Annotated in this window: 57 protein-coding genes, 3 tRNA genes and 1 pseudogene (1 of these 61 cut by a window edge); 32 read left to right on the top strand and 29 right to left on the bottom strand. The window is 66.9% G+C overall.

Annotation, left to right across the window (positions count from 1 at the left end):
* The 4 genes from ACFY3D_RS20135 to ACFY3D_RS20150 all read right to left on the bottom strand — a co-directional run.
* Positions 1-36, bottom strand: partial view of a hypothetical protein gene (locus tag ACFY3D_RS20135; RefSeq protein WP_362513496.1) — the beginning only. The gene continues 177 nt to the left of window position 1, outside the view; the window shows 36 of its 213 coding nt (coding positions 1-36); it begins with the start codon at positions 34-36; its stop codon lies beyond the left edge, outside the window.
* 478 nt (positions 37-514) lie between these two features.
* Positions 515-1,210, bottom strand: coding sequence for a YidC/Oxa1 family membrane protein insertase (locus ACFY3D_RS20140; protein WP_389981254.1), 696 nt, complete (start codon positions 1,208-1,210; stop codon positions 515-517).
* A 281-nt stretch (positions 1,211-1,491) separates the two neighbouring features.
* The gene (locus ACFY3D_RS20145) at positions 1,492-1,758 is read right to left on the bottom strand and encodes a DUF6412 domain-containing protein (RefSeq protein WP_350942032.1); all 267 of its coding nucleotides are present in this window, start codon (positions 1,756-1,758) and stop codon (positions 1,492-1,494) included.
* Positions 1,755-1,922 (bottom strand): hypothetical protein, encoded by a 168-nt coding sequence (locus tag ACFY3D_RS20150; RefSeq protein ID WP_350942034.1) that lies wholly within the window; start codon positions 1,920-1,922, stop codon positions 1,755-1,757. Before ACFY3D_RS20150 ends, ACFY3D_RS20145 begins: the two co-directional genes overlap by 4 nt.
* Before the next feature lie 129 nt (positions 1,923-2,051).
* On the opposite strand from ACFY3D_RS20150, the gene ACFY3D_RS20155 reads away from it, so the two are divergent.
* Entirely contained in the window at positions 2,052-2,747 is a 696-nt protein-coding gene (locus ACFY3D_RS20155) for a response regulator transcription factor (RefSeq protein WP_389981256.1), read from the top strand.
* The gene (locus ACFY3D_RS20160) at positions 2,744-3,871 is read left to right on the top strand and encodes a HAMP domain-containing sensor histidine kinase (RefSeq protein ID WP_350942037.1); all 1,128 of its coding nucleotides are present in this window, start codon (positions 2,744-2,746) and stop codon (positions 3,869-3,871) included. Before ACFY3D_RS20155 ends, ACFY3D_RS20160 begins: the two co-directional genes overlap by 4 nt.
* 134 nt (positions 3,872-4,005) lie before the next feature.
* Here the strand turns inward: ACFY3D_RS20160 and ACFY3D_RS20165 are convergent, their stop codons facing one another.
* A complete protein-coding gene (locus ACFY3D_RS20165) occupies positions 4,006-4,539 on the bottom strand; it encodes a hypothetical protein (protein ID WP_389981258.1) in 534 nt (177 codons plus the stop codon).
* A gap of 228 nt (positions 4,540-4,767) precedes the next feature.
* On the opposite strand from ACFY3D_RS20165, the gene ACFY3D_RS20170 reads away from it, so the two are divergent.
* From ACFY3D_RS20170 to mptB, 3 genes are all read left to right on the top strand, one after another.
* Entirely contained in the window at positions 4,768-5,121 is a 354-nt protein-coding gene (locus tag ACFY3D_RS20170; RefSeq protein WP_350942041.1) for an STAS domain-containing protein, read from the top strand.
* Between the two features lie 48 nt (positions 5,122-5,169).
* Positions 5,170-5,850, top strand: a complete 681-nt coding sequence (locus ACFY3D_RS20175) for a glycosyltransferase (RefSeq protein WP_350942042.1) — start codon at positions 5,170-5,172, stop codon at positions 5,848-5,850.
* 95 nt (positions 5,851-5,945) lie between these two features.
* Positions 5,946-7,430, top strand: a complete 1,485-nt coding sequence (mptB, locus tag ACFY3D_RS20180) for a polyprenol phosphomannose-dependent alpha 1,6 mannosyltransferase MptB (protein ID WP_389981260.1) — start codon at positions 5,946-5,948, stop codon at positions 7,428-7,430.
* On the opposite strand, the gene ACFY3D_RS20185 is transcribed toward mptB, so the two are convergent.
* Positions 7,312-9,942 carry a hypothetical protein gene (locus ACFY3D_RS20185; protein ID WP_389981262.1) on the bottom strand — a complete coding sequence of 877 codons (2,631 nt, stop codon included), beginning with the start codon at positions 9,940-9,942 and terminating at the stop codon, positions 7,312-7,314. The two genes, mptB and ACFY3D_RS20185, sit on opposite strands and share 119 nt — an antisense overlap.
* Before the next feature lie 67 nt (positions 9,943-10,009).
* Between ACFY3D_RS20185 and ACFY3D_RS20190 the strand changes: the two genes are divergently transcribed.
* From ACFY3D_RS20190 to serS, 3 genes are all read left to right on the top strand, one after another.
* Positions 10,010-11,467: a glycosyltransferase 87 family protein gene (locus tag ACFY3D_RS20190; protein ID WP_389981263.1), complete on the top strand. Its 1,458-nt coding sequence runs from the start codon at positions 10,010-10,012 to the stop codon at positions 11,465-11,467.
* Between the two features lie 65 nt (positions 11,468-11,532).
* Positions 11,533-12,453 (top strand): prephenate dehydratase, encoded by a 921-nt coding sequence (gene pheA, locus ACFY3D_RS20195; protein WP_350942047.1) that lies wholly within the window; start codon positions 11,533-11,535, stop codon positions 12,451-12,453.
* A 359-nt stretch (positions 12,454-12,812) separates the two neighbouring features.
* Positions 12,813-14,075 carry a serine--tRNA ligase gene (gene serS, locus ACFY3D_RS20200; RefSeq protein WP_389981265.1) on the top strand — a complete coding sequence of 421 codons (1,263 nt, stop codon included), beginning with the start codon at positions 12,813-12,815 and terminating at the stop codon, positions 14,073-14,075.
* Positions 14,076-14,135: 60 nt separating this feature from the next.
* Here the strand turns inward: serS and ACFY3D_RS20205 are convergent, their stop codons facing one another.
* Positions 14,136-15,692, bottom strand: a complete 1,557-nt coding sequence (locus tag ACFY3D_RS20205; protein WP_389981267.1) for a hypothetical protein — start codon at positions 15,690-15,692, stop codon at positions 14,136-14,138.
* A gap of 59 nt (positions 15,693-15,751) precedes the next feature.
* Here ACFY3D_RS20205 and ACFY3D_RS20210 point away from each other — a divergent pair, with 59 nt between their 5' ends.
* The gene (locus tag ACFY3D_RS20210; RefSeq protein ID WP_389981446.1) at positions 15,752-16,429 is read left to right on the top strand and encodes an FAD-dependent monooxygenase; all 678 of its coding nucleotides are present in this window, start codon (positions 15,752-15,754) and stop codon (positions 16,427-16,429) included.
* On the opposite strand, the gene ACFY3D_RS20215 is transcribed toward ACFY3D_RS20210, so the two are convergent.
* The gene (locus tag ACFY3D_RS20215; RefSeq protein WP_012886943.1) at positions 16,339-16,542 is read right to left on the bottom strand and encodes a cold-shock protein; all 204 of its coding nucleotides are present in this window, start codon (positions 16,540-16,542) and stop codon (positions 16,339-16,341) included. The two genes, ACFY3D_RS20210 and ACFY3D_RS20215, sit on opposite strands and share 91 nt — an antisense overlap.
* 251 nt (positions 16,543-16,793) lie before the next feature.
* Between ACFY3D_RS20215 and ACFY3D_RS20220 the strand changes: the two genes are divergently transcribed.
* Positions 16,794-17,612, top strand: a complete 819-nt coding sequence (locus ACFY3D_RS20220; protein ID WP_389981268.1) for an HAD family hydrolase — start codon at positions 16,794-16,796, stop codon at positions 17,610-17,612.
* A 91-nt stretch (positions 17,613-17,703) separates the two neighbouring features.
* Here ACFY3D_RS20220 and ACFY3D_RS20225 read toward each other — a convergent pair whose 3' ends face one another.
* Together ACFY3D_RS20225 and ACFY3D_RS20230 are read right to left on the bottom strand one after the other, a co-directional pair.
* Positions 17,704-18,219 carry a bacterial proteasome activator family protein gene (locus ACFY3D_RS20225; RefSeq protein ID WP_350942052.1) on the bottom strand — a complete coding sequence of 172 codons (516 nt, stop codon included), beginning with the start codon at positions 18,217-18,219 and terminating at the stop codon, positions 17,704-17,706.
* 4 nt (positions 18,220-18,223) lie between these two features.
* A complete protein-coding gene (locus tag ACFY3D_RS20230; protein ID WP_350942053.1) occupies positions 18,224-19,180 on the bottom strand; it encodes an NAD(P)H-quinone oxidoreductase in 957 nt (318 codons plus the stop codon).
* A 117-nt stretch (positions 19,181-19,297) separates the two neighbouring features.
* Between ACFY3D_RS20230 and ACFY3D_RS20235 the strand changes: the two genes are divergently transcribed.
* Entirely contained in the window at positions 19,298-21,775 is a 2,478-nt protein-coding gene (locus ACFY3D_RS20235; RefSeq protein ID WP_389981270.1) for an AAA family ATPase, read from the top strand.
* A gap of 144 nt (positions 21,776-21,919) precedes the next feature.
* Positions 21,920-22,008: transfer RNA gene (locus ACFY3D_RS20240), tRNA-Ser, on the top strand.
* Positions 22,009-22,713: 705 nt separating this feature from the next.
* On the opposite strand, the gene ACFY3D_RS20245 is transcribed toward ACFY3D_RS20240, so the two are convergent.
* The 3 genes from ACFY3D_RS20245 to ACFY3D_RS20255 all read right to left on the bottom strand — a co-directional run bounded on the left by ACFY3D_RS20245 (position 22,714) and on the right by ACFY3D_RS20255 (position 28,379).
* The gene (locus ACFY3D_RS20245) at positions 22,714-23,238 is read right to left on the bottom strand and encodes a hypothetical protein (RefSeq protein ID WP_389981272.1); all 525 of its coding nucleotides are present in this window, start codon (positions 23,236-23,238) and stop codon (positions 22,714-22,716) included.
* A gap of 90 nt (positions 23,239-23,328) precedes the next feature.
* Positions 23,329-26,604, bottom strand: coding sequence for a NucA/NucB deoxyribonuclease domain-containing protein (locus ACFY3D_RS20250; protein WP_389981274.1), 3,276 nt, complete (start codon positions 26,602-26,604; stop codon positions 23,329-23,331).
* 1,223 nt (positions 26,605-27,827) lie between these two features.
* Positions 27,828-28,379, bottom strand: coding sequence for a hypothetical protein (locus ACFY3D_RS20255; RefSeq protein WP_362902146.1), 552 nt, complete (start codon positions 28,377-28,379; stop codon positions 27,828-27,830).
* A 110-nt stretch (positions 28,380-28,489) separates the two neighbouring features.
* Here ACFY3D_RS20255 and ACFY3D_RS20260 point away from each other — a divergent pair.
* Positions 28,490-28,559, top strand: a tRNA-OTHER gene (locus ACFY3D_RS20260).
* Positions 28,560-28,771: 212 nt separating this feature from the next.
* Here ACFY3D_RS20260 and ACFY3D_RS20265 read toward each other — a convergent pair.
* Entirely contained in the window at positions 28,772-29,041 is a 270-nt protein-coding gene (locus ACFY3D_RS20265; protein ID WP_389981275.1) for a hypothetical protein, read from the bottom strand.
* A 134-nt stretch (positions 29,042-29,175) separates the two neighbouring features.
* The gene (locus tag ACFY3D_RS20270; RefSeq protein ID WP_389981278.1) at positions 29,176-30,162 is read right to left on the bottom strand and encodes an NAD-dependent epimerase/dehydratase family protein; all 987 of its coding nucleotides are present in this window, start codon (positions 30,160-30,162) and stop codon (positions 29,176-29,178) included.
* A gap of 192 nt (positions 30,163-30,354) precedes the next feature.
* Between ACFY3D_RS20270 and ACFY3D_RS20275 the strand changes: the two genes are divergently transcribed.
* The 5 genes from ACFY3D_RS20275 (at position 30,355) to ACFY3D_RS20295 (ending at position 34,091) form a co-directional block, all read left to right on the top strand.
* Complete coding sequence (locus ACFY3D_RS20275; RefSeq protein ID WP_389981280.1) at positions 30,355-30,786, top strand: MarR family winged helix-turn-helix transcriptional regulator; 432 nt, start codon at positions 30,355-30,357, stop codon at positions 30,784-30,786.
* A gap of 205 nt (positions 30,787-30,991) precedes the next feature.
* Positions 30,992-31,666: a hypothetical protein gene (locus tag ACFY3D_RS20280; RefSeq protein WP_389981282.1), complete on the top strand. Its 675-nt coding sequence runs from the start codon at positions 30,992-30,994 to the stop codon at positions 31,664-31,666.
* A 288-nt stretch (positions 31,667-31,954) separates the two neighbouring features.
* Entirely contained in the window at positions 31,955-32,674 is a 720-nt protein-coding gene (locus ACFY3D_RS20285; protein WP_389981284.1) for a hypothetical protein, read from the top strand.
* A gap of 108 nt (positions 32,675-32,782) precedes the next feature.
* Complete coding sequence (gene lepB / locus ACFY3D_RS20290; RefSeq protein WP_389981286.1) at positions 32,783-33,319, top strand: signal peptidase I; 537 nt, start codon at positions 32,783-32,785, stop codon at positions 33,317-33,319.
* Between the two features lie 229 nt (positions 33,320-33,548).
* Positions 33,549-34,091 carry a hypothetical protein gene (locus tag ACFY3D_RS20295; RefSeq protein ID WP_389981288.1) on the top strand — a complete coding sequence of 181 codons (543 nt, stop codon included), beginning with the start codon at positions 33,549-33,551 and terminating at the stop codon, positions 34,089-34,091.
* Between the two features lie 43 nt (positions 34,092-34,134).
* Here the strand turns inward: ACFY3D_RS20295 and ACFY3D_RS20300 are convergent, their stop codons facing one another.
* Entirely contained in the window at positions 34,135-34,908 is a 774-nt protein-coding gene (locus ACFY3D_RS20300; RefSeq protein ID WP_389981290.1) for a helix-turn-helix domain-containing protein, read from the bottom strand.
* Between the two features lie 88 nt (positions 34,909-34,996).
* On the opposite strand from ACFY3D_RS20300, the gene ACFY3D_RS20305 reads away from it, so the two are divergent.
* The gene (locus ACFY3D_RS20305) at positions 34,997-35,395 is read left to right on the top strand and encodes a nuclear transport factor 2 family protein (protein ID WP_389981292.1); all 399 of its coding nucleotides are present in this window, start codon (positions 34,997-34,999) and stop codon (positions 35,393-35,395) included.
* A gap of 205 nt (positions 35,396-35,600) precedes the next feature.
* Here ACFY3D_RS20305 and ACFY3D_RS20310 read toward each other — a convergent pair whose 3' ends face one another.
* Positions 35,601-36,146, bottom strand: coding sequence for an SMI1/KNR4 family protein (locus ACFY3D_RS20310; protein ID WP_389981294.1), 546 nt, complete (start codon positions 36,144-36,146; stop codon positions 35,601-35,603).
* A gap of 110 nt (positions 36,147-36,256) precedes the next feature.
* Entirely contained in the window at positions 36,257-36,505 is a 249-nt protein-coding gene (locus ACFY3D_RS20315) for a cell division protein SepF (RefSeq protein WP_389981296.1), read from the bottom strand.
* A gap of 86 nt (positions 36,506-36,591) precedes the next feature.
* Here ACFY3D_RS20315 and ACFY3D_RS20320 point away from each other — a divergent pair, with 86 nt between their 5' ends.
* Positions 36,592-37,131: a flavoprotein gene (locus ACFY3D_RS20320; RefSeq protein ID WP_389981298.1), complete on the top strand. Its 540-nt coding sequence runs from the start codon at positions 36,592-36,594 to the stop codon at positions 37,129-37,131.
* On the opposite strand, the gene ACFY3D_RS20325 is transcribed toward ACFY3D_RS20320, so the two are convergent.
* From ACFY3D_RS20325 to ACFY3D_RS20345, 5 genes are all read right to left on the bottom strand, one after another.
* Positions 37,107-38,006: an integrase gene (locus ACFY3D_RS20325; RefSeq protein ID WP_389981300.1), complete on the bottom strand. Its 900-nt coding sequence runs from the start codon at positions 38,004-38,006 to the stop codon at positions 37,107-37,109. The genes ACFY3D_RS20320 and ACFY3D_RS20325 overlap by 25 nt on opposite strands.
* Positions 38,007-38,409: 403 nt before the next feature.
* Positions 38,410-38,586 (bottom strand): hypothetical protein, encoded by a 177-nt coding sequence (locus tag ACFY3D_RS20330; protein ID WP_389776207.1) that lies wholly within the window; start codon positions 38,584-38,586, stop codon positions 38,410-38,412.
* A gap of 237 nt (positions 38,587-38,823) precedes the next feature.
* Positions 38,824-39,210, bottom strand: a complete 387-nt coding sequence (locus tag ACFY3D_RS20335; protein WP_350942077.1) for a hypothetical protein — start codon at positions 39,208-39,210, stop codon at positions 38,824-38,826.
* A gap of 3 nt (positions 39,211-39,213) precedes the next feature.
* The gene (locus ACFY3D_RS20340; protein WP_389981302.1) at positions 39,214-39,636 is read right to left on the bottom strand and encodes a hypothetical protein; all 423 of its coding nucleotides are present in this window, start codon (positions 39,634-39,636) and stop codon (positions 39,214-39,216) included.
* Positions 39,637-39,693: 57 nt separating this feature from the next.
* A complete protein-coding gene (locus tag ACFY3D_RS20345; RefSeq protein ID WP_389981304.1) occupies positions 39,694-40,410 on the bottom strand; it encodes a hypothetical protein in 717 nt (238 codons plus the stop codon).
* 164 nt (positions 40,411-40,574) lie between these two features.
* On the opposite strand from ACFY3D_RS20345, the gene ACFY3D_RS20350 reads away from it, so the two are divergent.
* On the top strand, positions 40,575-41,387 hold the full coding sequence (locus ACFY3D_RS20350) for a PrsW family glutamic-type intramembrane protease (RefSeq protein WP_350942082.1): 813 nt from the start codon (positions 40,575-40,577) through the stop codon (positions 41,385-41,387).
* Between the two features lie 35 nt (positions 41,388-41,422).
* Here the strand turns inward: ACFY3D_RS20350 and ACFY3D_RS20355 are convergent, their stop codons facing one another.
* Positions 41,423-42,388, bottom strand: a complete 966-nt coding sequence (locus tag ACFY3D_RS20355) for an NUDIX domain-containing protein (protein WP_389981306.1) — start codon at positions 42,386-42,388, stop codon at positions 41,423-41,425.
* A 56-nt stretch (positions 42,389-42,444) separates the two neighbouring features.
* Here ACFY3D_RS20355 and ACFY3D_RS20360 point away from each other — a divergent pair.
* Both ACFY3D_RS20360 and ACFY3D_RS20365 read left to right on the top strand, forming a co-directional pair.
* Positions 42,445-43,059, top strand: a pseudogene (locus tag ACFY3D_RS20360) (DUF4328 domain-containing protein); the annotation flags it as partial.
* A 60-nt stretch (positions 43,060-43,119) separates the two neighbouring features.
* Positions 43,120-43,551, top strand: a complete 432-nt coding sequence (locus tag ACFY3D_RS20365; protein WP_389981448.1) for a VOC family protein — start codon at positions 43,120-43,122, stop codon at positions 43,549-43,551.
* A gap of 25 nt (positions 43,552-43,576) precedes the next feature.
* On the opposite strand, the gene ACFY3D_RS20370 is transcribed toward ACFY3D_RS20365, so the two are convergent.
* Positions 43,577-44,380, bottom strand: coding sequence for a M15 family metallopeptidase (locus ACFY3D_RS20370; protein WP_389981308.1), 804 nt, complete (start codon positions 44,378-44,380; stop codon positions 43,577-43,579).
* Between the two features lie 456 nt (positions 44,381-44,836).
* Between ACFY3D_RS20370 and ACFY3D_RS20375 the strand changes: the two genes are divergently transcribed.
* Positions 44,837-46,018: an ATP-binding protein gene (locus ACFY3D_RS20375; RefSeq protein ID WP_329088482.1), complete on the top strand. Its 1,182-nt coding sequence runs from the start codon at positions 44,837-44,839 to the stop codon at positions 46,016-46,018.
* Between the two features lie 119 nt (positions 46,019-46,137).
* On the opposite strand, the gene ACFY3D_RS20380 is transcribed toward ACFY3D_RS20375, so the two are convergent.
* Together ACFY3D_RS20380 and ACFY3D_RS20385 are read right to left on the bottom strand one after the other, a co-directional pair.
* Positions 46,138-46,983 (bottom strand): MauE/DoxX family redox-associated membrane protein, encoded by an 846-nt coding sequence (locus ACFY3D_RS20380; protein ID WP_389981311.1) that lies wholly within the window; start codon positions 46,981-46,983, stop codon positions 46,138-46,140.
* A gap of 5 nt (positions 46,984-46,988) precedes the next feature.
* Positions 46,989-47,939, bottom strand: a complete 951-nt coding sequence (locus ACFY3D_RS20385) for a hypothetical protein (RefSeq protein ID WP_389981313.1) — start codon at positions 47,937-47,939, stop codon at positions 46,989-46,991.
* A 293-nt stretch (positions 47,940-48,232) separates the two neighbouring features.
* On the opposite strand from ACFY3D_RS20385, the gene ACFY3D_RS20390 reads away from it, so the two are divergent.
* On the top strand, positions 48,233-48,748 hold the full coding sequence (locus tag ACFY3D_RS20390) for a SigE family RNA polymerase sigma factor (RefSeq protein WP_389981315.1): 516 nt from the start codon (positions 48,233-48,235) through the stop codon (positions 48,746-48,748).
* Here the strand turns inward: ACFY3D_RS20390 and ACFY3D_RS20395 are convergent.
* Positions 48,708-49,241 (bottom strand): MarR family winged helix-turn-helix transcriptional regulator, encoded by a 534-nt coding sequence (locus ACFY3D_RS20395; RefSeq protein WP_389981317.1) that lies wholly within the window; start codon positions 49,239-49,241, stop codon positions 48,708-48,710. The two genes, ACFY3D_RS20390 and ACFY3D_RS20395, sit on opposite strands and share 41 nt — an antisense overlap.
* Before the next feature lie 96 nt (positions 49,242-49,337).
* On the opposite strand from ACFY3D_RS20395, the gene ACFY3D_RS20400 reads away from it, so the two are divergent.
* The 4 genes from ACFY3D_RS20400 to ACFY3D_RS20415 all read left to right on the top strand — a co-directional run bounded on the left by ACFY3D_RS20400 (position 49,338) and on the right by ACFY3D_RS20415 (position 51,660).
* On the top strand, positions 49,338-49,901 hold the full coding sequence (locus ACFY3D_RS20400) for a YceI family protein (protein ID WP_389981319.1): 564 nt from the start codon (positions 49,338-49,340) through the stop codon (positions 49,899-49,901).
* 262 nt (positions 49,902-50,163) lie between these two features.
* A tRNA-Ser gene (locus ACFY3D_RS20405) sits at positions 50,164-50,253 on the top strand.
* Positions 50,254-50,509: 256 nt separating this feature from the next.
* A complete protein-coding gene (locus ACFY3D_RS20410; RefSeq protein WP_389981321.1) occupies positions 50,510-50,632 on the top strand; it encodes a hypothetical protein in 123 nt (40 codons plus the stop codon).
* Between the two features lie 653 nt (positions 50,633-51,285).
* Positions 51,286-51,660, top strand: a complete 375-nt coding sequence (locus tag ACFY3D_RS20415; protein ID WP_389981323.1) for a hypothetical protein — start codon at positions 51,286-51,288, stop codon at positions 51,658-51,660.
* A gap of 772 nt (positions 51,661-52,432) precedes the next feature.
* Here ACFY3D_RS20415 and ACFY3D_RS20420 read toward each other — a convergent pair.
* A complete protein-coding gene (locus tag ACFY3D_RS20420) occupies positions 52,433-52,840 on the bottom strand; it encodes a hypothetical protein (RefSeq protein WP_389981325.1) in 408 nt (135 codons plus the stop codon).
* A gap of 367 nt (positions 52,841-53,207) precedes the next feature.
* Here ACFY3D_RS20420 and ACFY3D_RS20425 point away from each other — a divergent pair, with 367 nt between their 5' ends.
* The 3 genes from ACFY3D_RS20425 (at position 53,208) to ACFY3D_RS20435 (ending at position 54,860) form a co-directional block, all read left to right on the top strand.
* Positions 53,208-53,462, top strand: a complete 255-nt coding sequence (locus tag ACFY3D_RS20425) for a hypothetical protein (protein WP_389981327.1) — start codon at positions 53,208-53,210, stop codon at positions 53,460-53,462.
* A gap of 153 nt (positions 53,463-53,615) precedes the next feature.
* Positions 53,616-54,047: a hypothetical protein gene (locus tag ACFY3D_RS20430; protein WP_389981329.1), complete on the top strand. Its 432-nt coding sequence runs from the start codon at positions 53,616-53,618 to the stop codon at positions 54,045-54,047.
* Positions 54,048-54,134: 87 nt separating this feature from the next.
* Positions 54,135-54,860 (top strand): uridine kinase, encoded by a 726-nt coding sequence (locus ACFY3D_RS20435; protein ID WP_389981331.1) that lies wholly within the window; start codon positions 54,135-54,137, stop codon positions 54,858-54,860.
* The last annotated feature ends 722 nt before the right edge of the window (positions 54,861-55,582 follow it).

Below are 55,582 nucleotides of genomic sequence, written 5' to 3' on the forward strand. Positions count from 1 at the left end.
CACGGCCGAGGCGAGCAGGGTCAGGGTCTTGCGCATCATTCCTCCTGGGGCATGGACGAAATGCGGTTCCGCGAAGACGTGCGATCACTCCGTCGGGCCGGACGGCACCGGAAGTATCACACCGGCACTCGCCAGGAAACAGATCACCGTCCCCGTCCCGGTCCGCGGAGCGGGCCTGACCTCGTGACACCGGCGAGGAGACGTGCGGCGAACGTGAAACGTTCACGGCGGTTTTTCGCGGGTGCCGAGCCGGTGTGACGGTGGTTCTTTCGTGGGCGTCGAACCTGTGTCGCGGCGCTTCTTTCGTGGGTGTCCGAAGCGGTGTGACGGCGCTTCCTTCGCGGGTGCCGAGCCGGTGTGACGGTGGTTCTTTCGTGGGCGCCGCCCCCCCCTGTCGCGGCCGTTCTTTCCTGGGCGTCGAAGCGGTGTGACGGCGCTTTCTTCGTGGAGGCCGAACCGGTGTGACGGCACTTCCTCGCCGGTGCCGAGTTCGGTGGATCCGGGGACGGGCCCCTCACGCCCCGGCGAGCGCCGGGCGGTGCAGCACCGCCTTCTCCCCGGCCGTCCAGGCCGTCGAGACGAGGAGGTAGATCCCCGCCGCCAGCGGCAGCACCATGGCGACCAGAACCGTCCCGTACGGCAGCAGGGGCAGCATCCGGCGCAGCGCCGCGGGCTGGAGGTCCTCGCTCATCGTGCGCCGCATCCGGCGGGAGGTGACCCACGCCACGGCGACGAGCAGCAGGAAGAGTCCGGCGAACACCATGGTCGGACCGCTGATCAGCCCGAATCCGGCCACCGTGCCCGCGAACTGCTGCCCGAGCGGCACCCCGAGGAGCCCGTGGGTCAGGAGCGCGTTGGCCTGCCCGGCGATCGTCGAGGAGACGAACACCTGGTACGTCACCATGAGAAACGGCATTTGTGCCACGGACGGCAGGCACCCGGCCAGCGGCGAGGTCTTCTCCCTGGCGTAGAGGGCGGCCATCTCCCGCTGGAGCCGCTCGGGGTCGCGGCCGTACCGCTTCTGGAGTTTCCTGAGCTCCGGCGCGAGGCGGGTCCTGACCCGCTCGCCCCTCGCCTGCATGACACCGAGCGGAAGCAGCATGAGCCGGACGAGGAGGGTGAAAACGACGATCGCGAGCGGGGCCGAGCCCAACGGCTCGGCGAGCACGGCGATGAGACCGGCGGTGAACGAGATGACGGGGTCGAACATGGAAGGGCCCTTCTGAGCGGAGTGAAGACGGCGCAGAAGGCACCCGCGAACCGTGAGGATCTTTTCGGGACGCGTGCGCGGCGCGCGAAGGCCGGGTGTCCCGGAGACATGCCGATCACGCATGTACGGGGTTACCGGTCATGTGCGCGGGTGACGCACGGCGATCGCGTGCGCGTGGGCGCACGGCGACCACATCTGTGCGGACACACGGTGATCAGGCACACGGGGGACACACGGCGATCACGCGCGTCGGGCACGGAGGTCGCGAGAGGTCGCGGGGGTTACGCGGGCGCCGGGCCCGCGGAGGGTGCTCTGGGCCGGGACCTCCCGGCCGCGTCGGGGTCGCACTGCCGGACGAACATCGTCAGCCTGGCCCGGTCGCGCCGGGACAGCGGTGACCGTGACCCCGTACCCGAGGTGACGGGCGCCGGGCGCAGCGCCCAGGCGAGCAGGAGCACGCCCAGCCCGACCACGGCGGCGGCCGTGAGGACACCGCCGCCGTCGAACATCCAGACCGTCAGGGTCTGGACGGCGAGCAGTAGGTTCACTGCTTGAGCTTGCCGACCACGGTGACCGCGGCGACGACCACGAGGGCGAGCACCCCGAGCACGAGCGCGAACTTCAGCAGCCCGAAGAGGGCGGGCAGCACGAGCCCGAACACCACGTAGAGCGCGAGCAGGACGCCCAGAACCCCGAACACGATACGACTCATACGCTCTACCGTACGTCGGCCTGGGAAACGGCGAGGGCCTTGATCATAACGATGGTCATAACGATCCAGTCCTTACGGACCGATGACACGAATGAGGGATCGTTCCCTCGCGGGCCTACCGTGGAGGCCATGAACGCGCGGATTCTGGTGGTCGAGGACGATCCGATGGTGGCCGAGGTCGTGGCCCGCTACCTGGAACGCGACGGTCACGCGGTCGACTGCGTCGGGGACGGCGCCGAGGCGCTCAGGCGCGCGCTGGCCAACCCGCCCGATCTGATGGTGCTCGACCTGATGCTTCCGAAGATGGACGGACTCCAGGTCTGCAGGAAACTCAGGGAGCGCTGGCCGGTCCCGGTGATCATGTTGACCGCGCTCGGCGAGGAGCTGGACAGGGTCGCCGGCCTGGAGACCGGTGCCGACGACTACGTCACGAAGCCGTTCAGCCCGCGTGAGCTGGCCCTGCGCGTACAGTCCGTGCTGCGGCGGGCGCGCGGCGCCTCCCTGCCCGCCGGCACCGGCGTGCTCAGGGACGGCGAGCTCATGGTCGACGTCGGCGCCCACGAGGTGCGCCTGCACGGCGACGAGGTCCTGCTCACCGCCCGCGAGTTCGACCTCCTCGCCCACATGATGCGCAACCCCCGCCAGGCCTTCAGCCGCTCCGCCCTGCTCGACCAGGTGTGGGGCTGGTCCTTCGGCGACTCGTCCACGGTGACCGTGCACGTCCGCCGCCTCCGCGAGAAGATCGAGCCCGACCCGACCGCCCCCCGGCGCATCGTCACCGTGTGGGGTGTCGGCTACCGCTACGAACCGCTGGCGGAGTCGTGATCCCCGAGATCCTGCTGATCGTCGCGGTCACCGCCGGGCTGGGCCTGCTGGTCGCGCTGGCCGGGCTGGGCGCGATGCGACTGCTGCGCGAGCGGTCGATCGGCGTGATGCTCGCGGTGGTCGTCGTGGTGACCGTCGTGGCGACGGTGGGCGGAGTGGTCGCCATCACCCTGAAAATGATCATCGAGGGTACGCCGAGGGACATCGTGCTCAGCGTGGTCGTCGTGGGCGGCCTGGTCGGGCTGGGCGTCGCCACGGTGCTCTCGCGCCGGGTCGTGGCGGCGAGCCGCAGGCTCGTCGACGCCGTGCACGCCGTATCGCCCTCGGGGGAGTTCACCCCCCCGAGGGGATTGCCCGCCGAGCTCGGCACGATCGCCGGGAGCCTGGACCAGGCGTATCGACGGCTGCGGCTCGGCCACGAGCGCGAGCGCGCCCTGGAGAGCGCCCGCCGCGAGCTCGTCGCCTGGGTCAGCCACGACCTTCGCACCCCGCTGGCGGGCATGAGGGCGATGGCCGAGGCCCTGGAGGACGGGGTGGTCTCCGACGAGGAGACCGTCCGCCGCTACCACCGGCAGATCCGCCTGGAGGTGGACCGGCTCTCGGGCATGGTCGACGACCTGTTCGAGCTGTCCAGGATCCACGCCGGGACACTGCGCCTGTCGCGCAGCAGGATCGGCCTCGGGGATCTGGTCGCCGACGCGCTGGCCGGGGTCGAACAGCTGGCCAGGGCGAAGGGGGTGCGGCTGACCGGTGAGGCCGACCAGGTGGTCCCCGTCCAGGCCGACGCCGCCGAACTCTCCCGGGCGCTGCGCAACCTCGTGGTCAACGCGATCAGGCACACTCCGGGCGACGGCACCGTCGTGGTCCGCGCCTCGGCCGAGGACGACATCGCCTGCCTGTCCGTCGCCGACTGCTGCGGCGGCATCCCGGCCGACGACCTGCCCCGCGTCTTCGACGTCGCCTTCCGCGGCGAGACGGCCCGTACCCCCAGCGCCGACGGAGCCGGAGCGGGCCTCGGCCTGGCGATCGCGCGAGGCATCGTCGAGGCCCACGAGGGGTCGATCGGCGTCGTCAACGCCGACGCCGGTTGCCGCTTCGAGATCCGGCTGTCACTCTCCGCCTGAGCGGCCGGGTGCAGGGTGCTCCTTCGTCCGGGCTTCGTCCGGGCTTCGTCCGGGCGGCCAGGTGCTCCTTCGCCTGGGCGTCCGTGTGTTGAACGGTCGAGCCCAGGTGCGGGGGCAGGACGGTCGAGGGACGGTCAGTTCGCGCCCGTGCCGTTGGAACCCGTGCCGCCGGCGGCCGGCGCGGGCGTGACATGGTCATCGAGGTTCTCGGGTCTCACAGCGACCATGAGGGCCATCTGCGCGCACTCGTCACCCTCGGTGTCGCGTTCGACGTGCTGGCAGGAGGTCAGCCTCCTGGTGGTGCCGAGAGATTCCACCATCGCCCGGAACGTCGGGCACGGCCAGCGCCACATGCAGCTGCGGCAACGCAGGATCGGATGCGCGGTGTCGCTCGTGACGCCGCCCGCGTCGCGCGGCCGGTGCAGGTCGAGCAGCCTGACGCCGAGCGTGGCGAAGTCGAGGAGCTCCTCACGCGCTCCCTCAAGAAAATCCAGGTCCTCGGTCGACAGGCGGGTCCTGATCGGGATGTGCCCCTCGTGGTCCACCAGGTTTCGCAGTGAGCTCGCCGCGTCGCGCCACGAGGTGGCCTTGTCGGTACGAGTGATCATGGACTCCAGGTGCTCCCGGAGCCGCTTCCGCTGGAGATCTTCGGGTAGGTCGGTGTTCATTGATCGTTCAAGCCCGTTTCTTGTGACTCAACGGCCGCCACTGACGTGGCGCGGCGGTGATCGGGAGGTGCCGGGTCTCCTCCCTTTCGGGCCAAGCCGTTGTTGCGTAGTGTCAAGCTTCGCGCACTCAGGGTTTCCGTGAGACGGAAACGGGGGACAAAGGGCCGGACGACTCGGGTTGTTCAAGAGAACGTGACCAGCGGCTCTCGCGCCGATAGTGTGCCCGCTGTGGAGCTAAAAGTCTCAACTCGATCTCATGCCGGGCACACCGTCGTGACCATCGTTGGCGAAATCGACCTATACACCGCGCCTCGTCTGCAGGCCGAGTTCACCCGGCTGCTTGGTCAGAGTCAGACCATGCGTGTCGTCCTCGACATGTCCGCGGTGGAGTTCTGTGACTCCACCGGCATGAACGTGCTGCTGTCCGCGCTCAAGCGGTTGCGGGAGCGGGGCGGCACACTGGAGGTGGCGGCGCCCCGGCCCGCCGTACGCAAGATCCTGCAGGTCACGGGTCTCGACTCCGTCTTCGTCGTGCACGAGACCCTGCCGGAGAAGCTGCTGACCTCCGATTCCCAAGGATGACGTCCTCCCCACGGCTGATGCCCGGGGTCACCACGCTGGAGGTGTTCGATGGCCGGCACGGCGGCGATCATTCCCGCCAAGGATGAGGGCGACAGGATCGGGGCCACCGTGGCCGCGGTCCTGGCGCTGCCCGGCGTCGACCTCGTCGTGGTCGTCGACGACGGTTCCGGCGACCAGACGGGACGGGTGGCCAAGGCCGCCGGCGCCCGTGTCGTGCGACACAGCCACAACCGGGGCAAGGCCGCCGCCATGGAGAGCGGTGCCCACGCCGTGCGCCAGCTCGACGGCGAGGAGCCCCGGCACCTGCTCTTCCTCGACGCCGATCTGGGCGACACCGCCCGTACGGCCACCGCGCTGATCGAGCCGGTCGCGGCGGGCGAGGCCGACATGACGATCGCCGTCTTCGTCACCCGGGTGAAGCTCGGAGGCCACGGGTTCGTCGTGAGACTCGCGCGTGAGGGCGTCGAGCGCGCCACCGGCTGGACCCCCACCCAGCCGCTCAACGGGCAGCGCTGCCTGACCCGGGCGGCCTTCGAGGCCGCCCGCCCCCTGGCGCGCGGTTTCGGCGTGGAGACGGGTCTCACGATCGACCTGCTCAGGAAGGGCTTCCGGGTGCGCGAGGTTCAGGTCGAGATGGCACACCGGGCCACGGGTACCGACTGGAAGGCCCAGATCCATCGGGCCAGGCAGTTCCGCGACGTCGCCCGCGCCCTCCTGGCACGCCGTTAACCCGGCATCCGGGTCCGGCACCCGGTCGACCAGGTCGGCGGGCCTGGAGACCGACGCCGAACCGGGCACCCCGCGGGGTGTGCTGGAATTTGCGGGTGACTCGGGATGCGTCGGTCGTCGACGCCAGGCGGAGCCTCGTCGGCGGTACGCCGCGAAGGCTCGGCATCGCCGCGTTCGCAGCAGTGGGGCTCTCGGCGGCGACGACGGTTCTGATCGGGCTGCTCGGCCCCTCGGCCATGGTCCCGAGGCTGCCCGGCCCTTCCTGGCAGCCGCCGTACTCGCTGGACGTCCATCCCGGCACTCATCTGGTCGTCGCCATGGGCGCCTTCGCGATCGTGCTGGGCGGGCTCGGACTCGTCGGCGCGCTCAGGTCACGGTGGGGACCCGACCCGCGCCTGCTGCTCGCGGCCGGCTGCGCCGTGTCGGGCGTGCTCGCCTTCCTGCCGCCCTCGGGCTCGGCCGACCACCTCAACTACGCCGCGTACGGTCGCCTGGTCACGCTCGGCCTGGACCCGTACGCGATCACCCCCGCCACCCTGTCCGGCGACCCCGTCACCGGCGCGGTGGAGGAGTGGGCCGGTGTGACCAGCGTCTACGGCCCGGTCGCCACCGCCGTACAGGCACTGGCGAGCCTCGTGGGCGGTGACTCGGTCAGGCTCACGGTCTTCGTGATGGCCGTCGTCAACGCGGCGGCGTTCGTCGGTACGGCGCTGCTGCTGCACCGTTTCGCCAGGGGGGACGCGAACCTCCAGCGGCGGGCGGCGCTGCTGTGGGTGGCGAACCCGCTGATGATCTACCACCTCGCCGCCGGGATACACGTCGACACCCTCGCCGTCGCCTGCATGGTCGCCGCGCTCACGGTGCGCGGCGCCGCCTCGGGGCTGATGCTCGGGGTGGGCATCGGGGTCAAGCTCAACGCCGGGCTCGTCGCTCTCGGACCCGCGTGGGAGTTGCGTCGCTCGCCGGGCAGGCTCGCCGTGGTGGCGGGGACCGCGACGGCCACCGTGGTGGCGATCTACGCCGTCGCCGGGCCGCACGTGCTCGATCAGGTGAGCGCCGCCAGTAAGAGGGTCTCCCTCGCCACCCCCTGGCAACTCGTCAAGGTGGGGCTCCAGTCGCTCTTCGGGCCGGGCGCGTACTCGGCGTGGATCCAGATCGGGTCCCTGCTCCTGATGGCCTGCCTGGCCTGGCTCGTGCTGCGGGCGTTGCCCGCCGACACCGTGCCGGCTGTGGGGCCGAATGTGGGTCCGTCCGTGGCCGCCGCGATGGTGGTCGCCTGGCTGTTCGCCGCCCCGTACGCGTTGCCCTGGTACGACGGGCTGGCCTTCGCGCTGCTGGCGATGGCGTCCTGGCCCGCGTTGGAGGCGTTCATGGTGGCCAGGGTCGCCGTGCTGTCGCTCGCATACCTCCCGGCCAGGGAGATAGCGCGGCCCGATGACCTGCTCTGGACCAAGACCCTGCTCAGGGAGACGGTGGTGCCGTGGACGCTGCTGGCACTGACGATCGCCCTGGTGTGGTGGGCGGCGAGAGCCGGACTGCGCGCACGCAGGCGGCCAGCGTCAGCGGCACCGCGACCGTGAGCGCCATCGCGGGGATCGCGATGCCCGAGTCGTTCATCAGAAACCCGATCAGCGAGCAGGCCAGCGCCCCGATCAGCCCGGCGCGCAGCGCGGGCGCGAGCGTGTAGGCCCGGCCCAGGGCCGAGGCCCCCCACCGCGAAGGGCGGTCGAGCACCAGGAACAGGAACGCCAGCGCGACCAGCGTGAGCAGCGACAGCGACCAGTTGCCGACCGTGACCCCGATCATCGCGCCGAACTTGCGGCCGACCACGGTCCAGGCATCCCCGTCCAGCACCTGCTGCACGAAGGCACCCAGGTGGGTGCGTTGGTCGGCGGGCCGCATCCAGTCGGCCACTGCTATGGCGCCGATCAGCAGGCTGCCCGCCAGGCCGACCAGGACCAGTCTCATCGGTGAGACCCGCCCGCCGGACACCAGGATCATGAGGATCGCGACCCCCACCAGGAACGCCGGGACCCCGCCGAAGTCGGCGCCCCACGCGGGCCAGCCGTCGGCGAACACCGCCAGTCCTCCGTACGCCGCGCACACCGCGAGCGCGAGCGTCCGACGGCCACCCGAGATCAGCCACTGGGCGATGCCGGCGAGGGCGAGGATCGTGCCGGCGGCGTAGACGGCGAAGGCGATGTTGCTGAAACCGTAGAAGCGCCCGCCGGTGACCGGCTCGTAGCCGGTGACCGCGTTCACCTGAAGTGCCGAGCCGGTCATCACGTCGGCCAGCAGCGCGACCGAGGTGATGGCGGCGACCACCGTCAGCGGGCCGAGCGGGTGCGCCCGCCACGGTCCGGAGAGCGCCACCCCGGCGACCGCGCAGGCGAAGCCGAGGATCGTCACGATCACCCAGACCATCGGCGCGGGCAGGCTCCACCAGGGGATCAACTGCGCCAGGAAGGTGGAGACCGCGATCGCCCCGCTGACCACGGCGACGACCTGGATGGCCGTCAGGGCACGAGAACCACCCCAGCCCCGGCGGATCGCGACGGCGGCCAGCAGGTAGAACAGGATCTGCACCGCCACGAACACCGCGAAGAACGGCCCCCTCACCTCGCGCAGCACCTGGCTCGCCAGGTCGTCGTCGGCGAGCTTCTCGACCGTCGCCGCGACCGGCTCCTCGCTCGCCCCGCCGCCCTGCCAGGCGCGTCCCACGACCCCGTTGGGGGACTGGAGGCTCAGCAGGCCGATCGCGGTGGCGGTCAGGTCGGTGTTCGTGACCAGGCCGTCCTGGCGGGTGGAGGCGGCGGTGAGGTAGCCGCGCGGGTACGTTTCCCCGCCGGGGGACGGCCCCCGGGCGATCGCCACGTGCAGGTGAGGCGCGACCGAGGTGTCGGCCAGGCCGGCGACCAGGACCGTGGCCTCCGTTCCGGGCGCGGCCGTTCCGGGGACGGTGCCTTCGGAGGGCGTGGCCTCGGGCGTCGTGGCTCCGGGCGCGGTGGTCTCCGGCGTCGTGGTTTCCGGTGCCCGGGTCCCGGGTGCGGTGGTCTCCGGGGCCGGTGCCGTGGTTTCGGGCGCGGTGGTCTCCGGGGCCGTGCTCGTCGTGGGCGACGCCGGGGTCGTGCCGTCGGCGAACGAGGGGGGCAGGCGGTCGAGGACCGTGCCCACCACGCGGTCGGCCCTGGCCACGGCCTCCCGCCTGGCCTGGGTGGTCATCGTGGCGGGGACGTCGTCCGCGGCGAGGGCGTCACCGGTCCAGGCCCTGGCGAGGTCATCGGCCTCGACCACGATCAGCCCGTACGGGGACAGGTCGCGCAGCTCCTCGACACTCGCCGCGTATTTCCCGATTTTTCCGGACTTGTCGGCGGCGGCGAGGGCGGCTCCCGGCCCGACGGCCGCCACCTTCAGACCCGCCTCCGCCGCGAGCCCGCCCAGCTGCCCGAGAACCGGCCGGTAGGAGGTGGTGGCGTTGAAAGCGGTCAGCTCGTCCCAGCCGGGCACGCTCGCCCCGCCGCCGGGGGTCGCCTCCGGTGCCCGAGGGGGCTCACAGCCCGTGCCGGGAGCGCCCGCGCGCTGGCCGGCCGACACCGTCAGCCAGCCCGCCGCCGGGCAGGTGATCCCCCGTTCGGGCGGCGGGACCGCCCGGGTGGACATGGACGCGGACCCGCCCTCACCCGCGAGCCTCCACAGGTTCGGGGTCCGCTCCCGGTCGAGGTCGCTCCACTCCAGGCCGGGCACCCCGATGATCACGACCCTTCCGGGAGGCGTTACCGCCGAGGCGCCCGTCACGCCGTCACCGGAGCCCCCCGGAACACCGGGGGCACCCGAGGCGCCCGTACCGGCACCCGAGGCGTCGAGGGCACCCGAGATCCCCTGGGCTCCCAAGGTATGGGGAACAGCGGAGGCGGCGAAGGCCTCCGGAGTGCCCGGGAGGCCGAGCAGGACGAAGAGCAGGGCCGACAGCAGAGCCGACAGCAGGGACGCGGCGGTCGGCACGGTCCCGGCGACCCGGCGGAACGCCGGCCGTGTCGCGGGTCCCCCGGTCGCCGGGCACGCGCGCCCGTGACCGCTGTGTGCCGAAGCCATCCGGTTCCCCCTGTCCGTGCCCGTCGGGCGGCCACTTTTCCCCGCCCCCACGGTAACCTGCCTGCTCGTGAGGACTGGCGAGGCGACCACGACCGAGCGGCGCCCATGGACGTGGCCGTCGTGGTCGGCGTGGCTGCCCGCGCTGCTGCTCGTCGCCGCCGCGGTGGCCCCGCTGGTGCTCCACTGGCTGGGCAATGTGGACGACCAGCGTCTGGTCGACCTGGATGTGTACCGTACCGGCGGAGCGGCGATCCTGGAGGGTCGGTCCGTCTACGGGTTCGTCACGCCCGCGCCGCAGCTGCTGCCCTTCACCTATCCGCCGGTGGCGGCGCTGTTCGCCACGCCGCTGGCGGCGGTGTCGTGGACGACGGCGCAGTGGGCGTGGACGGCGTTGATCTTCCTGACACTGGGGGTCTCCGTCTGGCTCTCCTTCCGCGCCGTGTTCGACGGGGTGGGTGGCGCGCCGGGGAGGTCGGGAGCGGCGGACGAGGTCCCGCTCTCACCGGGTTCCGCTCACCGCGCGCCCGGTGGGGATCCGGCGCCGACGGAGGGGAAGCTCCGGGGCGTACGCACCCGACCGGTCGGTCCGGGGAGACTCGGCGGGCTCGGTGGGACGGGCGGGGGTCGGCTGTGGACGCCGCTGCTGTTCGCCGCCCTGATGATCGCGTGCACCTACCTGATGCCGATCAGGGACCAGGTCCGCTTCGGCCAGGTGGACATCCTGCTCGTCGCGCTCTGTCTGGCCGACTGCGTGGCCAGGCGCCCGCTGTGGCCGCGCGGCATGCTGATCGGCCTGGCCACCGCGGTCAAGCTCACCCCGGGTGTCTTCCTGATCTACTTCCTCATCGCCGGTTTCGGACCCGGCGCGAGACGGGAGCATCGAGAGACCTTCCTCGTGGCCGCGCTCACCGCCGCGCTGCTGACCCTGCTCCCGTTCCTGGTGATCCCGGCGGACGCCGCCGACTTCTGGTTCCGCGCGTTGCTCGATCCCGAGCGGCTCGGTGCCAACGCGGCGACCACCAACCAGTCGATGCGCGGCATGCTCATCCGGCTCTACCTCCCCGACGTGCTGACGAGCCTGCTCTGGCTGGCGCTGGTCGCCGTGGTCGCCTGGTACGGCTTCCGCCACGCCCGTAGAGCGCTGCTCGACGGGCACCTCGTGAGCGGGGTGGCCCTGGTCGGGCTGATGGCCGTAGTGCTCTCGCCGGTCGCCTGGATCCACCATCTGGCCTGGGTGGTCGTGGTGCTCGGCGCGTTGGTCGGTGACGGGCGCGACCCGGTCAGGCTCCGGGTGGCCGCCGGGGTCTGGCTCTACTACGTGCTGCCGATCCCCTGGTGGGGAGTGACGATCAAGGCGATGGAGATCCCGGTGCTCAGCCCGGTGCTGGGCAAGATCGTGCAGAACGGATTCGGGCTGGGCGCGCTGGCCCTGGTCTGGGTGCTGGGAGTGTGGCTGCCCCGGCGAAGGGCGACGTTCGAGAAGAAAACGACGTCTGACGTGGGACGACTTCGATCGATCGGATAGGAGTCGGTCGTATCGGTATGTAATCCTGCGCACATTTTCTGACAGTCGCCGGATACCCTGGGGCCATGCCGAAACTCGCTTACCTGGGACCGGAGGGGACCTTCACCGAGGAAGCCCTGCGCATCCTGGCGCCTGAGGCCGAGCGCCTGCCGAGCCCGAACGTCACCGCGGCCCTCGATGCCGTACGGCGCGGCGAGGCCGACGGAGCCGTCGTCCCGATGGAGAACTCGCTCGAAGGCGCGATCACCACGACCCTCGACGAGCTCGCCCGGGGTGAGGCGCTGCTCATCACCGCCGAGCTGCTGCTTCCCGTCGAATTCTCGCTCCTGGCGCGTCCCGACACCGAGATCGGCCACATCAAGAGGGTCTTCACCCACCCGGCGGCCATCACCCAGTGCCGCAACTTCATCGCCCGCGAGCTGCCCGACGCCGTGGTGGTCGCCGCCCCGTCGACCGCCGCCGCGGCGCAGGAGGTCGCGCTGCCCGGCTCGCCGTACGACGCGGCCATCGCCGCGCGCATCGCCGGAGAGCACTACGGACTGGTCGAGCTCGCGTCCGGGATCGGCGACCGCACCGACACCGTCACCCGGTTCGTCCAGGTGTCGCGTCCCGGACCGCTGCCGGAGCCGACCGGCGCCGACCGCACCTCCCTGGTCGTCTTCCTCGCCGACGACCACCCGGGCGCGCTGCTGGAGATGCTGACCGAGTTCTCCGTCCGCGGCGTCAACCTGTCCCGCATCGAGTCGCGGCCCACCGGCGACGGCATCGGCCGCTACTTCTTCCACTTCGACTTCGAGGGCCACGTCGCCGACGCCCGCGTCGGAGAGGCGATCTCGGGTCTCCACCGGGTCTCCGCCGAGGTGCGCTTCCTGGGCAGCTACCCGCGCGCCGACGGTCTCTTCCCGCAGATCAAGCGTGGTACGAACGACGGCGACTTCACCGAGGCCGCCAGTTGGCTCGGCAGGATCCGCAACGGTCAGGTCTGACCGTCACCCGGCTCGCGAGCCGGCGCCGATCCCAGGAGGCAGCCGGAGTATGCCCTTCGAAGGCGCCCTCCGAGAGGGATCCGGAGTGTGCCCGCCGAAGGCACGCCAGAGGGGGCGGGGCCGGTGCGTACCCCCGCCGAAGGCGTCCGCCGGGCGGAAACGGGGTCGGTGCGCCCGCTCTAAGGCGTTCCAGGGAGGCTCTAAGGCGTCCCGGGGAGGAAGACGGGGCCGGTGGGTGCCCGCCGAAACGTCCCGCCGGGCGGGAAAGCGGGTTCCGTTCCCGTGGCGCCACCCCGCCTCGGAGGGCGGGCGGTCAATCCGGGCGCGGGCGCGGGCAGTACATCGGTAGCCTTGTGGCTGTGATTGACCTGCGTACCCTTCGTGAGGATCCCGACCGGCTACGGGCGTCGCAGCGTGCCCGCGGTGAGGACGACTCTGTCGTCGACACGCTGCTCGACCTCGACGAGCGGCGGCGCGGCGCGCTGAGTCGCTTCGAGACGCTCCGCGCCGAGCAGAAAACCATCGGCAAGTCGGTCTCCCGTGCCTCGGGTGAGGAGAAGGCGACCCTGCTGGAGCGGGCGAAGGATCTCTCCGCGCAGGTGAAGTCCGCCGAGGCCGAGGCGGAGAAGCTCGGCTCCGAACTCGACGGCCTGCTCTACACGGTGTCCAACCTCGTGGAGGAGGGGGCTCCCGCCGGCGGCGAGGACGACTACGTCGTGCTGGAGGAGATCGGCGAGAAGCCGTCCTTCGACTTCGAGCCCAAGGACCACCTGGAGCTGGGAGAACTCCTCGGCGCGATCGACATGGAGCGCGGCGCGAAGGTCTCCGGCTCGCGGTTCTTCTTCCTGAAGGGGGTCGGCGCCAGGCTGCAGCTCGGGCTGCTCAACATGGCGATGCAGCAGGCGATCGAGGCCGGCTTCGTCCCGATGATCACGCCCGTGCTGGTCAAGCCGGAGTCGATGAAGGGCACCGGTTTCCTCGGCGCCCACGCCAGTGAGGTCTACCACCTGCCCGACGACGACCTTTTCCTGGTCGGCACGAGCGAGGTGCCGATGGCGGCCTACCACGGCGACGAGATCCTCGACGGCTCCGCGCTCCCGTACCGCTACGCGGGATGGTCCTCCTGCTTCCGGCGCGAGGCCGGCTCGTACGGCAAGGACACCCGGGGCATCATCCGGGTTCACCAGTTCGACAAGGTGGAGATGTTCTCCTACGTCCGCCCCGAGGACGCCCACGCCGAGCACCTGCGTCTGCTCGCCTGGGAGAAGGAGATGCTGGCCAAGGTCGAGCTGCCCTACCGGGTGATCGACACCGCGGCCGGAGATCTGGGGTCCTCGGCCGCGCGGAAGTTCGACTGCGAGGCGTGGGTGCCCAGCCAGGGCAGCTACCGCGAGCTCACCTCGACCTCCAACTGCACCGAGTTCCAGGCCCGCCGTCTCGGCGTTCGCTTCCGTGACTCCGGTGGCAAGCCCCAGCACGTGGCCACCCTGAACGGCACGCTGGCCACCACCCGCTGGATCGTCGCCATCCTGGAGAACCACCAGCAGGCCGACGGCTCCGTCGTGCTCCCCAAGGCGCTGCGCCCGTACGTCGGCCTCGACGTGCTCGAACCCGTCAAGTAAGCCCGCGCCGCGCGAAGAGACTCACAGTGAAGGCCCCGCCGCGGCGGGGCCTTTTCGTGATCACGCCGGATGTTCCGCCGCTTTTGTCGCTTCCTCGGTTGGCGCGGCGCCCGCCCAGCCGACCAGGACGGACCCGCCGACTCCGATCGCGCCGACGAGCCAGGCGAGGAACCCCGCCGTCGGATAGTCGTCGATGACGCCCGCCTCCCAACCGATGAAGAGCGTCCATGTCGCGAACGGCGTGCAGCAGGCGATGGTGACGAGCGCCAGCCAGGTCCGGGCCGGTACGCGCGCCCGGATCGCCGCCACCGACACGAGAACCGTCGCGGTGAGGGCGCAGGCACCGCCGAGCAGGGCCATCAGAGCGCCGATGTCGATGACGTGCGGTTCGCCGGACGGCAGGGCGAGCACGAAACCGACCGCGGCGAGGAAGTACGCGGGCCCGGTCACGCCGGTGATCCGCCGTGTGTGACGGCGTGCCACGGCCATGCCGGACATGAAGCCGAGCAGGCCGACGAAGAGACCGACGCGGTGCTCCGTCCTCAGATCGACTCCCGGCGCGTCGAGCGGGATCGCCGCGTTCGCGGAGAGACCTCCGTCGAACAGGCCCATCCGCCGCCAGTTTCCCCGCGCGTCCCGTACGGCGATGCCATCCTCGCCGTTGGCCGCCACCACCACGTGCCCGTCCGGTACGCGCTGGACCGCGATGGCCGAGGAACCGTGCCATGGCCTGTCCTGCGTGCCCGCCGCCCGCCGCCGAAGGGCGTCCTCACGCCCTGGGGAGACCGCCCACACCGTTCTCCAGCTGTTCCCGCCGTCCCGCGACTCGTCCACCGCCAGCCGAGGTGGGACGACGCGGTAGCAGTGCAGGGGGTCATCGGGCAGGCAGCTCCGGGTCGCGGGGGCCTGGACGGGCGAGGAACCGAGGTCTGGGAGGCCCGAGTCCGGTGAGGGCGAAGAGATCCGGGTGCTCCGCTCCTGTGCGGGGTGGCCGATCCACGTACGGCCGCCGTCACGGGAGAGGAACTCGGCACCTTGGTCCAGGACCACGGCGATGACCTCGCCACGTATGAGGACCTGCGTCACCACGGGCGGCCGCGGTTCACCTGCGGTGGCGGTGACCCCGACAAGGGCGATCGGGACGATGATCAACACGCGGACCCGCGGTACCGGGTGACCGGTACCGCACCGGAGCCAGATCAGCCACGCGGCGCCCAGCGCCGGCAGGGCCACCAGGTCGGTCGGGTCGGCCAGGACAAGCGATGGGCCGGCGGCCAGGGTCCACGCTCTGGAGGCGAGTGCCGCGCCCGCCTCCGTGGTCTTGACCAGGGTGAAGCCGACACCGGTGGCGGTGATCGCCACGAGGGCGGCGAGCCGGATGGGGGCGAGCGAGGCGCCGCCTCCGGAGAGGGCGAGGACCGAGGAGAAGAGGAGAGAAAGAACGAGGGCGAGTACGGGCGGGGCGACCAGCAGCCCCGCGACGTCGCTCAGCTTGCCGGTGACGAGCCCCGGCCACAGGGCCTTGAGGAGATGGTCGTTGATCAGCAGCACGAAGGTGGCGACCACGGTCGCCGGATGCCCGATCCAGGCGAGGAGAGGCTCTCGCGGGCTTTCCATGGCCGGGTAGATCCACCGCGACGAGGCTTGGTTCGGGGTTGGTGGCATTCGTGATCGAGGTGTGTCCCGAAACCCGAGCGATCCGCACGTCCCGGCGCCGGCGAGTCCGGTTCGCCGGTGACGCCGCGCACGTCCACAGTCCCGCGGGAGGGCACGGAATGAACATCGGAATCCCTTTTCCCGCTGTCGCCCTGGCGAAGCCCTTACGGTCGCTCTCAGAGGCGGAGAGAGGGCGCTGGACCGCTACGTCGCGGCCCGCCCCATCGCACTCCAGGCCGCCACCCTCGCCGGGCGGCTTTCAGGCCGGCCGACATGAACAGGCACCTGCGACCGCTCGGAAACCTCGTTCCGCGGCTCCTGGCGCTCAGCCCGGCCTTTCGTCGGCGTCTCGCCTGGCGGCTCTCGGATCCGGTCTGTCGGTGAGCCCCGCAGGTCTGGCCCGGGGCCGGTGCCCTCAAGGGGGAGAATCGGCCTCCGCGGACGAAAGTGAGGCGAGAACACGCGGGGCGGTACGCCGGGGCGCGCTCCGCAGGACGGGGGTCGGTGCCCGAAGTGCCGCGGGACGCCCCGAAAGGTCCGGGAACAGAAAGACGGGGTTCGCTAGAAGCGAACCCCGTCTTCCCGGTTCAACCAAGAGGTCTATGCGTCAGACGGCGCGGACCTGCGAGGCCTGCGGGCCCTTCTGGCCCTGGGTGATCTCGAACTCGACCCGCTGGCCGTCTTCGAGGCTACGGTAGCCGTTGCCCTGGATCTCGGAGAAGTGCACGAACACGTCCGGTGCACCGCCGTCCGGTGCGATGAAGCCGAAGCCCTTTTCAGCGTTGAACCACTTGACGGTTCCCTGAGCCATTAAAGCTCTCCCTCAGGATTTGAAACTTTGGGATTCACACCTCATGAACCCCATGTGTCGTACAGCGGGCCCCGGGGTGGCTCAGTCAAACTGGTTTTCACAACGGGATTCAGCTAATACAACGCCATCACATCTAACACTATCCGGCGCGGGCGTGTTCCCGCCATGAGGAAGATTCCTTGGACCGGATCCCGGGGCCGACAGACCGGCTATCACAGTGCAGACTGGGACGTGTTATGCAAAGCCCCAGGTTGATCGCCACAGACCTCGATGGCACCGCTCTGCGCTCGGACGGTACCGTCTCTCCCCGTACGGCCGCCGCTTTTGCGCTTGTGGAGAACGCCGGGGCCACGCTGGTCTTCGTGACCGGCAGGCCACCCCGCTGGATGAGCATGGTCGCGGGTGCCGTACGCCGTCGTGGGCTGGCCATATGCGCCAACGGAGCCCTCGTCTACGACCTGCACAGCGAGCAGATCGTCAGATCCCACCTCATCCACCCGGACGTGCTCGAAGAGGTGGTGAGACGCCTCCGCGAAAAGGTGCCCGACCTCGCCTTCTCCGTGGAATACGAGGGCGGATTCGCCCACGAATCGGACTTCCGTCTCGGAAGATGGGACAGCAAGACGGTCGTCGGACGCCGTGTCGGAACGGACGCACTTACCTCGCGGCCCTGCGCCAAGCTTCTAGCGCTGCATCCCAGAATGGACCCCGACATCCTCCATGAGGCGGTTTACGGGCTGGTCGGTGACCTTGTCACCCCCACCCATTCCAGCGGCCGGGCACTGATAGAGATGAGCGCGCACGGTGTGACGAAGGCATCGGCACTGGCCCATCTCGCTATGACGCTCGGTGTCGTGGCCGAAGAGGTGGTCGCCTTTGGTGACATGCCCAATGATCTGCCGATGCTCAGGTGGGCCGGCACCTCGTACGCCGTCGCCAACGCCCACCCGGAGGTGCTGGCCGCGGTCGATCACGTGACCGCGGCCAACAACGACGACGGGGTCGCCGGAGTCCTTGAGGAGCTCTACAAGGGGGACGGATTTCGCGACCCCCGTGAAGGCGTCCCATGAAGGCGTCCCGTGAAGGCTCCGCGGGCGGGGGCGGCCACCGGCTCTCGCCGTACTCTCGCCGGATCGCGGGCCTTCTACGGGTGCGGGCCTTCTACAGGTAGGGGCCCGCGTTACCCGCGGGTCCTCCCTCCTGCTGCTGCAGGGACATGCCACCGGGCAGAGCCCTGCGCATGTTCTCCAGCTGGGCGCGAGCCGCCATCTGCTGGGCGAACAAGGTGGTCTGTATGCCGTGGAAAAGCCCCTCGAGCCAGCCGACCAACTGCGCGTGGGCGACCCGGAGCTCGGCCTCGCTGGGCGGGGTGCCGTTGACGTCCTCGGTGAACGGCAGTGAGAGCCGTTCCAGCTCCTCGACCAACTCGGGCGCCAGACCGTCTTCGAGCTCCTTGATGGAACTCTCGTGGATCTCCTTGAGCCGCTTGCGGCTGGCCTCGTCCAGAGGAGCCGCCCGGACCTCCTCAAGGAGCTGACGGATCATGCTGCCGATGCGCATCACCTTGGCGGGCTGCTCGACGAGGTCGGCGATGGACCTGCTCTCGCCCTCCTCCTCGCCCTTGGAGCCCTGGGGACCCACGACCACGATGTGCGGAGTGCTCTCCTCAGCGTTCATAACCTCAACTTACTAGCAGGATTTTCCCGACGTGTTCTCCAGACTCCAGGATGCGGTGAGCCTCGGCCGCCTCCCTCATCGGCACCCGGGCATGCACCACCGGCCGGATCGCCCCGGCGTCGAGCAGGGGCCAGACGTTGTCGACGACCCCGCGCACGATGACCCCCTTCTCGTCGACGGGCCGGGAGCGCAGCGTGGTGCCGTACACCGAGGCCCGCTTCGCGAGCAGGGCTCCCAGGTTCAGCTCGCCCTTCGCGCCGCCCTGCAGGCCGATCACGACCAGCCGCCCCCCTGTCTTGAGAACCTTGATGTTTCCCGGAAGATACCTGCCGCCCATGATGTCGAGGACCACGTCGGCCTTGACCTTCTCCGAGAAGTCCTCCCGCCGGTAGTCGATCCCCTCGTCGGCTCCCAGCTCCAGGCAGCGCTCGATCTTCTCGGGGGACCCGGCGGTGACGACCACGCGCGAGCCGAACGCCTTCGCCAGCTGTATGGCCATCGTGCCGATCCCGCTGGCACCGCCGTGCACGAGGAGGGTCTCGCCCTTCCGCAGGCGTCCGGTCATGAAGACGTTGGACCAGACCGTGCAGGCCACCTCGGGCAGCCCGGCGGCCTCGACCAGGTCGACGCCCTCCGGCACCCGCATGACCTGCTGCCAGGGCACGGCGACCTTCTCCGCGTACCCACCTCCGCTGAGCAGCGCGCACACCCGGTCACCCGGTGCGAACCCCTCCACGTCCTGGCCCACCGCCCCGACCACGCCGGAGCACTCCATGCCCGGGTACGGTGAGGCGCCGGGGGGCGGATCGTAGAAGCCCTGACGCTGGAGCGCGTCGGCCCTGTTGACCGCGGAGGCGGTCACGTCGATGATGACTTCGCCACGTTCGGGTAGCGGGTCGGGAACCTCCCGCCACGTCAGAACTTCCGGTCCGCCTGGTTTATCGATCACGATGGCGCGCATGTGAGAAAAGGTATCCGCTGAGCCCCAACTTGGTGGTTGCACGCGTTGACATGAACACAGGGCGTTAACCTGCTATGTGTTTGCTGCCCTTTTATGCCCATCCCGAGGGGGAACACGGTGGCAAGACACGATCGTGAGGAATCTCTCGAGGAACAGCTCGCGTGGCTGGATGCCATCAAGGAGCAGGAGGAGGAGGCGCCCGCCCTGGCGGTGAAGGCCACCGCGGTGGACGACGCCGTCGTCTCGCCGTACCCGAAGGATCCCTGGAGTCTGGTCCCGACCGAGCCCGACACGACGTCCTCGCCGCTGTTCCGTGCGGCTGTCGACTCGGCCCACCCGGACACCGATCCGCCGGTGGAGGACGCCGACGCGGCCGAGTGGATGGAGGCCTCCGACACGGTGACGTCGTTCACCGTGCCCGCCCCGGCGTCCGGCAAGCAGGACAACGACGGTTTTCTCGAGCCGCTCAAGCCCCTGCCGCGCCAGGAGCCGGCCGACACCGGCGAGTACGGCGCCGGCGACTTCACCGAGCCGCACATCCGCACCCCGTTCGCGGCGCCCGCCCAGGAGCCGTCCCGAGGGCTGTTCGAGCAACCCCAGCGTCCGGCGGAGCCGACCGCTCCCGCTCCGGCGGAGCCCTCCGACCTGGAGCCGCTCAGGCCGTCCTCCTCGGACACCGAGCGGTTCACCTTCGGCAGTAAGGAGTTCGGCGGCGCCGACTCCGACCGCTTCTCCTTCGGAAGCGGTGACACGCGCCCCGCCTCGGGGGACAAGGACTTCTCCTCGACCAGCGGAGATCTCTCCACCGGAAGCACCGACTCCGACCGGTCCCCGTCCGGCGCCTCCGGCACCACGGGATCCGGCACGTCCGGTGCATCCGATACATCTGGTTCGTCCGGCGCGTCAGGCCCTTCCGGTACGTCTGGTTCGTCCGACGACGGCGACCGATTCTCGTCAGGGGCCGCAGAGGCCGACCGCTTCCCCTCCACCGGCGCCGACCGCGACCGTACGAGCTTCGAGCCCTTCGGATCCTTCGACTCCACGGTGACGTCGGCGGCGAAGGAGTCGCCGTCGCCCAGGCAGGCGTCCGAGCGTTTCGAACCCGCTCCGGATCGCTTCGCCCCTGTTCCCGCGCCCGTTTCTCCGCCCGGTTCCGAGCCCGAGTCGGAGTCGGAGTCGTTCCAGGCATCCGAATCCTTCGGCACCGACAGGCCGGAAGCGGCCGCGTCGCCGGAGCGCCCCTCCACGGCGGGTGCCTTCGGTTCGAAGCCCACCTCGGGCGCCTTCGGTGACGCTCCCGGCTCCTCTGGAGCCTTCAGCTCGTTCGGCTCCTTCGACACGGAGCGTTCCAGCTCACCGTCGTCTTCTTCCTCCGGGTTCGCCGCCTTCTCCGGCCCCACGGCCTTCTCGCCGGGCCGGGACGCGCCCCCCGCCCCCGAACGGGAGACCCCTTCACCCCAGAAGCGCGGTCGGGACACGGCGGAACGGGAGAATCCTTTCGCATCCAACCGGGACACGGCGGAACGGGAGAGCCCTTTCGCACCCGGTCGGGACGCGGCGGAACCGGTTCGGGAGCCGTACCAGGCACGCCGCCGCCAGACCGCCCCGGCACCCGCCTTCGGCGCACCGGCCAGGCAGCAGTCTCCGGGCACGGCTCCCCGGCCGTCCGCCGACAGCCTGGATCCGGAGTCGCTGCTGAGGGGCCGCCGCAACGCGCCCGCCGGCGGCTGGCGGAAGCTCGTCTACAAGGCGTCGGCAGGGTTGATCAAGCCGGGCGAGTCCCCGGAGGTCCGCCGCCGCAGAGAGCTGGTCGGTCGCGCACGCACCCCGGTGGCCACCGGCCACCACCGTGTCGCCGTACTCAGCCTCAAGGGCGGTGTCGGCAAAACCACCACCACGGTCGGCCTCGGCGCCACCCTGGCCCAGGTACGCGGTGACCGGGTCATCGCGGTCGACGCCAACCCCGACCGCGGCACCCTGTCGGACAAGGTCGAACTCGAAACCTCCGCGACCGTCCGCGACCTGCTGAACGAGCGTCAGCAGATCAAGAGGTACGTCGACATACGGGCCTTCACCTCCCAGGCCCCGTCGCGCCTGGAGATCCTCGCCTCAGACCGGGACCCGTCGGTCTCCGAGGCCTTCAGCGCGGCCGACTACCAGTCGGTCTCCCAGGTCCTGGAGAACTTCTACTCGATCTGCATCACCGACTGCGGCACCGGCCTGCTCCACTCGGCCATGTCCGGCGTGCTCGGACTGGCCGACCAGCTCGTCCTGGTCAGCTCCCCCTCCGTGGACGGCGCCCGCGCCGCCTCGGCGACCCTCGACTGGCTGGAGGCCCACCACTACGAGGAGCTCGTACGCTCCGCGACCGTGGTGCTGTGCAGCGTCCGCCCGCGCTCGAAGTCGACCGTCGACCTCGATCGCCTGGAAGCCCACTTCGCGGCCCGCTGCCGCGCCGTCGTCCGCGTCCCCTACGACCCGCACCTCGAGGAGGGCGCGGAGATCGACCTGGAAAGACTCCAGGCCGGCACCCGCGAGTCCTACCTCCGCCTGGCCGCCTCGGTCGGCGACGGTTTCGCCGGCCCTCAGCCCTGATCCACACACGATCCTCAGCCCTGACCCACACACCGGCGGGCGCCGCGACTCCAGATCGGAGCCACGGCGCCTGCCGGGTCCGGGCACGCTCGGGCCAATGAGAGACTAGGGTGCAATCTGACACGTTCTTCGGACGTGTCACCAGGAGAGCTCGCCTAGTGGACGATGGCGGCGGTCTTGAAAACCGCTAGGCCGGGTGACCGGTCTCGTGGGTTCGAATCCCACGCTCTCCGCTCAGCTCGGAAAACGGCGTCTGACCAGGGACTTCCCTCGGAGCAGGCGCCGTTGATCGTTACCTGGCGCCCGAGCCCACTACGACCGGCGCAAACACCGTGGCGACCGCCACGCCACCGCCCTGCGCAACCTCTACAACCGCTTCCTCGGTTGCCTGTTTCACTGCCTGACCACCCGCCAGAGCTACCAAGAACACACCGCATTCCCCACTCCCCAGCAGCCCGCAGCGGCCCAGGCCTGAGCCACACCACCTGATCGCCGTTACCGCTGGGGGCTTCGCAGCCCCCAGACCCCCGCGCGCCGGAGCAACCACCGACGCGCACCTCGCCGTGCCCACAACCCGCCGATCGCGTCGGCGGTCACTCCGGACCGACTTGACGCACCCCGCCCATCGGATGTCTCAGCACCGGCTCAACGGAACGCGTGACTGGGCCGTCATACTGACGTTGCGACCCCTCGCAGGGGCGATTAACCACCGGATTTCCCGTCAGAACGGTTCCGGACTCGACACGCTCAGGACGGTCGCTATCAGCACTGAGTCAGGTCGAGCTGCACACCTCGCTCACGGCAACACTTACCGATCGTGCCAGACAGCACCTCGCTTCTGCCATAGCCGAGGAAGGCATTAGTGCATCAGCCGAAGCCGCCGCTCCCGTCTACCCAAGCTTTCATGCTTCAGCCGTTAGCTATGGATACCAGAATCTCTATCGCCCCCGTCTGCGCACCGCATCTCGCCAATACTCCCCCTTAGCATCGCGATGCTGGTGACTTAAGATCGGCTTTGGAGCCCCCAACCATACATGGAGCGAATGGAACTCGACAGGCTCCAGCGTGGCGCTGGCCTCGTCGCGCCCCCGAGCATATGCCCTGATTCGATAGTCACCAGCACCTCGAAAATTTATCAATGGAAAGTGGTCGGCGCCACCACCATATAACGTCTCAAGGAAAAAATTTTCGTCGGCATGAAAACTAAAGTCAACAATTTCATCCCACAAGCCAACCTGGATAGGCGGCTCGGAAGAATGAAATTCTAGACGTAGATTGATTTCCCCATCATCCAATCCTGTGATAATTCTCACCGAACCTGTATAGATATCTACCAAACCATTCCCGCCTGCGGTATGCATGCTTTCGATGTTGATGGAGTGAGTAATCAGATACTGGTTCTTGTAAGCCAGGATTTCGCCTTCGAATATCTGCGGTTCGGCCTCGCGGTTAAGTGACATCATTGCTCCTTGTCTGATTCAAATGACTCTACGTGGTACACCACTGTGACCGCCCGTCCTCCTTCAGGCGGTCACAGTGGTGTCGGGTGGTCGCTAAGAAACGTTACTGAGGAAGAGTGAATCCGAGCTATCAGTTAAGCTGCTGTCCACACCCGCATTCCCGGTGTAGTTGCGCTGCTCGTTGAATGCCCAGTCAGCGATTGGAGCGCCACTATACTCCATGTGCTTGAACGAGTTCCCCGAACTTCCGAAGCGGAACACCCTGCCGGGATCATCATAGTAGTCGACGTATGTACCTTCGATGCTGCCCAATTGCTTCTTGAGGGTGTTATTGTAGAAGACATTGTTTGGCCCAGAAGATCCTGACCATTTAACGGCCTTCAGTCCCGCTGCCCACCAGATCGGGAACCAGTCGGAACTATCTGGTGCGCTATTACCCTCGTCCCCGCAGTTGCTCTTGCAACTTCCAGGGCGGTGAGAATATGACGTGGAGACCTGATTCAACTCGAAGAGATTGTTACGCTCCCAGCCTCCATGAAGATTGAGATCGGAGTCGAAACTGTTTCCGATCGCGACATTTCCAGACGCCGACCATTGGAATGTGAAATGGCGCAGGTATCGTGTTGTGTTGCCCGCATACAGGGAATCCCAGACCCGGGATCCCCGGAAGTATCCGTTCCCGCCTTTACCCTTGTTCCAGGACCCTTCCAGGTAGTTATTGACGACCGTGAGATTCTTGGCCTCTTCGGTCACGATCGGATGAGAGCCGACCATTTCGGCGTGCACGTTGCGCACAAAGCTATTCACGGCCCACTTGAAAACGATGCCATGCATCGCCGCCTCTGGGGCCATATTTCCGTAGTTACTGATGGCGTCGTCTGAGTCCATATTCGCATCTTGTGCGAAATATAGATTCTCGAATCCAACGCCTAAGACGGGGTCAACCAGAGGTGATGCCTTGGAATCGTATGCCGCATCGTAGCCGGTAATCATCTCGGAGCCGTCTGATATTGACGTGACCGGAACGTCGTACTCCAGAGGTTTATCTATCGTGACCCACTTGTCACTGCTGGACCTGCCGACACCAGTAATCTCGAAAATCTGCTGCCGCATATGCAGATTTTGTAATTCCCACTCGGTGGGAACAGCCTTCATGGTCCGATAGAAGTTCATGGTGTTTGCAGCACGAATGTTGATATAGCCGCCGACTTGAATTGTGTTCATGATGGCGCTACTGGTGTTATTGGCGATGAAGACTTTTGTTTCGCCCTCACGCGCAGCGAAACCAGCGTCCCCTGGCTTGTCACGAAGCTTTGCGCCAGCCTTCCAGTGGACGTTTACAGTCCCCTCGAACAAGTCTTTTCTATTACTAGGTGCAGCCAGATGCTGGACGAGGTAAGAGGAGTGGACTCCTCGCGACTGAACGCGGAACAGCCCTCGTCCGGGCCAAATCCAGCCTCCCTTGGCATCAGCGAAAATCATTGCGTCTTGGTCCCAGCGCGAACCGTCATCCGCAACCGCGTCATACAACGTGTTCTCATCCGGCGAATAGATGAGCCGAGTGCCGTTTTCCGGATCATTGCCGGCACCAGTAATCACCAGGTAGTCGGCGTCAGCGTATATCTGATGTGTTATTTCTAGCTCGCCCGCCGGCAGCCGGATTCGACTAAGACTTGTATAATTTGCTGTTGGTGAGCAATCGCTCTTGATTGCGTCAATGGCGGCCTGAAGACCGTTTGTGTCGTCGTTGTCGTCGTCAGGAACCACGCCGTAGTTGCTGGCTAGCTCTGCTTCGGTTATTTCGCAAGAAGGTGATGTATTGAAGTCACCTGCGGAAGGCAAACTCGCAGCACCTTCGCGATATCCAGCTCTTGACCAGTCATAAAGACCTGACACGGGGGTGCGGCGGTTCCCTGCTGACAGATCCAAACTCAATAACGCTGGTCCCGGAGGGATGGTGCTCGATGGCTCGTTCGGATCCGGAGTCACACACCAGGCTTCAGTCGTACACGGGATGACGTGTACATAGAATTTGTCGCCGTCAATTACCCGTTGTGGCGTGTAGAAAGCTGTAAATAGATAGGTTCCCCCGTTTGAGTTATGCTGCTCGTCGATCATTCGGCGGCTGAATCCAATCCCAGAGGTTCCGCCCTCCCGAGTCGACGCCATAGGATATTCATCACAGGTTTTTCCTGCGGTAGCGTTATTTCTCTTCCACGTCCTTGTACAGGCTGCCGCACGGTTCTTCTCGCCGAGACCGGTATTGCCGCGGGTGAGCGGCACCCCATCATCCTTATTCGGAAACCCCGGCGCACCCGGGAGGGGGCCACCGCCTGTTCGACCTGGAGTCCCTTGGCCGTTCTGCGCGTCCTGAATGTGTTGAGCTAGTTCGGGGAATCCATTTGGCGCATTGGGGTTGAAGCTGTATTCCATAACTGGGCGGAATGAGTCAAAGACACAGCCCTTGGTGTTGTTATTGCCTGGTAGCGCGTTGTCGCAACGGATTACCCGGGTCGCGAGAGCCTTAGGTTCACCCTTCCAGTCTAGTGGACTGGCGCTATGGAGTTCGAAAGTGCCATACGGGTACTCGTACAAGATCATGTTCGGTTCGGCGGGCGTAAACTCGAATGTCCACGCGCCAACTGCTGGTGGCCCTCCGGGAAGTAGCTCTTGCTGATCGAATCCCCCGCTGACGACTGCACAGCCGTCGCTGCTCGCGCAGTCTGCCTCGCTGGTGATGGTGAGTCCCGGCCAAACGGCCACCGGCCCGTGAATTACGGTTATAACCGTCTGAGTCCCCGGATCTTCTGGGTTCAGCCACGCTCTGTGCGAGTAGACATATTTCCCTGGAGCCGCGATATTATCCACGGTGATCTCAAGTTCGTGGAAAGTGTTTACTTGGCCGATTTTCCGCGGAACAGGTAGCGGCCCTTGCGGATAGATGATCTCTACGACATCCGTCGTTTCTTCTACTTGCCTACACGAGTAGGTACGCGTCTCGTACCAACCTACGGTTCCGCACTCCGTTGCATTGTTCAGCGTCGAGTGCCCTTCCGCATCCCGGTAAGCGGAGCGCGCAGGGACCTTAACTGAAGAATCCCAGCCAGGGCGGGAACAGGTGAGAATGGTTCCTGCCGGCGGCTTCTCTTTAGCGATCTTCTTTTCGAGACCCTTGCAGGTATCCTGGCTGGGCTTGATTCGAGCGTCTCGGCTGAGTAGCGGTTTGTTTGCGAGACTCAGTTCTTTGGTGTCGACGACCGGCGTAGGCGTAGGCGCGGGACTTGCAGTGGCAAAGGCCTGTGGTATGGCATTGACGAATGTGAGTGCCATGATTAAGGCACTGAGGACGGCCAGGCTTCTCTTTCTCATTGCACCTTCCTTGATACGGCCCGGGAATGGGTCAGCAAGAAACATGTGCGCTTCGAAGTCCGAGAGGGCATGGTTGTCTTGTCTGCGGTACACGATTCACAGACGGTAGTCGGGAGGAGTATCGAAGGATGATGTAGCGACAGACGTCATACATGGCGGTTAGAACGCAGGCCAAAGAGAGGTCTTCGCGTCAGGTAGGGGACGGGGACCTTGCAATGTCGAGGATTCGAGTTTCTCGAAAATTTGTGCGTGCCCGTCTCGGATGATCAAACGATATGCCTGAAGATTATTTCCGACAATATGACTTTAATCACATTACTGAGCGATCAGGATGGTTTACTTTCTACGCAACTCGGGCCGCAGGATATCTCCATTACGGAAGACCGGATCTCCGTGACTTGAAATCTTGTGGCTAACGCCACGGCTGCACAGCCGGAGGTCATGAAGGTTCACGGCGCTCGCCTTTCCTCAACCGATCGAATACGCCGAGACGACACCTGCCGGAAATTCCATCCGTGCAGCTCAAGCTGTAGGTGACCGCTCATGGAGGACTCCACCGCACCGGTCTTGCCGGCGGCGCTCGGCGCTGGTCGCAACGCGCATAAGGTCGTCACGAGGTCTTCACTCCCGGTAGGTCCTCATGGCCCCTGCGAGGGGTCGCAACTGCCACTCGCATAGGCAGCCATGACTAGGTTGACCAGTCCTCATCCACTAGCTAGATGATCACTCAATGTTCAGACACCTTTCCTCTATGCAGCCCAGAAGATAGGCGAACGGTTCAAGTTCCCCACCGACTCGCCCACCTATAAAAAGCAGCGGCGCAGCAGGATCAGACCGACCGTCCGTGGCACCTTCGCCGCTCGATTGTCCCGGTCAGCCCCGGCGAGTCAAGGGCGCCTTTGGCGTCGCTTCGCGATCAGCTTCGCTGACCCTTGACACGCCGGCTCTGCCCTGGGGGCGGCAGCTATGAGGAGGACGGGGGTAGTGCAGGGGGCGCGACCTACGTGCCGACGTTCGGACCGCATTCGCTGTTCCAGAAAAGATCGTCGGCGTGCCCGTTGCGTGCCCATCAGACGGGGAATCACGGGGAATCGAGGTGGCGCAGAGGAAACGCGATCACGCCTCTGAGCTGCGTCTTCGCAGATCAACCGTGATCGGCATGGCTATTTGCAAGCAGGATGTCAGGAGTTCGAATCTCTCGCATCCGCAGCGTTCTACGTTGATCAGCGGCTCATGGATGCAGGGGCGGTCATCTTCCGTGAATGCCGGACGGCGACGCCTCGACTGATCAAGATCACCGCGCCGACGAGCAGGGTCACCACTCCTGACAGCTCGGCGAACGCTGCCATGACGTATTCGCCGTCCGGATCGCCGACTCCGGAAGGCCAGCTGTTGAGCCATCGTGACGTGGCCATTGCCTGTGACAAGACCAGAGCTCCGAACGCGATGGTGATCCCTCCCAGGACGAAGCCCGGGGGCACCGGCCGGGTCCGCTTGCTGAAGAAGCCGACCCAAAAGACTCCGACCACCAGTGAGGTCGGGACCATGAGAAACCAGCCGATCTCCAGGTTCATGATCGCATCCAAGCGCAGATGCTCGAATCCCTCGCCCCGTGGGGAGTGCAGGAGCGGGATCATCACGGTCCCGCTGAGGAGCCCGATGGCGAAGAAGCGGAAGAACCACATGATCGACATGGTCTCGGACGGCCTGGGGAGCAGGTCAAGAGTTGGGGAGGAAAAAGCTTCCGTTGGTGGGGAAGGAATGATCCGCGGCACCAGCCATGGTGATCGGAGACCAGGAGCCCGTGGGATATGCGCGGGATGATCTTCCGTGGCCGAGATCCGAGAAGAGCCTCATGGCCTGGCCAGAGGCCCTGTCATTGCTCGGAAGGTAGCCCTCTTGAAAACCGCTAGGCCGGGTGACCGGTCTCGTGGGTTCGAATCCCACGCTCTCCGCTCAGCTCGGAAAACGGCGTCTGACCAGGGACTTCCCTCGGATCGGGCGCCGTTGATCGTTTCCGGGGTACTCAGCCGTATGCCGCTCTGAGCGGCCACATGTCGCTGGTCGTGGGATATCTGTGGGATGGAACCGGCCACGTTTGCCCAGCTCATCAAGACAAAAAAGAGGGCCCCGGATGACCGAGACCCTCTCACCGTAACCGGTGGACTCACGCCGCCAGCGCGTCCTCAATCCGCTGGTTGGCGATCTCCGTGCCGCCGTCGATGCACTTTGCGTAGACCTTGAGCAGTACGTCCACCCTGTGCCCTGCCCGCTCTGCCACGTCGGGGGCCGCCACCCCGGCGTTGAGCCAGAGGGACACCGCAGCGTGGCGCAGGTCGTACGGCCGGGCCGCCAGGGGTGAGGCCTGCTGTTCGGGAGTCAGGGCGAAGGCCCGCGCAGCCTTCCACACCTCGCAGTAGGTCCCGATGGAGATCACGCCCCCGCGCGAGGTACGGAAGAGCCGCCCGTCCTCGTGGACGCCGAACTCTGCGATAAGGGACGCCTACGGGAAACGTGAGGCACCGTATCCATGGCGAGGGCGGTGAGGCTGCGGCGCGCGAGGTCGTCACCTCACGAGAAGCTCATCTCCGCCAGACCTTTCTCCACTGTCACGTCAGGCGAGTAGCCCAGTTCCCTCCGCGCGGCGGTGATGTCGTAGGAACGGTCACGGCCGGTGAAGCTCACCAGCCAGTTCGTCAGCGGGGGCGCCGTCTTGCGGCGAAGCAGGCGCGCTGTGCGGTCCATCATCGCGGCCATGGGCGCCGCCATCGCCAGAGGGACGCTGCGGCTCTTGGACAGATCCACGCCGCGGGTCGCCAGCAAGGGGGTGAGGAAGTCTCGAATAGGCATCGGCGTGCCGTCCGTCGCGTAGTACACCCCACGGTGGCGGCCCCGTGTGAGCGCGAGGATCGCGGCAGCGGCCAGGTTTTCGACGTGCACGAAGTCGACGATGTGCTTACCGTGATCGATCCAGGCGAACCGCCCCGCCTCGGCGACCTTGACCATTTCGTTGATCGTCGTCATTCCGCGACCCCAGATGAACGGCGGGCGGAGCACGACCAGCTCGGTGTTCTCGCTGTTGGCTTTCAACAGCGCGCGCTCGGTGGCCAGCTTGACCCGGCTGTAGGCGATGTTCGGCCGGCCTTCCGGCGTCGACTCGTCGACGACGGGACGACGTTGACTGCCCGTGGAGACGGACGCGGCGCTGATGAGCACGAAGCGTCGCACCCCGCTCGCGACGCTCGCGGCGTGCAGGGCGACGGTCGGCACGTGATTGGCCTGTTCGAAGAGCGAGTCGGGCCCCCAGAACTCCATGTGAGCCGCGACGTGCACGACCGCGTCAACCTCGCGCAGCTTGGCGAGCCAGATCGGCGCCGGGGAACCGGCCCGGCCGAGCTCGGCGAGATCGCCGGGAACGGCATCGGCCCCGGCCGCACGTACCCGCTGAATGCTCGAGCCCGATCTGGCGAGCGCCATGACCTCATGTCCTTCGGCGACGAGGCGGCGGACGAGAGCGCCGCCGACGAAACCGCTGCCACCAGTGACAAAGACCTTCATGATTGCACTCCTTGTGATTGAGTACGCACTTCTCGTGCACGCCCGGTTGTCGGTGCTGCTCGGCGCGATCCCGGCCGCCTTCCAGATTCATAGCCATCAAATAGTTTGATGTCGATGTATCGATGTCTATGTAACCTCCCGTACGATGGGGGCGTCAAGTGGAGGTGGGCGATGCCGCAGGCGAGGAAGAGCGTGACCGCAGCACAGGTCGCCGACGAGTTCAGTCGTACGGCGAAGGTGCTCGTACGTCACTTCAACGAGCGTCTGGGCGAGCATGGGGTGTCGACACCGAGGTCGCGCCTGGTGGTGGAGGTGGCACGTTCGCAGCCGGTTCGGCTCACCGAGCTCGCTCTCGCGGTCGGTATCGCCCAGGGAACCGCCTCCACCCTGGTCGACGCGCTCGTCCGTGACGGATTGCTCGAACGCCAGGCCAGCGCGGACGACCGCCGGTCCGTACTCCTTCGAGTGACGGCGCAAGGGGCCGCACTGGCCCAGGACTGGACGGCCGGCTATGAACTGGCGGCGGAAGAGCTGTTCAGGCCACTCACCCCCGAGCAGCTGTCGACGCTGGTCGACATATTGCGGACCCTCAGCGCCGACGAGGCGTCGCCCGCCGGCGGCTGAAGAAGACATCGCCGACGCGTGGATAACGGAACGCCCAGTGGCGATAGCGATCCGACGCGGGCAGGGTTACCCCATTCACCGTTTTGATGTTGATGGGCGGTGGACCGATACACGAGGGTGCCGACGCCGCATCCCGCACACTTTCCTTTCATCCGTCCCATTCGGTTGCAACCAGTCCTTAAGTGCCGCCGTCCATGATCCGATCATGGGGAAGACGACGCGGGAGCGCCGTAACAGACGGCAGCGATGGGAAGCGGCCCGAGCGCGCGAGGGGGCGCGGGCTCAGCGGCGACGGGAGGCTGCCCGAGCACACGCGAAGGCGCAGGAGCAGCATCTCAACACGAACGGCTCTTCCTCGACGGCTCGGAGGACCGGCGAGATCGGCGCGAACCTGTTCGTTGGGCTGGGGATGCTCATGCTGCTCTTCGCGCTGGTGGGATTTCCGGTCCTCATCATCGACTCCACCGTGCCCGACGTGCGGACGGCGCTCGGCATGGAAGGCGAACCCGGGACCGCGACCGTCCTATCCTGCAGTGAGTATCGGAGGGCACGCCGCGCCGCCACCCAATACGACTGCAAGGCCCGGTTCGTGTTCGAGGACCCGGCCAGAGCACCGATTGTCATCCAGACCGTGGCGGACACAAAGGCAGGCGAGACATTTCCGGCCGCGATCAGCACGGAGGGAGACCATGCCATCCCTACCGGCACCCGAGGCGTATGGAGAGTCATGCCGGTGATGAGTGTCGTCCTGGTCATCCCGGCCATACTGCTGTTCTCCATCGGCATCCTGGCGGAATCCAGGGCGATGAAGATCGGCGCGGGCGTACTGGTAGCTGTCATGGCCGCGGCCATGACCGGAGGATTCGCACTCGGCCGGTGAAGCGCCGGTCAGGCCGGCGCGGTCCGACCCAAGGCCGGTGCGTCATGTGTAGGTCGCCGTCGGATTCGTAAGCACCGGCGGCCATCGACGAGCCAGGCACATGTCGGTCTCGCTCCACCCCTGCACGACAAGGACATCCTCCTCGGCGGCCAAGAGGTTCTCGGAGACGTCCAGTCGTAACCTGTACCTGCGAGCCATGCCAAGCAGTGAGGCGGCGGACGACGGAGGAAACCGGCACACTTCGCAGGTCCCACTTGGTGCGTTGTAAGCCACATATACGATCATGGAATGAAGCTGGTCTTCTTGCCCTTATGGTGTCGTCGCGCTGCCGTCGCTCACCAGGGAACGGGGGAGGGCGAGCTGGCGGCGACGCCCATCCTGGACTGGGAGCATCCCCGGATATTGAGGTTGGCGAGCGAAGCCCGGTGTGAGAACAGCGGGACGGACCGAGGCCTTCTGGTCACGGCTCACCGGCTTATCGCCGCACGGGTGCGTCCGGTGTATGCCATGAACGACACGCAGCCGGTCTCCAGGACGCTTCTCTTGGAACGCGGATCATGCAGCCAGCGGCTGGCGATCCTGGAAGCGGTGGGGCGGGCCGGCGGGATCGCCAGCCGAGTCAGAGGACTGCTGGTGGACGGGCGTTTCTGGCATCCACGATTTCCCTGGCTGCGGGCGTTGATTCCGCATCAGACGGTGCTCGCCTGGCCGGAGTTCCTGCTCGGCGACGAGTGGGTCGCCGTCTCCGAACTCTACGGTGATCTGAGTGCCTTGCAGAAAGGAGGCGGGTTCACCAATACCGGTGCTGAGACGCTCTTCGACGCGGTGGCCCGTACCGCCGTGGACTGGGACGGCGTGACCTGCTCGTCGTGCGATCTGTCCGGCCACGTCCTGACCGATCTTGGGTACTTCAGCTCCCGTGATGCCCTGTTTCGGACGCATGGTCAGACGTTGTGCTTGCCGGTTCGTGTCATCGCGGACCCCATCATGAGTCGTCGAGCGGCTTGAACCCTGTCTCTCTGCCAGAGGCTGCCGACCTCCTGCGGGGACGGAGAGCTATACGGGATAACCTTCAGATCTGTCTCGTTGGCGCACACCGGTGTCTATGATTTCGTGATGAAATATTACGTGTCGTTCGCTCTTTTTTTAGCTGTGATCCTGCCGCTGCTCAGCGGGTGCGGCCTTGTCGACAGCATGGCGGGAAAGAAGAAGTATGACGTCACAAGTGAAGCCATGGAACCTACGATCAAAGCGGGCAGTAATATAACGGTGACCCATATCGGGGAGCGATACGTTCCGGAGCTCGGCGACATCATCCTTTTCGAGACCCCCGAGATGTGGGATGAGAATGGGATACGCGTCTCGCGAGTCATTGGGGTTCCAGGGGTTGCTGTGGAGTGTTGCGATGGCCAAGGGCAGATGACCTTGAACGGAGACCCCTTGGAGGAGCCCTACATCAAGGAGCCTCCCGCTTCGCGCCTTGCCTTCGGCCCTGTGGTCGTTCCCGAAGGGCATGTTTGGGTGCAAGGAGATAACCGGCACGTTTCTCTCGATTCGCGCAGCCAGTTTCTTGACCCGAATAAACAGAAGGAGGACGCCATGGTTCCGGTGTCCAGCGTCATCGCGATCGTGGACCTTGCCGCCGTTGAGTGAGGGGGACGGGGATAGAGGGCAGTTGACTTGCGCGGATCTGGACAGCCGGAATTTGGGGATCGGCAGGGAAATGGTTCCGAATGATCCCGGGAATCTCTAGAATTATTCGGACATATGCGTCATCTGCGCCTCGGTCTCCCTTTTCTTCGCCGCCCCTTTCTGCTTCCGCCTTCGAGTGCGTCGGGGCGAGGCACTGGTCAGGCGGTAAGGCAGGTCATACGCTCCGATCGTGGCGAACATCGGCTATTTCGAGGCTTGGCAGATGTGGCTGGACGGCAAGTCCACCTTGGGAAACGACATGTTCGGCTTGCCGATGATCTGGTGGGGCAGGACTGGGAAAATCGCGGCCTTCGTCAGCGGCATGACCATCCTGCTCGACATCGCCGGTCCCAAGCGTCTCACGTCGTTCGCAGATCGGCTACACGCCCTAGTCCAGGCTCTCTGGAGCCGCGCGTTAATCTATTCGTTTTCGGTCGCCTCGTTTGTCATGGCCTTCGGCTGGGTCGCCATATGGGACATTGTATGGAACATTGACATTCCTGCACCGGCCGGTGTCCCCGGCTTGGATGTGCTCGTCGGCCTTCTCAGGGTCGTCGCCATCGTCACGCTGTGCTTTCTGCTGCCCCTGGCTATAGCTGGAACCGTACTTGTCATCGACAAGGTGTGCGCGAAGCTGCCCATGATCTTCACGCATCCTCGCGCGGTTCACATCCGTATCATGGCGGCCGCACTACTGATCGTCGGCTTTCATTTCGATCTGCTCGCCTCATAGCTCGTTCCCAATAGCTTCCCCTGCGACCGGGCTGCCAGGGGTGCTATACGCCGATGTCGGGTGAGGTGAAGTAGGCGGCGCTTTCGGCGTCCGTCGGGTAGTACGACTCGATCGCGACCTCGTCCAGGGTGATGTCCATCGGAGTGCCGAACGTGGTGGTCGTCGAGAACAGTCGCAGCTCCCGCCCGCCGAATTTGAAGATCATTGGGATGGCGATCTCGGACTCGACCGGCTGGCTCGCGTCCTCCGGGTGGGGGGCGAGGAGGTCCTCGTAGAGTGCGGTGAGCTCGGGGTCGGGAGCCGTGGCGAGCTGTCGTGTGATCCGGATACGCAGTAGCGCACGCACCTGCGCCAGGTTGACGATGTGCGGAGCGAGGCCGCGCGGATCCAATCCCAGCCGCACCATGTTGATCGGCGGGGCCAGCAGGTCGGGGGCGACGTCGGCGAGGAACGGGGCGATGGCGCGATTGCTCATCACGATGTTCCACCGGCGGTCGACGGCCAGCGCCGGATACGGCTCATGCGCGCGCAGCACCCGTTCGATCGCGCTCCAGGCCGCCGCCAGCGCTCGCTGATCGAGCGGTCGCTCGGTATAGCGGGGTGCGAAACCGGCGGCCAGCAGCAGCCGGTTGCGCTCACGTAACGGCACGTCGAGCTGCTCGGCCAGCCGCAGGATCATCTCGGTGCTCGGGTGGGACTTGCCGGTCTCCACCAGGCTGACGTGACGAGCCGACACGTCGGCGGCGATCGCGAGGTCCAGCTGGCTGAGTCGCCGACGATGCCGCCACTGCCGCAGCAGTTCACCCACCGTGTACATGGACGTCGATGCTACTCATCGAACAGCCGGACGCCATGAAATGGGATTTCATCGACAATCTTCCCGGAAGGTGGAAACACTGCTGCCCATGACCACGCAGAACATGGCCCACGACAACAAGAGCATCGTCCAGCAGGCGCTGACGGCACTGGTCGCGACCGGCGACGTCGACGCGCTCGCGCCGTTGCTGAGTGACGACTTCCTGCACCACCGGCCGGACGCGACCTCCCGGACGAAGCCGGAATGGCTGGCCGCCGTGGGCGCCGCGCTCGTCCCGCTCGCCGGTATGCAGGTCGAGATCCAGCACGTGCTGGCCGACGGCGAACACGTCGTGATGCATTCGCGGCGCCGGCTGCCCGGTGCCGGGCCGGAGATCACGGTCGTCGACATCTGGCGGCTCGACGACGGTCTGATCGCCGAGGCATGGGAAATCATCGAGCCGACCTCCCACGCGGACGCCAACCTGAAGTGGTGGGAGATTCGCTGATCGCCGACCGTACGGCATGCCGGTCGACTGCCCGCGCCGCGACGATGTCGCGTTCGGGCTGAGCGGGGTGGGTCGCACAACTCCGCGTCACGCCAGGATCGAGGGGGCGGCGCGCCCTACGCGGCCCGGGCCTCGAAGGGGCGCGCCGTACGCGGCCGAGGGCTCCGGGAGCGTCGGAAGACGAGCTTGCGGGATGAACGGCAGGTCAGCTCTTCTCCGCCAGGCGCCGCCGAGCGGCCTCCCATCGTCGCATCCCATCCTCTTCTTCGGAGTCCTCCTCGTACCAGCCGGTTCCCGAGACCCAGGTCTCAAGCCAGTCGGACAGGCTCTCGGAGTCGACGTACCATGCGTCGTGCCAGTCGTCTTCGATTCCGTTCGGCTCGAAGAGCAGTATCGTGCCCGCAGGGGTCCGGCAGTCCATCGCGGCGTACATGCCGCAGCCCCAGTCCAGGATCGGCAGGACCTCCGCCGGCCAGTACGCCTTCTCGCCAAGCCCTGAGGCCGCCCGTTCCTCGTGGTAGACGCTCACGGCGGTGCGGCCCTCTCCCAGGAGCGGGAAGAGCTGGTATTCGGGGCCGAAGCCGCCGTCGGCCACCTTCCGGTAGAGCCGTGCGAACAGCGGAGGAAGCCCGAAACCCAGGATGCTCTCCGCCCGCGCGACCTCTTCCTCCGTCGCGGTGGGAGGCAGTCGCTCTTCGTCCACGCTCGCCTTCGTGAACACGCGCCGGAGGAGGTCGTCGATGTCTGTCACGGCGACGATCCTGCCATCCGCCCACGACAGATCCCCCTGATCGAGAGCCGTCCCGAGTCGCGTCTCCGGCGCGTGAGACGAAGCATGGGAGAAGGTTGAAGCCGGCCTGCCTACGGTGCCTCTTCGACGGTGGGCACCCGATTGCCCCGTCCGTGAGGCATCAGCAGGAAGACCTTGGGGGACAGCCGGTCCATGTCCCCGCCTCTGCCGAACACCAGGCCGGCGGCGAAGTCGACGAACTGTTTCGCCTCGTCGTCCGTGAGCCCGTTGAGGTCCATCACCACGGGCATGCCCGTACGGAAGAAGTGTCCGACGTAGATCGCCTCGTTGTAGTTCTGGGGACGTAGTGTTTTGACCACCGGACAAGTCTCCACCGTCCGTCACACCCGTCAAGGTGTCTTCTGCTTGGAACCCACGAATATGTCGCGTACCCGGGAGTGATCGCGTGACCGAGTCCGGCAGGCTTCTGTACGTCATCGTGTGCGCGGCGGGCGCCGCCCGGGACGTCGGCCGTCTCGTCGCCCTCGCCCTGGACGAGGGCTGGGTCGTCCAGGTCGTCGCGACCCCGTCCGCACTGGACTTCATCGACGTCCCCGCCCTGGAACGGCAGACCGGACGTCCCGTCCGCAGCCGGTATCGAAGGCCGGACGAGCCCAAGCCGCCCAGGGCCGACGCGATCATCGTCGCCCCCGCCACCTACAACACCGTCAACAAGTTCGCCCAGGGCATCGCCGACACCTACGCCCTCGGCCTCCTCGCCGAGGCATCCGGCCTCGGCATCCCCGTGGTCGTCCTCCCCTTCGTCAACGACGCTCTCGCCACACGCGCGCCGTTCCGCCGGAGCGTCGAGAGCCTCAGGGCCGAAGGCGTCCGCGTCCTGCCCAGCCCTTCCGGACCCGACCCGGCCGACACCGGAGACGAATGGGCCCTCGCTCTCCAGGAGATCTCGGGGAAACAGGCTTACCCTCGGCCGAACAGGCAGTAGGCGGCCGTCGCGTCGTCGTGGGTTTTCGTCCGGGGCCAGCGGGAGCCGTCGGAATCGGTGTCCTCCGCCTCGCGGACTCTGCGGATCAGCTCGCCGGGTCCTGAGCGTTCGAGGATGTCGAGGGCCTCGCGCCAGGTGGTCAGCCCGAACAGGTCGACGAGCCGGGAGGCTCCGTCGCTGAGCAGGGCGGCCGCCCGGATCCGGTCGGCGGGGAGCGTGCCGGTGAGCGACCGCTCGGCGGTGAGCGGGTCGACGGCGGCGATCCAGAAACCGCCTTCGCGGTTGCGGTGGTCCCGCATGGTCTCCACGTACTCCCGGCGCGCGGTCACGTGCTCGGCGCTTCCGTGGGCGAGGCTGTCCATGGCCGACCGATGCGCCCTGCCGATCCGGTTCACCCGGTCGTCACAGACAACCGTCGGCTCCTGCTCGCCGACCACGTCCAGGAGGAGGACGGAGTCCGACAGGACGAGGAAGTCCAGGTTGCCCGCCATACGGCGGACCATGATCACTGTGGCGGACGGCGATCCGGGGTGGGTGAGGTCGCAGAGGAAGTGGTGGAGGGAGGCGACGGCTTTTATGCCGTTCGCGAGTATCTCCGTGAGCGTTCCCGTGTCCTGCGTCATGCCCGCGAGGAGGGTCGAGCCCAGGGAGCGTACGTACCAGCCGACGCCGTGAACGCATCCGGTCTCCGTCCCCGCGGGGGTGCCGGCGCCGTCGAGGAGGACGTAGGCGTCCGGGGTCGCCCCGAAGAAGTCCTCGTTGTCTTCGCTGTCCGTGCTGTCCAGGGTGTCCGTGATATCTGCGGCGTCCGTGGTTTTGTCGGCGTCCGCGTTCTGCCTGCCGGGTGCCGCTTCGGTGGCGAAGGTGATGCGCATCGGGTCGGAGCTCCTCGTGCTGGACGGGCGTGCGCGTTTCCCTCACGAGTTCCCCGGTTGGAACGGCGTACTCTCACTCAATCCGCGGGGGACGTCCGCGGCGTACTCTCGCGCGCACTCCGCGCGGGACGTCTTCCGCGGCTTACCGCCGTGGCACATCTTCAGGCCTCCAGGACGTCCCGTACGGCGATTCGTGGATCCGGGGCAGGGCGTCACCGGTCCTTCGAGGCAGGCGCACCGGGGTGCGGGGACGAGCGAGGCAGATGAGCCGGGCACGGAAAAACCAGGGCGCGGAGACGTCGGGGATGGGACACCGGAGCGCGGCGACCGGGATCCGGGCGCGGGACGGACCATCGGAGAGGGTGGATCCTCGGTGGGGATGGACCCTCAACGGGGGCGGATGTCAGTACGAGGGTTCGGAAATGGACTCGGCCCGGTAGACGTCCAGCGGTCCCTCCTCGTCCTCGTCCTCGCCCACCTTCCTCAGCAGCAGGGTCCTGCTGCCGATTTTCAGGGAACGTTCGCCGTTGATCTCCGTGGACGCGAACACCGTGACCGCGTGACCGTGCATATCGCGCACCTGGTCATATTCCGGTCCGTCAGGAATCTCCAATTTGATGCGCCTCATCTGGAATGTCACTCTTCCAGTGTGAAAGCCGCGGCCTAGAAAATCGATCGTGCGTATGACGATATTTGGCATCATTTTTGACTGAAAAGGTATGAATGTAAGGCCCCTTCCAAGGTTCGGGTCCGTACGGTCGGCGGTGGCCGCCATGCCGGCGCGCCGCTCGGCCACGTCACCCGGCCGGGGAGCGGGTCAGGGCAGGGGATCGATCTCGATGTTCTGGTCGTACTGGACGAGTTCCGCCCCGCGATCGGTGAGGATGGGCCACTTGGTGGCGCGGGCACACCAGACGACGTGTCCGGCCGTGATGTCGCGCGATCCGTCGAGGATCTCCGCGATGTCCCCGACCTTCCCGTGGGTGAAGTCGTCGATCTTCACGCCGGGTGTCGTGACGAGTTCGAACAGCTCCACCTGGGTCGAGATCGGGGAGATGGACAGGACGGCCGCGAGACTGGTCGCCGGGACGCATATCCCGCCGCCACGGAAGAGACACATGGCCGCGACGCTGCGCGAGTATTCGGTCTTCGCCACCGCGATGTCGACCAGTGCGCTCACGTCGAGCACTCGACCGGGAAGCATGGCTCAGTGCCTCCGGAAACGACGGATGCCGATCTGGCCCCACTCCGCCTCGGAGAGCTGGTCGACCCCGAGGGAGTCGGCCGCCGTGTCGAGGTCTTCGCGATGCAGGTTCCAGCGGCGCATCAGGGTGATCACGTGGGGTTTGTTACCGATCTCTCTCTGGAGGGCCGCGTGGATCACGTCGGCGACGCGGTTTCCGGTCAGTCGTGCCTTACGGGAAAGCGCCTCATAATCCGCTTTATCCAGCTCTATGGTGATAGCTGTATCAGAAACCGGTGCGCTGATTTCCTTTTGCCCTTCTCTGAGCTGAAGGTGCGCCAGCCACAGCGGAACCGAATCCGATTCTTGCCTGGCGCCATCGTGATCATTCGATGATGGTTTTTCCGATCCTGTGCCGTCTCGCCATGCCGGCATGGAGTGGGCCATGCGTTCGACAGTAGCTGCGAATTGTGGATTATGGCAGCACTTCTGCATCAAAGGTCATCACTGCTGAAACCCCGGCGGTTGAATGTCGGGATTCGTAGGAGCGGAAGGATCACCGGGGTTCGCGGGGGTGGAGGGATCGGCGGGATTCGTGGGAACGGAAGGATCACCGGGGCTCGTAGGAGCGGTGGGAGCGGTGGGATCGGTGGGGGCGGTCGCGCCGGGGCTGGGGGTGGTCGCGCCGCAGAGTCCCAGGGCCCGCCGCTGCGCGGCTATCTGGTCGACCGGAGCCTGGTAGGTGAGCCGCTCCTCGGGCGACGGTTCGTACCGCCACGCACTGCTCTCGAAGACGAAGCCGAACTCCGTCGTCTCGCCGAGCCTGGCCGCCTCGACCCTGGCGCTGTCTCCGGTGATCGTGACGGTGGAGATGGTGAGCGGGGAGTTCGTCACGGGCGGCGGGCAGATCTCGAACAGCCGCACATACTCCTCCCGCGCGATCAGCCCCTGCGCCTCGACGGTCCACAGGTCCCAGAAGTCGCCGTACAACCCGCTGCTGTAGGCGTCGAGTGCCGGCTGGACGGCCTGGCGGACCGAGACCTCCGAGTGCTCGCCGCCGCCCGTCGGGGATGTGCTCGGCGGTGACGAGGGCGGGTTGAGCACCGTGAGAACGGTGATGAGGGCCCCGATGGCCACCCCGACGGCCATGATGACTATCGCGGCCAGCCCGCGTCCTGTCTCGCCACGTGGCGGCTGGCCGTACTGCGGCGGGTAGCCCACGTGCGGTCTCCGGGGGGCTGGCAAGAGCGGATAAAAGTGATCATAACGCTCGCAGCTCTCGGCTGACCACGTCATCGGTCCGGTGATCGCGCTGGAGTCGACATTTAGGTAAACATCGACAAATCGCCCGAATCTAGGGCAAACCTACTGGGAAATTACCTACCATGCGAGACCATTTGCGCTTCTATCGGCATCGATGGTTCAAGGCGTGGATCGCCCTGATCGTTCTGTCCTTCTCGCTCATCACCATGATGCAGGTGGCCGGTAACCAGGCCGTCCTGCCCGCGGCCTTCTTCTACGGGGCGGCAGCCGGGCCCATCGCGCTCCTGCTCGCCGTCCACGACCGTATCCACATCGCCACCAGCGTGCCGGCCATGACGCTGGCGAGCATGTTCATGTTCGGCGGGGGCGTCGCGCTCCTGCTCGGCGGCTACTTCGACGCGCTTCTCATCTCCGAGAAGAACAGCACCTCGATCCTGCGGGTCGGCTGGATCGAGGAACCCGCGAAACTCGTCCCGCCCCTCGCGGTCGCGCTCACCGGCCGCCACCTCACCAAGGCCGCTGGTATCGCACTCGGCCTGGCGTGCGCGACCGGGTTCGCGATCATGGAGTCGATGGCCTACGCCTGGAAGAGCGTCGCCAACCACGACGGTGCCATGGGCGCGGGCACGGTCCTTCTCCTGCGCGGCCTCAGCACCCCCTTCAGCCACCTCGTCTGGACGGGCCTGGTCTGCGCGGTGGCCTTCGGCGTCTGGGAGGTCCGGGGGCGCGCCGTCGTCGCCCTGCCCATCGTCGTCGCCTTCGTCACGGCGGCCATGCTCCACTCGCTCAGCGACGGCCTGCTCATCCTGGACATCCCCCGGCCGGCGAGGCTGTTCTTCATCGCCACCGCCGTGACGAGCTACTGGCTGTTCCACCGGGCCACCCGAGATCTGAAACCGGTGCCGCCCCTGGAACCGGAACCGTCCCGCGCCTGATCCGCGGGATCGGAGTCCCGCGCTGATCCGCGGGGTCAGAGCTGTGCCAGCAGCCACCGAGGCCCGGTGACCTCGGCACCCAGTTCCGTGACCCGCTCGCGCAGTCCTCGGTCGGCGGTGACGACCAGGACGTGCTCCCACGGCCGCGCGTCCCGTACGGCCTGGACGACGGCGTCGTCCCCGCTCCCCGGCGCGGCGATCACCCGGACGCCGGGTACGGAGGCGACGCCGCGGGCGGCTCCCTCGACGATCGCGGTCAGCCTGGGAAACCAGCGTGCCAGCGTCGGCGTACGGCCGGGCACGGTCAACCGGCCGTCGCCGGCGCTCGCGCCGACCTCGGCGAGCAGTCTGGCCGCCGCCCCCGCGCGATCCCTCCACCAGCCGTGCTCGGCGCGGGCGCCCACGATGTTGGCGATGTCGAGAACGACGAGGGAGGGGGTGAGCGCGAGGCCGACGACCGGCCAGGTCGCGGCGAAGCCGGGGTGGAGCTCCCTCGCGGTGATCTCCTCGGTGGGGACCCAGCGCAGGTCGTCGCTCTCGGCGCTGGCGGGGACCACGCGCAGCAGCTCGGAGGCCTCGGCGATCACGGTCTCGAAGGACCAGCCGCCGTGGTCGTCGAGGTAGACGCCCTGGACCCGTAGATCGGTACCGTCCAGCGCGGCCTCCTCGAAGGCCTCGCGCAGCGCGGTCTCGATCGTGTCCTCGTGGCTGTCGCGGGCGCCGCCCGGCAGTCCCCAGGTGCCGCCGTGGTGGCTCCACGCGGCGCGCTTCTGCATCAGGACGCGGGGCCCGTCCGCGGGGTCGTGGTGGACGGCGAGCAGACCGGCCGCGCCGTACACTCCCCAGTGCCGGTGCCCGAGATCGCACCGGGCCCAACCGTCCCCATCCCTCGCCGTCATGACTTCATGATGTCCCAGGACATGCTTGAGGATTCTCCGCCCCCGGCCGATCAGGGAGATGCCGGGGATGGAGGGGACGACCGGCAGGTAAAAATCGTTCATGCTGCCATGTCATGATCCGGCATACTTGCCGTTTTGATCCTCGTTGAAGGACTCGCATGTATCCGAGCGCGCGTTTCGCACCTGTTCGCGTCCTGCGGCCGGTCCGCGCGTTCGCGACCGTGGCCCTCACCCTGATCGCACTGAACTCCGTCTTCGCCGCGGGGACCTCGGTGATTCGGCTCCTCTACCGGGAGGGCTGGTCATGGCGGGCGGCCGACGAGTGGAACGCCGTGTTCGCGCTGCTCCTCTCCCCGACCCTCCTTCTTTTCCTGGCCCTCCAACTGGCGGCGGGCATCGCCTTCATGTGCTGGTCGTTCCGCGCCCGGGCCAACGCGTACGCGATCTCTCCCGGTGTTCTCCACAGGTACGCCACGCCGTTCCTGGTGTTCGGATGGATCGCCCCCCTCGTCAACCTGTTCGTCCCCAAGGGGCTCGTCGACGACATCCTGACCACCTCAAGGCCCGGCGGGCTGCGACCGGGAACCGACCTCTACCGGGGACGCCGCTCGGGTCTGGTCTGGGCGTGGTGGCTGGCATGGCTGGCGTGGACGGTGGCGGAGGCGGCGTCCGTGCCCCTGGGGTACGCGGGCATGACCATTACGGAGACCGTCGTCCTCGTCGCCTGCGTCCTGCTGCCGATCGTCGCGGGCCTGCTCGCCGCCCGGGTCATCCTGAGGATCACCAATCTTCAGGAGAGCGCCCGCGCCGGCCTGCCCGTGGGGGGAGGACCCCTGAAGAGGCAGGGGCCACCGGCGGGTTCCTACCTCGGTCTCACCACCGTCGTCGTACGCGACTACGACGAGGCCATCGGCTTCTACCTGAACGTCCTCGGCTTCGAACTCCTGGAGGACACGCCGCTGGGCGACGGCAGGCGCTGGGTGACCGTCCGCCCGCGCGGCGCCAGGGAGACGGCGCTGCTGCTCGCACGCGCCAACGGTCCTGAGCAGGAGGCCAGGGTCGGCGACCAGACCGGCGGCAGGGTCGGCCTGTTCCTGCACACCGACGACTTCACCCGCGACTACGAGCGCCTGCTGGCGGCGGGCGTCGTCTTCGAGGAGGCCCCGCGCAGCGAGCCGTACGGCCAGGTCGTCGTCTTCCGGGACCTGTACGGCAACCGCTGGGACCTGCTCCAGCCCGCCGACGTCTCCCCGGCGTACGGCTAGCCCGGCCCTGCTCGATGTGCCGGGCTCAGCTCCCGCCCTTCGCGAAGTGCTGGTAGTCCCTGGCGCCGGACCAGGAGCCGCCCCACTCCCAGCCCTTCTGCGCGAAGGCCCTGACCACGCGGTCACCAGGGTTGATCACCCCGGGAGCCTTGAGCGGGCGCTTGGCGAACTCGCGGGCGTTCTTGTGCGACACCGAGCCGTTGGCGTACACGTACGGGTTCTCGCGCGGGTTGATGTCGATCGCCCGGCCGTAGGCGTGCTTGGACCAGTTGCTCGTCCCCTCCACGGGGCGGCAGTTGAAGGCCGAGGTGTTGTCGGCCTCGATGGAGGCGAAGTCGCTGGCCTTGTAGACGTCGACGAGCTCCATCCTGCGGATCGGCCAGCGCCAGTCGTACAGGCGACGGAAGACGGAGACGATGTCGTCGGTGACGTCCTTGTTCACGACCAGCTCGCCGGTGTGTGGTTTGTCGTCGAAGCCCCAGTAGGTCATCGTGATCAGCCGCAGGTCGCCGACCGGGACCGGGCATCCGGGCCGCCACGAGTGTTCGAGCCGTTCACGGGCGATCCGGGAGACCTTCGCGGCGAACTCCGGCGGGCCCGTCGGGGTCGGCGACACCGTGGTGGACGGGCCGGCCGTCGGCGTCGCGGCGGACGGCTCCGGGGGGGCCACCCCGGTGGAGGGCGAGGACGCCGAGATCGGCGCGGAGGTGGCCGGGGGCGCGGCCGGGGCGGGCTGGGAGGTGGCCGGGCCACACGCGGCCGCCGCCAGGCAGCCGGCGGTCGCCGCGAGCACGGCCCGCGTACGGATCATGAATCGGGAACCTGGCACGTGCCGCCTCCTCAGAAAAACGGACAAAAGCGACAAAAGGCTATTGTAGGCGACCGGCCCGCCCGGGGCGGGAGGTGGCTGCGGCGGTGATCCACCCGTGGTCGATCGTAGGCTCCGGCGGTCAGGCCCCGATCCCGGCGACGTTCTCCGAGGGGGTGCCGCTTACGGCCGGATTCGTGGTCGCTTGGCGTGGGGGCCCACATTCCTTGGGGAGGCTTTTCATCGAAACGTATCGCGCCTGTGTTCGAACCCGCGCTACAGTCATGGGCACGGGATCGAACACGGGTTCGGTCTGACGTTCTCCCAGGTGAGGGGTGTGCCATGGCGACGCTCGCGGTGCCGTCGACGACGCGCCCCCCACTCCCTCGCCCGCCGGCGGAGGGCGGCGCGACACGCCGTAGTGCTTTCTACGGAATTCTAAGCAGGCCGCTATATCCCGTCATAAAGTCCGAGAGCGTGGACCCCGTGCGCAATCCCTACGCTCCCGGTGCCGGACAACGCCCCCCGGAGCTCGCCGGCCGCGACCGCGAGCTGCAGCAGTTCGAGATCGTCCTGGAACGGGTGGCCAGAGGGCGCCCCGAGCGCAGCATGGTGGTCACCGGGCTGCGCGGCGTGGGCAAGACCGTTCTGCTCAACACCTTCAAGTCGATGGCCATGCAGCGGTTGTGGGGCACCGGCAAGATCGAGGCGAGACCCGACCAGTCGATCCGGCGTCCGGTGGCCGCCGCCCTGCACATGGCGATCAGAGAGCTCGCCCCGAGGCATCGGGCGCCCGAGCGCATCGAGGAGTTCCTCGGCGTGCTCAAGGCGTTCGCGATGCGCGACCCGTCCGCGGCCAAGGGCACCTCACACTGGTCGCCCGCGATCGACGTGCCCGCGGGCCGGGGGCGGGCCGACTCCGGAGACCTGGAGATCGACCTCACCGAGCTGTTCGTCGACGCCGCCGCGGTCGCCACCGACCTGGGGGTCGGCATCGCCCTGTTCATCGACGAGATGCAGGACGTGCAGGCCCCCGACGTCTCGGCGCTCTGCGCGGCCTGCCACGAGCTCTCCCAGAGCGGCGGCCCGCTGATCGTGGTCGGCGCCGGGCTGCCGCACCTGCCCAGCGTGCTCTCGGCGAGCAAGAGTTACTCCGAGCGCCTCTTCCGCTACGCGAGGATCGATCGACTCGACCGGGAGGCGGCCGACCTCGCGCTCATCGCCCCGGCCGAGAGCGAGGGCGTGGAGTTCACCCAGGACGCCCTCGACGCCCTCTACGTGGCCGCCGACGGTTACCCCTACTTCGTCCAGGCGTACGGCAAGGTCGCCTGGGACCTGGCGCTGCGCAGCCCGATCACCGCCGATGACATCAGGGTCTCCGCGCCGGAGGCCGAGGAGGAGCTCGCGGTCGGGTTCTTCGGCAGCCGCTACGAGCGGGCCACCCCCGCCGAGCGCGACTACATGCACGCCATGGCCGCCATCGGCGACGAGCCCGTCGCCACCGCCGAGGTGGCCGAAGGGCTCGGCCGCAAGCCGTCGAGCCTCTCCCCGGCCCGCGACAGCCTCATCAAGAAGGGCCTCATCTACAGCGCGGAACGCGGGCTGATCGCGTTCACCGTTCCGCACTTCGGAAAATTCCTGCGGTCACAACCGGTCTGATCGAACGTTTGTTCGATATAGTGTACGGGAACCCCTAGCCCTCTATATGGCTCTCTAGTGGGGAAGCTAGAGAGCCATATAGAGCTCAATCGTGCTGCCCTAGGAAAATCTAGGGCTCTCTAGCGTCCAGCCGAGATCGGCAGAGATTCCGGCAGAGACTCCGTCGCCACCGGCCGCCCGTCCAGACCGACCATGGCGACCCGCACCGCGGGGTGCCGTCCGCTCAGATAGATCGCGAAGACCACGTCGACGGGGTCGCCCGCGTGGCTGTTGCCCGGATAGACGAAGAACCGCCAGCACAGCTCCCGCCAGCTGTCGACCGGATCCTTGCTCGACAGCAGTCCCAGATGCGAACGCCAGACGGCGCTCGACCGCAGCCGTCCGAGCGCGGTGGCCGGGTCGAGGCGGCGCTGCTCGCAGGGCGCCCGGTGACGGAGCCTCGCGACCGTCTCCTCGATCTCCGGCGAGAGCGCGGCGAGCAGCAGCAACCCCGCGAACGCGGCCGACGCGTGGGTCCACGTCAGATCCGCCATCGACTCCCAGCCGGAAATCCCCGGGGTGAGGAGCAGCCCGAGGGACATCGCCGTCAGCACCATGGTGCGGCCGAGTGACCGCCGTCCCACCGGAAGCGCGCTGACCTCGCCGAAGCAGCCGCAGCCCGCGTCCGGACGGCGACGCCGCAGCTCCCACAGGACATAGGTGGAGACCGCGAAGAACCCGGCGGTTCCCCAGCGGAAGAACGGATGGCCGGTCAGCAGCAGCCCGCCCGCCAGGAACAACTCCACGAACGCGCAGCACAGCATCGCCGGCGCGCGCCAGCGCTCGGGCACCAGCACGGCCGGCCCCAGCTTGCTCAGCATGCCCGGCTCGGTCTCGCGTACGACCGTTCCAATCTTCGCGACCGTGCCCGCGACCAGTAGCACGAACACGACCGGCAGCTGTGCGGCGGCGATCGTCGTCAACATCCGTGTCACCCCATTCCAAGCCGGACGTTGAAGCATCCGGTGGTCAGGTCTCCGCCGAGTTCCACGAAGGAGCTCGGTGACAGTTCCAGAATCCGGCCGCGCGGGGAGGTGCCGCACTCCAGGCACCGGTCACAGAATCGGCCGGCGAGGCAGCCGCAGGCCACGATCGGCAGGAGCGAGGTGCGCCCGGCGCACACGTTGCGCACGTTGAGCATCGACCCCAGCGCCAGGTACGGCAACCCCGCGCAGGACACCCCGGTGTCGTCGCACGCCGTGTCGGCCCGCTCCAGCATGGGGTAGGCCACCCCCTGCTCCCCGTCGTCGAAGGTGTCCGACCAGGTCGCCGTGCCCGAGATCCGCGACTGCACACCGACGTAGCCGGAGGGCGGTGGCGGTACGGCCGTCCACCGGTAGGGCGGCTGCGAGGTCGCGGGCAACCGCGCCCGCGCCGCACCGTCCTCGCGGACCCCGATGGCGTCGAACAGATAGCCGGGCTCGAACCGCGGATGCCTCACCCGCAGCCGGCCTGAGGAGCGGTAGGGGATGACGATCGTGCGCCGCCCGCGGTGCGGCCCGCAGTACAGCTCCACGGTGTGGTCCTTGCCCTCGGTACCGATCGACTGGATCACCCCGGTGATCCTGGTGATGTCCGCCCAGATCCGGTCCACGACCCGGCCGGACCGCAGCGCCTTGATGATCACGTTGGCCCCCCGGGGGAGGTCGGCGGGGCTGACGGCCTCACCGCGCCAGGCGGTCGCCCACGGGGCGATGACGAGCCGCTCCTCCTCGCCCTCCGGGGTGTCGATGACGATCAGATGCGGGCTGACGTCGAGGACGGTGCCGCTGACCGCGTGGAAGGACTCGCCTTCGAAGGGGAGAGGGCCCGGCTCCTGGACGGCCCGGCCAAGCGCGGCGGCAGCCAGCGTACGGCGGCGATCGGCGCTGCGATAGGGCATCGTCGCTCCCCAATTCTGCGAGGTGTCGCAGCCAGCGTCACACGCTTCGCGGAATCCCGCTGTCCGCTCCACGAATAATCACGGCAGGTGTCCAACCAGGTACTAAAGTTCCCCTCCCTGGTGGAACGCATTGGTGCCCACCCCGCAACAAACCGCTGTCTAATGGTTCTTGCGTGCTCCATCACCCATCGAAGCCGATCTTTACCTTTGATGGATGAAATATAGATTTCGGTTCAGCCGCAGTATGGGTTCGGGCTGCGATTCTGGCACCTAAGCACCTGGAGCACAGGCTGGTGATCGCGGTGACCGGCGGGACCGACGAGGAGTTCCGCGAGTATGTCCTTGCTCGCGGCCCCGCGCTGCTGCGTGCCGCCTACCGGCTCACCGGGCATCCGAGCGACGCCGAGGACCTGCTGCAGGCGGCGCTGGTCAAGACCTATCTCGCCTGGGACCGCATCCAGGACCGCGGCGCCCTGGACGGGTACGTACGCCGGGCGATGGTCAACATCAACATCTCCTGGTGGCGGCGGCGCAAGCTGGAGGAGTATCCGTCGGGCGAGCTCCCCGAGCCGGCCGCCACGGGCGGCCAACACCTGCCGGAACGTGTCGAGCAGGCCCTCGACCGGCTGCCCAGCCGGATGCGGACCGCCGTCGTCCTGCGCTACTACGAGGACATGACCGAGCCGGAGATCGCCAAGGCCCTGGGGATCAGCGTCGGGACGGTCAAGAGCACGGTCTCCCGGGGAATGGCCAAACTCCGCGGGGACCTCACGCCCTCCGAGCCGCGACACCTGGATCGGACGGGATGAGCGCGCCCTCCTCCTGCCGGAAGTCCTCGGCCCCCGCGGTGGCGCACGGTCGTACGGCGTCGCGGATGGTCCTGAGGGTGGCGAGGAAGGAGTCGAGCTCCGCGGGAGGGAGAAGCCCGGTGAACCAGGTCTCGATGTCGATCAGGTGTTGCGGGAGGACCTCGCCGAGCCGGTCGACGCCGGTCTCGGTGATGGCCGCGTAGGAGGCCCGCCGGTCGGTGGGACACGCCTGTCTCATGACCAGGCCCTCGCGCTCCAGCCGGTCGACGACCCGGGTCGTCCCGCTCGTGGACAGGCTCGTCTGCGCCGCCAGATCGCTCATGCGCAGCCGCCGCTGTGGCGAGCGCGCCAGCCTGACCAACGTCTCGAAGTCGACCTCCGAAAGCCCCGCAGCCGCGAAGGACTCATGCGACTTCGCCGCGATGCCGCTGTAGACCTCGGCGAGGAGGCCCATCGCCGTCAGCCGGGGGTCGTCAAAGTGGTTCACGGTCATACCCTACCCGACAGTAGTTGACGAGAGGAATATTTCTCGTGTAGAAATCTGTTGACGCAACCATCCAATCGGCAAGCATCTCTTCGGGAGCAGAAAATGACCACTCGGACCTGGGAGAACCTTCAGATCCCCGCCCCGGGCACCTACGCTCTGGACGTCGCCCACACCCAGATCGGCTTCGTCGTCAAGCACATGATGGTGAGCAAGGTTCGCGGTCACTTCAACGAGTTCGCCGGCACCGTCACCATCGCCGAGAACCCCCTCGACTCCTCCGCGCAGCTTTCGATCAAGACCGCGAGCATCACCACCGGTGCTCCCGACCGTGACGGCCACCTGCGCAGCGACGACTTCCTCTCCGCGGAGAAGTTCCCCGAGCTGACCTTCCGCAGCACCCGCGTTCTGGGTCACTCCGGTGACGAGTTCACCCTCGCCGGTGACCTCACCATCCGCGACGTCACCAAGCCGGTCGAGCTCACCGTCGAGTACGGCGGCGCCGGCACCAACCCGTGGGGCCAGGACGTCTGGGGCTTCTCGATCAAGGCCGAGATCGACCGCGAGGAGTTCGGCCTGACCTGGAACCAGGCGCTGGAGACCGGCGGCGTCCTGGTCGGCAAGAAGATCAAGATCGAGATCGAGGGCGAGGCCAACCCGGCCGCCTGATCTCCGTGACCACCCGAGGTCCCACCGGACGGTCGGGGCCTCGGAAGTGTTCACGTGGTGAGATGTAGCGTCTCGCGAACTGGGAATCCACAGGATTTCCGCCACACTCAGCTGCGGATTCCCCGGTTTGTCCACAGGGGCGAGGAGAGTTATCCACTACTTGTGGATAACTCTCCTCCAACTCTTGCCCGAGACGTGATCGTTAACCACTTTGCCGCCTCGCCTGATGGCCGGTACTCTGTGCTGAGCCGAACGGCAACCAGGAGGCTTCGCCTAGTCAGGTCTATGGCGCCGCACTGCTAATGCGGTTTGGGTTTACCGCCCATCCGGGGTTCAAATCCCCGAGCCTCCGCACTTCAGAGGCCCTCTCCCAAGACACGGGGAGAGGGCCTTTTGATCTCTAAAGGTGTTGTGGTTGCAGTTCGAGTTGCAGTTGGGCGCTGACCCGTGATGCGGCGACACGGAAGATCAAGATCGACCATGCCGCCGCATCCGCCTATCGGGCCTCCCCGGAGAGCAACGCCCTCCATATATCGCTGGCCTGCCGGATCGGCCATCGATAGGTCTCGTGAACTTCCGGACTGCCTTCCAACTGGAGGGTGCGCCGGATGAAGCCCTGTCCTCCGGCCCGGCACAACTCGTACAGCGTGGCCCTGCATCGGCAGGTCCAGGTGATCACCCGCAGGCGTGCCGTCCCTCTGTCAGGGGTCAGCCAGACCAGGCGCGTGTGACCGCCCTGCGGTGTGGACACGTGGGAACTCAAACAGCCCGTCAGCTCGATCATTGCGGAGCACAACCATTCGGGCCGGGAACCGGAACCGGCCCCCGCTCGCGAAGCTCGACGCAGCGATCGGCCATCCGGCGAGCGGCCGTCACGGGATCTCCCGCAGGGCAGAAGGCGTAGCGCCGAAAACGAGCCCGCCCCGCCTCCTGCCCGGCCCATCAGCGAAACACCTGGCCATCGGTCCACACGACCAACCCGAACCAGACCGACACCAGCGCCAGCCCATACCCGTCGTGAACATCGGAGGCGATGTTCAACGCGGCCAACTCATCGCGCAACCGCCGCGCCGCCCGTACCGGTGTGATGCCTTCTGCCGGCCGATGGCCGGAATCTCATCTCCGCTCATCACGCCGCCTCCAGCGGAACTCGACAGCGGCACGACTTCGGGGGATTCACCACGACCGTGGCGGGACCCACGCCCCTCATCGTCGGCTCACTCATGGACCATGGGTCGCCACCTGGTCTTACGCGACCCATCCCGAGCCGCAATACTCCGGCCGGATAACCGATATCCCTTGACGGGATAACCCTCGGTGACAAGCGTTGGATATCCAGAAGCCGAGTCGCGAAAGGGGGAGGTCCATATGCCTGTACATCCTCATGCGCAAAAGCATCATCGCCATCGAGGCCGGCGACTACGGCCATGGCCTCGGGCTGGCGAATGCGGCTCTGGCCAACTCCGATGCCCCCACACCTCGACTCAGAGCGGTCATCCTGAGAACCCGTGCGACAGCGAACGCCCACCTTGAGGAGGCCGTGGACTCCGCACGCGATTCGGAGATGGCTCTGGTCGAGGCCGCTGCGGGGATGGCGCAGAGCGAGAGCGACCGTGCTCCGTACTGCACTCCCGCCTACATCGCCATGGAGACCGGCGCGACCCGCGTCCTGCTGGGCCAGACCACCGCGGCCATCCCGATATTCGAGGCCAGTCGCTCCCAGTGGCCCGAATATCGACGAGCCGCGCTTCGTTCCTAATGACGGTGCGGGCGCGTTCCCCGGTCTTTACTCGCTTCCCTACAGGTGGAACGCCGGCGGCGAGAAGAGCGGTTCGATAGAGCCAGCGTTTCCCGTGCCGTTAACGGCGCCCCCATTGGGCGAGAGCGCGAATAATGGCGGGGATGTCCTCTTGGCGCGCACGCATGAGTGCGACCAGGCCAAGCACCAGCCAGGGGAGAACGGTGACCAGGACAGCAAAGGCTAAAGACACGACAGAGCCACCTCTCGGAATCGGTGTCTGTCGCTGGAGCCTGCAACGCATCATGCACGGCGACCGCGCACCCACAAAACAGAATCCAGCGTCCAGAACGCTGAGTTGAGAATCACATGTCGCATCGCTTCCGTCAACCATCCAGGTCAGCGACTAATCGTCGCGTTGGAGGCGATCCCGGATCGACTGGCGACAGGGCCGGTAAGAACTCAAATTGATCGCTGACTGGACCTTCGAGCCCACCTGACATGACATGCAATATGCGTGTAATGATCATGAGGGTGGGGCGGTACAGAACTGACGCGCCGCAGTTCACGAGCAGTGTCACGCCGGGAACGGTCACGGACTGTAAAGCCGTCGGCACTCCGGTTCTGGGAGTCAACTTGGGGGCCAACGGGCTGGACCCCGAACCGAGCTGGACTGATGTGAACGGGCGGATCGTTCGCGACCTGCACGGCGAACTGACCCGCACGCCTGCGGACACAGTTTGGGGACCTACAGATCAGAAGGCATGGTGGGGTCACAGTAGGGCTGATCGATTCATCCGCATCGAATATCCCAGCCTTGACCGTGGCCGCCGTCCTGAAGCTCGATGATCATCGGCTGACGACCAAAGGTGTCCAGGGACGGCGACTGGTCAAGGGATGTCCATACGCTGACCTCAAGGATCCCGTGGCCGTCGCCCTCGATGGGCGCGATCTTCGCTTTCTTGTAATAGTCCCGGACCTCATCTTCTGAGAGCTTCGTCTGCACAGTAAAACGAAGGCGGTAGCGACAAAGATCCTTGTTTTGCCCCTCCACCCCAACAGAACCATCCACCTCACCAGTATGGATGTCGGTCTGCGGCGGAGGAGGATAGTTCAAAAAGCGATCGGCCAGGCCATCCAACCGGTGATTGTGAATCCATTGCGGAATCCATAAAACGGCCAGGAACAGCAGGAATGACACCACGATCGCAGTCAGGCACCCCCACTTTCTCGCCGATTTTGGTCGCGCAACTTGGAGGTCATCCAATGGAGTGGTCGACACAGTTACCAGCTTCCTGCAATCTACATCGTTGGATGCTCATTCTTCCGTACGCGTGAGTTGGTCGTGAGCCCTCCACGCCCCGTGGCCAGAGCTTCGATCGCGTGCCAGATACGTACCGGAACAGGCGAGAAGCCACAGCCACTTGCGGGATTCCCGGTCACCCCACTCGCGCTGCTGCACCTCTGGCTTCCAGTGCATGACTCAAAGATCGTTGGTTGGTTTTCAAGCTGACAGTTCACTTTCACGCCATCGCCAAATCTTTCGGTGTCACAGCTACGGTGGAGGCATGGACGAAGCCATAGCGGGCGCGGAGAGGTGGCGCGAACGGGTTCGGGCGCGAGGTTCCATCGAGCAGGACCGTGAGGCGCTGGCCCGGCTGATCGAGTACGACCACGATCCGTTCGAGACCGAACTGTATGAAAGCTCCTCCGATCCGCAGAGCCGGTTGGTCGACAGAGCCGAGAGGTCATATACCGGTCAGTACGACCGTCGCCTACGTCGGCTGCGAGAGCGTGCCAGGCACACCGAGGTCGATGAATAGCCGTTGCGGGATATGTACGGGATGATCTTCGGTGGTCGGGACGGGGAAAGACGATCCCGCCTTGGTGAGAGGCCCTGTCTGCGCTGGGAACGTAGCCCTTTTGAAAACCGCTAGGCCGGATCCTGACGATCAGCTCCTCGATACTTTTGACGGGTGATCGATCATGGCATCGAGTTTCCTCAGTATCGCCTGCATGTTGTCCCTGCGGTCGTCGCACTTGCGAGCTCATCCTGGCAACGTGAGGTGTGGCTGAACCCCGACGAGTTCGAGAATCTCAACCATGTGGTGCACGTCCTGTTCGATGACTTCTGCGATGCACGCGAGCCACAGTCCTGGCTGGGAAAGAGCCTGCGCACAGACGAGGAGGTCTCGTTGATGGCAGACCTCGGTGCCGCCTATTCCGAAGTACAGGAGTCAGTGGGTGTGACCGCCGGGGACGAGACGTATCTGGGATCGCCTGGCTGGCCGGCTGTGCTGGCTGCAGCGGCGCGACTGGCTCACGTGCTGGTGACGAACGACCTCACCGCTTTGAGTAGGTTGCATGACGCAGGGCACCGCTGGCCTCCTTCTACCACGATCGAATGAGTAACCGTCGAAGCGATAGGGAAGCAGCCAAGGGGAACTGGAACTTCCTGCGGGAGGTTGTGGGTCACGCGACGTAGGCTCCCGTTCATGACCTCGCGCTGGACCGGTGTCCACACCTCGGTTTCAACGTGGCGGCAGCCCTGCCCGGTCCCCGCCTCACCCGAGCGCACCGCACTGGTCAAGAAGGTCGCCGACCGGATCCTGGCACTCGATGACGGACGGCTGCGGGTGGGCATCGACGGGCCGACCGCGTCGGGCAAGACGAGCTTCGGCCACGAACTCGCCGAGCAAATCAGCCGGATGGGACGCTCCGTGCTACGAGCGAGTCTGGACGACTTCAAGAAGCCGTGGCGGGATCGTCATCTCTACGACCGGGAGTCAGGTGAGGGGTATTACCGCAACGCCTTCGACTACACCGCCGTAACCACGCTACTGCTACAGCCGTGCAGTTCCCACGGATCAGGGCGAGTCGTGCTGTGCGGCATCGACCCGCTGACACAGGTGGACCACTCATCGGTGGTGACGATCGCATCTTCGAACGCCGTCCTGGTCGTCGACGGCGTTTTCGCGTTCCGCCCGGAGATCAACGAGTATTGGGACTTCCGCATCCGGCTGGAAACGCTCCCGGAGATCTCTCTGCGTCGCGGGGCCGAACGCGACCGGGATTGGGCCGGCTCCGAAGCCGAGGCCCTCCACCGTGAGCGCTATCTGCTATCCGAGGGTCTCTACGTCGCCGAGGTCGACCCACTGCGCCTGGCGGACGTGGTCATCGACAACACGGTTTTCGGCCGACCTCAGATCGTGCAAGGCTGATCGCATGGTGGTCGAGCGTCGGGCAAGACGCTGATGAGCGCGTCGGCTGTCATGCCAGCCCGGAGAACGGTGAAATCCACCTGATCAAGGTGATCGGACGGGGTCTCGTCAACTTTCTTAAGCCGAAGGGGCCCGTAGCGAGCGGAACCCCTTGAACGCTTACGTGTGATCCTGTCGTGAGCGCGTCGTCTGTTCGCGGACTGGCAATCTCCACGCCTCCGTCGATGCACGTGGTGCAGACCTTGAGCAGCACATCCACTCCGTGCCCTGCCTGCTCGGCCACGTCGGGAGCCGCCACTCCAGCGTTGAGCATCGGCTGAGTTTCCGAACCGGGCAGAATCAAATCGTGGACCAGAGGTCCCCGCTTCTGAAAGCTGCTCGGCTCTGTCCCGTCGACGTCCCGGCCGAGGAAGCCGGCGTCAGCGTGACCGACATGCGCGGTACGGCGCGCCACCGTACCCCCGGTTCTCCGCCCGCCCGCCGCCGTCCTGGCGTGCGGCGTGTGCGTCGGTCCCGGACGGCAGCGGGACACCGAGTCGGGCACCGTGCGCCGCTCCCGCCGTATGGACCGAACCACCGGCCAGGGTTGCCACACCGCCGCACAGATGCAGCCCTACGGTCGCCGACGCTTGGCTGGTCACCGTACATGGTCGGGGGCGATCGGTGAGCCAGGGGTCGTTCTTCCCCCTGGCTCACCGGTAACGTGGCTGATCACCGTTGGG

The organism is Streptosporangium sp. NPDC000509 (assembly GCF_042898365.1).
Classification (GTDB): domain Bacteria; phylum Actinomycetota; class Actinomycetes; order Streptosporangiales; family Streptosporangiaceae; genus Streptosporangium.

Bases quoted from the DNA above. Each gene is read 5' to 3' on its own strand.
- ACFY3D_RS20140 (WP_389981254.1), bottom strand. From the start codon at position 1,210: ATGTTCGACCCCGTCATCTCGTTCACCGCCGGTCTCATCGCCGTGCTC.
- ACFY3D_RS20150 (WP_350942034.1), bottom strand. From the start codon at position 1,922: ATGAGTCGTATCGTGTTCGGGGTTCTGGGCGTCCTGCTCGCGCTCTAC.
- ACFY3D_RS20155 (WP_389981256.1), top strand. From the start codon at position 2,052: ATGAACGCGCGGATTCTGGTGGTCGAGGACGATCCGATGGTGGCCGAG.
- ACFY3D_RS20165 (WP_389981258.1), bottom strand. From the start codon at position 4,539: ATGAACACCGACCTACCCGAAGATCTCCAGCGGAAGCGGCTCCGGGAG.
- ACFY3D_RS20175 (WP_350942042.1), top strand. From the start codon at position 5,170: ATGGCCGGCACGGCGGCGATCATTCCCGCCAAGGATGAGGGCGACAGG.
- ACFY3D_RS20185 (WP_389981262.1), bottom strand. From the start codon at position 9,942: ATGGCTTCGGCACACAGCGGTCACGGGCGCGCGTGCCCGGCGACCGGG.
- pheA (WP_350942047.1), top strand. From the start codon at position 11,533: ATGCCGAAACTCGCTTACCTGGGACCGGAGGGGACCTTCACCGAGGAA.
- ACFY3D_RS20205 (WP_389981267.1), bottom strand. From the start codon at position 15,692: ATGGAAAGCCCGCGAGAGCCTCTCCTCGCCTGGATCGGGCATCCGGCG.
- ACFY3D_RS20215 (WP_012886943.1), bottom strand. From the start codon at position 16,542: ATGGCTCAGGGAACCGTCAAGTGGTTCAACGCTGAAAAGGGCTTCGGC.
- ACFY3D_RS20225 (WP_350942052.1), bottom strand. From the start codon at position 18,219: ATGAACGCTGAGGAGAGCACTCCGCACATCGTGGTCGTGGGTCCCCAG.
- ACFY3D_RS20230 (WP_350942053.1), bottom strand. From the start codon at position 19,180: ATGCGCGCCATCGTGATCGATAAACCAGGCGGACCGGAAGTTCTGACG.
- ACFY3D_RS20245 (WP_389981272.1), bottom strand. From the start codon at position 23,238: ATGATGTCACTTAACCGCGAGGCCGAACCGCAGATATTCGAAGGCGAA.
- ACFY3D_RS20250 (WP_389981274.1), bottom strand. From the start codon at position 26,604: ATGAGAAAGAGAAGCCTGGCCGTCCTCAGTGCCTTAATCATGGCACTC.
- ACFY3D_RS20270 (WP_389981278.1), bottom strand. From the start codon at position 30,162: ATGAAGGTCTTTGTCACTGGTGGCAGCGGTTTCGTCGGCGGCGCTCTC.
- ACFY3D_RS20280 (WP_389981282.1), top strand. From the start codon at position 30,992: ATGGGGAAGACGACGCGGGAGCGCCGTAACAGACGGCAGCGATGGGAA.
- ACFY3D_RS20285 (WP_389981284.1), top strand. From the start codon at position 31,955: ATGAAGCTGGTCTTCTTGCCCTTATGGTGTCGTCGCGCTGCCGTCGCT.
- lepB (WP_389981286.1), top strand. From the start codon at position 32,783: ATGAAATATTACGTGTCGTTCGCTCTTTTTTTAGCTGTGATCCTGCCG.
- ACFY3D_RS20300 (WP_389981290.1), bottom strand. From the start codon at position 34,908: ATGTACACGGTGGGTGAACTGCTGCGGCAGTGGCGGCATCGTCGGCGA.
- ACFY3D_RS20305 (WP_389981292.1), top strand. From the start codon at position 34,997: ATGACCACGCAGAACATGGCCCACGACAACAAGAGCATCGTCCAGCAG.
- ACFY3D_RS20325 (WP_389981300.1), bottom strand. From the start codon at position 38,006: ATGCGCATCACCTTCGCCACCGAAGCGGCACCCGGCAGGCAGAACGCG.
- ACFY3D_RS20335 (WP_350942077.1), bottom strand. From the start codon at position 39,210: ATGCTTCCCGGTCGAGTGCTCGACGTGAGCGCACTGGTCGACATCGCG.
- ACFY3D_RS20340 (WP_389981302.1), bottom strand. From the start codon at position 39,636: ATGGCCCACTCCATGCCGGCATGGCGAGACGGCACAGGATCGGAAAAA.
- ACFY3D_RS20350 (WP_350942082.1), top strand. From the start codon at position 40,575: ATGCGAGACCATTTGCGCTTCTATCGGCATCGATGGTTCAAGGCGTGG.
- ACFY3D_RS20355 (WP_389981306.1), bottom strand. From the start codon at position 42,388: ATGAACGATTTTTACCTGCCGGTCGTCCCCTCCATCCCCGGCATCTCC.
- ACFY3D_RS20380 (WP_389981311.1), bottom strand. From the start codon at position 46,983: ATGTTGACGACGATCGCCGCCGCACAGCTGCCGGTCGTGTTCGTGCTA.
- ACFY3D_RS20385 (WP_389981313.1), bottom strand. From the start codon at position 47,939: ATGCCCTATCGCAGCGCCGATCGCCGCCGTACGCTGGCTGCCGCCGCG.
- ACFY3D_RS20395 (WP_389981317.1), bottom strand. From the start codon at position 49,241: ATGACCGTGAACCACTTTGACGACCCCCGGCTGACGGCGATGGGCCTC.
- ACFY3D_RS20400 (WP_389981319.1), top strand. From the start codon at position 49,338: ATGACCACTCGGACCTGGGAGAACCTTCAGATCCCCGCCCCGGGCACC.
- ACFY3D_RS20410 (WP_389981321.1), top strand. From the start codon at position 50,510: ATGAAGCCCTGTCCTCCGGCCCGGCACAACTCGTACAGCGTGGCCCTG.
- ACFY3D_RS20415 (WP_389981323.1), top strand. From the start codon at position 51,286: ATGCGCAAAAGCATCATCGCCATCGAGGCCGGCGACTACGGCCATGGC.
- ACFY3D_RS20425 (WP_389981327.1), top strand. From the start codon at position 53,208: ATGGACGAAGCCATAGCGGGCGCGGAGAGGTGGCGCGAACGGGTTCGG.
- ACFY3D_RS20435 (WP_389981331.1), top strand. From the start codon at position 54,135: ATGACCTCGCGCTGGACCGGTGTCCACACCTCGGTTTCAACGTGGCGG.